The following is a 57671-nucleotide window of genomic DNA, read 5'->3' as shown; positions in this document are numbered from 1 at the left end:
GCACAACCACTTTACGTCACTGTTAACTCGAAAAAACATGGACAGGGGGCCACGAGGGGAGTCCCCTGTCCATGGGGCTCTCCGACGGCGAATTCCGTTGCCGCGCAGGTGAATCCGGCCGGGGCGAATAGGTGTAGCCCTTCACGACGGGGGATGCGCGAAGGGCTACGCGTCCCATTATGACCCCTCGTCAGGGAATTTCGACAGCGGATCGGCCGTGGACTCCCGGACGCGTGGTCGCGCGGGCGCGGTGTTGACGTCGAAATGTGCTCTACATCACGGCAACGCGGTGGCTTCCGGGGACAGATCTCTGTGTGAAACCTATCGGCCGCGCCGCATGTCTCGCCGCCCTCATCACCGCCACGGCACTGTGCGCCGGTGACGCGCTCGCGCGTGTCTTTCCGTTCGGCTCCCGTACCCGCAGCGTCAACGATCTGGGCAACCAGTACGTTCCGTACCACGCCTATCTGTGGGACCTGCTGCACGGCAAAGCCGACGGCGATCTGTTCGTCAACTGGCGCTCCGGCTTCGGCTCCAGCCTGCTGCCGGATCTCGGTACGTACCTCACCAGCCCGTTCGCCCCGCTGGTCGCGTTCTTTCCACGGGACGAGATCGATCTCGCGGTCTATGTGATCACCGTCGCGAAGCTGGCCGCGGCCGGTGCCGTGATGGCCTGGCTGCTGCTGCGGCTGCGCCCCGGGAGCTGGTGGGTGGCGGGGGCGCTGGGCGGCTCGTACGCCCTGTGCGGGTGGGCCCTGGCGGACGCCGCGTACAACCCGATGTGGCTGGACGGTCTGATCGCCTTCCCGCTGCTCTGCCTGGTGGGTGAGTGGGCGTCGGCCGGCCGTCGGCCGGTGCTCGGCGCGCTGGTGGTCGCGGTCGTCTGGACCGCCAACTTCTACACCGCCTACATGGCCACGCTCGGAGCCGGACTCCTGCTCCTCGCCCGGCTGTTGACCGAATCGAGGTCCGTCCGGGAGCGGCTCGTGGCGCTGCGAAGGGCCGCCCTGACCAGCGCGCTGGGTATGGGCCTCGCCGCGCCGGTGGTGCTCGTCATCTACTTCGGGACGCGGCACGCGTACCCCGGCCGGAACACCGTGTTCTCGGCGGTGCCGTGGACCGATGTGCTCGCCCGGCTGCTGCCCGGCACGTACGGCTTCTCAAGCCCGGCCCTGTACGTGAACACCGCGGCGCTGCTGCTCGCACTCACCCTGCCGTTCAACGCGGCGGTGCCGCGACGGGCGCGCCTGGTGCTGACGCTGCTCGTCGTCGCGGTGACGGTGTCGTTCCAGTGGGGCCCCACCCATCTGTTCTGGAACGCGTTCAGCACCCCCAACGGGAGTGCCTACCGGCAGGCGTTCGTTCTGTGCGGGCTGCTGGTGATCGCCGCGTGGTGGTCGTTCTCCCACGGGATCGCCGGCCGGCTTCCGGTGCCGGCCGCGAGCGGAGTGCTGGCGCTCGTCATGGCCGGTGCGAGCTTCAGTGCCCTGATGCATCGGTGGACGATCCCGATCGCGCTGGTGGGCGCCGCCACGGCCGTCGTCACGCTGATGGTCATGGCGGCCCGTGTGCCCCGTCCATGGCTGGTCGCCTGCTGCGCCGTCGTGCTGATCGCCGTCCAACTGGGCCAGTCCGCGGGGACCACGGCCCGCGCCGACAGGCTGAGGCTGGACCACGCGGACGACTACGCGCCGTGGGGCGAGCGGCAGCGCGAGCAGCGCGAGGCCATCGCGCGGGTGGACGACTGGCCGCGCGAGCGCACCGACCCGGGCCGTGAGCAGACGGTCGCGAACGACCCGATGCTCGTCGGCGGCCAGGGCGCTCAGTACTACAGCAGCATGACGTCCGATGTGCTCAGCCGTACGCTCACGGCGCTCGGCGGCGGCTGGACGTCGCGCGGACGGTCGGTGCAGAGCCTGGACAACCCGGTCACGGATGTCGTCTTCTCCGTGGGCGCCCGCGTGCACTCCCCTCCCGACCCGCACCAGAAGTGGAATCCCCAGGAGGGCGGCGCTCCGGTGGTCACGCGGCGGCCGGTGCCGCCGCTGGTCACCGTCCGGCCCGCCGGTCCCGTGCCGGAGTTCGGCGCCTCGGCCTTCCGCAACCAGGAGAAGCTGCTCGGCGCCCGGGTCTATACGGTGCCCAGGATCCGGCCCGTCACGACCCTCCGCGGTGTCGCCGCCCGGATCACCGCGTCCTGTCCGGCCGGCAGTGAGCCGCAGCTGTGGGCGCCGAACTATTCGGGCACCGCGCGCCTGGCGGACGAGGCCCCCGCGACCGCCTCGGGCTCGTCCTCCGGCACGGGGCCGCGCGCGACCGTGGCCAGGTTCCAGTCCGACCCCCGGGACGACCTCCGTCCCGACGCCTATCCCGAACCTGGTCACGAGCCTCATCTCGGCCCCCGCCCCGTCACCAAGATCGCCGCGATGCAGCCGCTCGGCACCGTCCCGCCCTCCGGGCGCGTCACGATCGAGCTCAGCCCCGACAAGGGCGGCACGGTCCCGGACGGCGCGCTCGGCTGTCTGGACACCGACCGTCTGCGCGAGACCACGCAGCGCCTCCAGGCCACCGGAGCCACCGACGTCCGCGTCTCCGGCCACTCCGTGACGGCCGAACTCCCCGCGCACGCCAAGGGGTTCGCGGTGCTCGCCGTGCCGCGTATCGCCGGCTGGCGGTGTGCCGCGGGCGACTCCGCGCCGCGGCCCGCGGACTCGTACCTCGGCCTCGTGGCCGTACCACTCGCTGATTCCTCGGCCCCGACCACCGTCCGCTGTGATTTCCGGCCCCCGGGCCTGCGTATCGGCGCGCTGGTGGGCGGAGCCTCCCTCCTCGTTCTCATTGGCCTCATCGTCCACAGCGTCCGGCTCGCACGGTCGTCGCGGCGACAAACCCGTCAGGAAGCGTCATGCTGATCTCCATCGTCGTTCCGTGCTACAACGAGGAAGCGGTGATCGACCGTTTCCACGAGCGCGTCACCCAAGAGACCTCCGCGCTCGAACTCGGCTCCGACGCCGACTCCGACCTGTCGTTCGAGTTCGTCTTCGTGGACGACGGCAGCAGCGACGAAACACTGCCCCACCTCAGCCGGCTCGCCGACAAGGACTCCCGCGTCCGCTATATCTCCTTCAGCCGTAACTTCGGCAAGGAAGCCGCGATGCTCGCCGGTCTGGAGCACGCCGCCGGTGACGCGCTCGTCATCATGGACGCGGACCTCCAGCATCCGCCGGAGCTCATATCGCGCATGGTGGAACTGCACCGTGAGGGATACGACCAGGTCATCGCCCGGCGCACCCGAAAGGGAGACCGGTTCAGCAGGACCCTCACCGCGCGGGCCTATTACTGGCTCATCAACCGCTTCATGGACGTGGAGATCGTGGACGGCGTGGGGGATTTCCGGCTGCTCTCGCGCCGGGCGGCGGACTCCGTCGCGGCCCTCACCGAGTACAACCGTTTCTCCAAGGGCCTTTTCGCATGGGTGGGCTTTCCCAGCACGACGTTCAATTACGAGAACGCCGTACGCGAGGAAGGCACCAGCAAATGGAGCTTCGGAAAGCTCGTCAACTATGGTCTGGACGGCCTGCTTTCCTTCAACAACAAGCCCCTGCGCGCCGCCGTCCATCTCGGTGTCACCCTGATGGTGATCGCCGCCGTCTACGCCGTGTGGATCGTCGGCGGAGTTCTGACGCAGGGCGTCGACACCCCGGGTTACGCGACCCTGTTGGTGGTCGTCACCGCTCTGGCCGGGGCGCAGATTTCGATGATCGGGATCGTCGGTGAATACATCGGGCGCATCTATTACGAGGTGAAGCGGCGCCCGCACTATCTCGTCAAGGCGTCCAACACCCCGACGGTCGGCGTATCGCTGACGGAATCGGCCAGGTCGGATCGGCGGGTGAGCCGGCCCGTACGCTGAGGGTGTTTACCCCCCACGGCACCCGGAGAGGCAACAGATATGGAAACCACGCTGGGCGAAGAGCTCTTACTGCTTGCGCTGGACGACAAATGGGGCTATGAGAAGGAGCCGGAGAAGGTCGCCTGGGCGATCGCCGCGGCGTCCCTCCTGGATCTCGCGCTGGCCGGGCGGATCGAGGTGACCGATGAGGTGGTGGCCGTCCGCGATCCCGCGCCTCTCGGTGTCCCCGTCCTCGACGCCGCGCTCGCCGACATCGTCGGCCACGACAAGCCGGGCAAGGTCAAGGACTGGCTGCACCACCTGAAGAAGCCGGCGGTGGCCGGCGCGACGGACGGTCTGGTGGCGAAGGGGCTGGTCCGCAAGGAGACCAAGAAGGTGCTCGGGCTCTTCCCCGTGCGCCGCTATCCGGAGGCGGACGGGTCGGCCGAGGCGGCGGTACGGGAGCGGCTGGACGAGGTGGTGCTCCGGGGCGAGACGCCCGACGACCGTACGGCGGGGCTGGTGGCCCTGCTCCACGGCGCGAAGCTGCACAAGCTGGCGTTCACCGAGGGCGACGCGCGCGCGATCGAGTCGCGGATGGCGGAGATCGCCCAGGGCCAGTGGGCGTCGCCCGCCGTACGGAGCATCATCGACGCGGCGCAGACCGCGCTCACGGTGATGGTCACCTCGACGGCGATCGGGGCGGTCATGGGCGCCAACTGAGGCGCCCCCGCGCCCCGGAGGCCCCGCGCCCCGCGTCCCGGAGGTCCCGCGCCCTCGCGGTCCAGAAGTCCCGGTACTCCCCGGCGGTCGTGTGCCCGAGCGGCGCGCGACCGCCTTCGTACGTGCGCGACCGCCTCCGTACGTGCGACCGCCTCCCTACGTGCGCGACCGCCCCGTACACGCGACCGCCCCCGTACGCCGGCCGGAACCGGTGGACGGGGGCGGGCAGGTCCCTCGGGAAGGCCGCCTCGGTCAAGGCCATGGGGCCCGTACCGCTCGCTCGGATCCTCAGATCCAGCCGCGCCGCTGCGCCAGATACGCCGCCGCGTGCCGGTTCTCCACCCCCAGCTTGGTGGTCACGGCCGACAGGTAGTTGCGTACGGTGCCCTGCGCCAGCGCCGCCCGTTCCGCTATGTCCTCGATCGGCGCGCCGTCCGCGGCCAGCGTGAGCAGATCGGCCTCCCGCGAGGTCAGCGGCGAGTCCCCGGCGCTGATGGCGTCCGCGGCCAGGGTGGAGTCGATGTAGCGGCTGCCGCCGTGCACGCTGCGGATGATCGAGGCGAGTTCCTGCGCGGACACGGTCTTGGAGACGAACCCCTGGACCCCGGAGGCCAGCGCGCGCTTGAGATGACCCGGCAGGCCGTGGCTGGTGACGATCAGCGTCTGACAGCCGGGCAGACTCCGGTTGAGGTCTTCCGCGACGGTGATGCCGTCCTTGCCCGGCATCTGGAGGTCGAGGACGGCGACATCGGGTTTGTGGTGGCGGGCCATGGCCACGGCTTCGGGGCCGGTGGAGGCTTCGGCGACGACCTCCAGGTCGTGCTCGAAGGTCAGCAGCGCGGCCAGCGCGCCGCGTATGAGATGTTCGTCATCGGCGAGGAGGACCCGGATCATTACGATTCCCCGTTCGGTATGCGCACAGTGAGGCGGTAGGTGTTCTTCGGCCCGTAGCCGTGGCAGAGGTCGCCGCCGAGGGGCGCGAGCCGCTGTGTCAGCCCGTCCAGACCCGTCCCCTGGCCGGGACCGCCGCCGGCCGTGGCACCGTCATTGGTCACCTGGAGCTGGGTTCCCACTCCGTCGCGGCGATCCACGGTGATGGTGCAGTGGGTGGCCTGGGAGTGCCGCAGTACGTTGGTGACGGCCTCCCTGACGGCCCATCCCAGCGCGATCTGGGTCTTCTCCCCGAAGCCGCCCGCCGGCGGGGCGTGATGGATGACGCAGGTCGCGCCCGCCGCTTCCAGGACCGCGCGGGCGCCGTCGAGTTCGGCTTCCAGATCGGTGGTGCGGTAGTTCCGTACGACGTCCCTGATCTCCTTGTGCAGTTCGCGCGCGAGGCGCTGCACCTCGACCATCTCCGCCTGTGCCTTGGGGTGCTGGGTGAGGCGGGAGGCCAGTTCGCCCTTGAGCGCGATGACGGACAGGTTCCGGCCGATCACATCGTGCAGATCGCGGGCGAATCGGAGCCGCTCCTCCGCCACGACGAGCCGGGCCTGCGACTCCCGGGCCGCGTCCAGCTGCCACATGACGGCCAGAAACCATACGGAGGAGTGCATGAGAAGGCCGATGACCGCCCATCCCGTCGCGGTGAGGGCCAGGACGAGCAGGGTCATCCGCGGGTCGAGAGAGAGACTCACACCGGCGGCGGCGACGGTCTCGGTGAGCGCGGCGCTCGCGTAGAGGCGCAGATTGGCCGTGGGCGACAGGGCGAAGGCGAGCGGCAGCGCCAGGACGACCGACAGCGTGGCGATCGACTGCGTCCCGGTCAGCCATCCGGAGTCGTACAGGTAGGGCATCAGCGCGAGTTGGAACGCGGTGAGCGCCCCGATCCCGAGCAGCAGTGGTACCGGGAGGATCTGCCGTCCCATGCCGTAGGCCACGGCCGTGGTCGCACCGATGCCCTGGACCGTCGTGAGCGCGGCGGCCAGGCCCACGACCGAGGCCGGGGTGCCGCCACGCTGGAGTTGGGCGAGTAAGGGCCAGAGGAGGGAAGCGAGCAGGAACCACGGCATGGAACAGAGCATCCAACGTGTGTAGACCGTGGCCTTGTGCACGTTGGTCTGGTGCGGCGAGGTCCCCATTTCGCTTCCTCTTCCCCGTTGGTCATGCTGTCAGTCTCTGGGCTCCCACCGGAACCAGCGCCGTACACCCCAGGTCGCCAGAGCGGTCCAGGCGACGATCGTGGCGACCCTGATGAGCGCGGAGCCCAAACCCGCATCCTCTCCGGTCCAGCCTGACTGGACCAGGCTGACGGCGGGGGTGAGCGGGAAGTAGCCGAGGACGTCTCCGAAGATGTCCGGCAGAACACCCATGGGGACAAGGGTGCCTGAGGTCAGCAGGAGGAAGAGGAAGCCCATCGTGCTGACTCCCTGGGCGCTCTCCGCGGTGCGCGCCACGGCGGTGGTGAGCGCGGCCACGGCGGTGGTCAGGAGGGCGCCGAGCAGGATGCCGAGGAGCGCCAGATGCGGGGCCGCGGGCGCGCCGAGATCGGCGATGACCGTGATGGCCGCGGCGATCAGGGCGAACTGGACGACGGCGACCACGATCATGGGCACGGCCGGGCTGGCCAGGATGACGGTGTCGTGGACCTCGCCGGTGCGCAGCCGCTTGAGGAGGTGGTCCTCGCGGCGCAGCACGTAGACGCCGGTGAGCGGCGCGTACAGGGCCATGACGAGGACGATGCCCGCGGAGGTGGAGATCATGACCTGGCCCATGGCGAGACCGGCGCCCGCCAGGTCGTACTGGTCCATGAAGGTGGTCGTGCCCATGGTGATCAGTACGGGGATGACCAGCACGTTGAAGAGATTGGTCTTGCTCCGGGCGAAGAGGCGCAGCTCGATCCGGCTGAGCGCGGTGAGGTGTGCGACGGCGGTACTCATTCGGTGCCCCTGGTGGCGGTCCGGGCGACGCGCAGGAACGCCTCCTCCAAGGAGGCGGAGCTGGCGTCGAGTTCCTTCAGGTCGATGCCCTTGTGGCGGGCCCAGAACAGGACTTCGGTCGTGGTGTGCTGGAGGTCCTCGGTGGACAGCTCCATCCGGCCGTCCTTGTCGGCGGTGATGGTGGCCCGCAGGTCGCTCGCCGAGGGGAGGTCGTCGGTGCCGAGGCCCGGCGGGAGGCGGAAGGCGAGGGTGGAGGGGTGGGCGGCGACGATCTCGGGCACCGTTCCGGATGCCGCGATCTCGCCCTGGTGCATGATGGCCAGATGGTCGGCGAGCCCTTCGGCTTCTTCCAGGTAGTGCGTGGTCAGGACGATGGTGGCGCCGTCGTCATTGAGCTGTTCGATGATCCGCCAGGTGTCGTGGCGTCCCTCGGGGTCCATTCCGGTCGTCGGTTCGTCCAGGAAGAGGAGATCGGGCCGGCCGAGCGTGGCCAAGGCGAGATCGAGCCGTCGCTTCTCGCCGCCCGACAGGCTCTTGACGGTGACATCGCCGCGGTGCCCGAGCCCCACCATCTCGGTGGCCTCGGCGACGGGGCGCGGGTCGGTGGTGACGGACGCCCACATTCCGACCGTTTCGTCGACCGTGAGGTCGGTGGCGAAACCGCCGTGCTGGAGCATGACACCCGTGCGTGGGCGGGTGTGCTTACGGTCGGAAAAGGGATCGTGCGCGCCGAAAAGGCGAATGCTGCCACCGGTGGGGCGGGCGAGACCTTCGAGTAGTTCGACCGTAGAGGTCTTTCCTGCGCCATTTGTCCCGAGCAGGGCGAAGATTTCGCCCTTGGGGACAGTGAAGTTGACGCCTCGAACGGCGGCGAAGCCACGCTTGTCATCGGGCCCGTATCGCCGCCAAAGGTCTGTGACCTCGATCACATTTTCTGCTCCATTGGCATCCATGGGCGAAATCGTCCCCGATGAATGACGTCCACCTCGATGAGAACTGTCATGGCCTCGGATGACGGACGTCATATCGACTTGTGACACATGTCAGAAGACGGATGATCTCATTCCGAATGCCACTGTGACCTACGTCATACTGGCCTTGTTGGCGCGGGTGCTTTCATCCAACCGCACAGCACGGGGGATCGCCGCCGCAGTCGCGGAGGTTTACCCGCGTATAACGCACTGAGGGCCACCAAATGGCCGGTATCGGTCTTATGAATGGCCGAATTTCAGTGAGTGCGTCTCGCACGTGCATCCAGTACGTGCGGCGCGTGCATCCAACACATCGCAGAAAGCGGAGCACTTCATGGTGGAGATCGTCTCGTACTTCAACGAGAAGCTGGACCTCGGCGCCATCGACCAGGGCGAGTCCAACTCGGAGCAGGGCCCCGTTCTGGCGACCCCGGCCGCCGCCCTCGCCGCCATCGGTGGCGCCAAGGTCGTCGGCGCGTTCGTCGGTGGCGCGACCCTCGTCGGCGGCGCTTACGCGCTCGGCAAGGCCGTCGGCTAAACATTCTCGCCGGTGGTTTCACACTACCTGCGCGAAAACAGCTCATTCATTCACGAAATCGAACTGTTGGTAGGAGGAAAAGCATGAACAACATCATCGAGGCAGTGAACGAGATGGACATTCCGGCGGAGGGAAAGGTATTCCCCGACGCCACCCCGGTGCTGGCCACCCCGGGTGCGTTCCTGGGCGGCGTGGCGGTCTCTTCCGCCGTCATCGGCGCCTTTGAGCTCGGTCGCGGCGGCGGTTCGGCCCCGGCCACGCAGCTCTAGTCACAGGCAGTACCTGAATGCAATTCTGCCGGGCCAGAGATGCGTTCTGGCCCGGCAGAACCCTATCCACTCTACGGGAGCCGTCCGCAGGGCGGTTTTGAAAGGAACCCTGTGAGATTCGCACGAAGGATCGCTTCGGCAGTCTTCGGTCCTGTGCCGGTGTCCCGGGACGGGGCGATGGCCATGTCGGAACGGCTGGCCGCGGTCACCACACTGACCTCCTCGATCGAATATCTCTCCCAGCGCAAGGAATTGCGCAAGGGCGGGCTCAATGACTGGGACATCGTCAAGGATGTCCAGGCCGCCTCGACGCCGCTCGTACGCAAGGCGCTGGGCGCCGTCAGCGGGCGGCGCACGACGACCGCCCTCCATGTCGCCCGCGCCGCCGTCAGCGCGGGCATGCTGCTTCCCGGCTCCTCGCGCTGGCGTGGCGCGGGAAGCCTCTTCCTCGGTACGACGTCCGCGCTGCTCTATCCGCGCCACCGCTACGGCACCGACGGTTCGGACCAGGTGGCCATTCTCGTGCAGACCGCCACGGGCGCGGCCCGGCTGGTGAAGTCGCCGGAGGCCAAGGACGCGCTGATCTGGTACGTCGCCCTCCAGTCCAGCCTGTCGTACGCGGTGTCCGGCTGGGTGAAGCTGCTCGGGGAACCCTGGCGGGACGCGTCCGCGCTCGGCGGGATCATGCGCACCAGGACCTACGGCCATGAGCCGATGTTCCGGTGGACACAGGACCATCCGCGGCTCTCGCGCTATCTCACCCACAGTGTGCTGGCGCTGGAGTGCCTCTTCCCCCTCGTCTATCTCGCCGGTGGCCGGCTGGCCCGCCCGATGATCGCCAGCGCCGCCGCGTTCCATGTCACCAACGGGTTCCTGATGGGCCTGGGCCGGTTCGTGTCCTCGTTCGTGGCGATGCACCCGATGGTGGCGTACACCGCGACCCACCGCGGTCACCGCGCCGTCGAGGGCCGGGACAACCGCGCACCGCTGACGGCCGCGAGCCTGCTGGCCGGGGCCGCCGCGGTGGCCGGTGTGGTCGCCGTACAGCGTCGCCTCCGTACGCTGGAGGGCTGGCACACCACCCGCACCCTCACCACCCGCAACGGCAACGAGCTCCAGTACGAGATCATGTCGCAGGGTGACGCCGACAAGCCCGTGATGGTGTTCGCCGCCGGAATGGTCGCCACCTCCGAACACTTCTCCTGGGTCACGGAGAAGCTGGCCAAGGAGACCGGCTACGGCGTCGTCACCTATGCCCGCGCCGGATACGCCGGCAGCCGCCGCGAGACCGACGCGCCCTACACCCTGGCCGAGTCCGTCGACGACCTGGTCGACCTCGTGGGCACCGTCTCACCGCGGCGCCGGGTCATACTCGTCGGCCACTCGCTCGGCGGCGAACTCGCCCGCCGTGCCGCGCTCCACCTCGGCGAGCGGGTGGAGGGCGTGGTCTATCTCGACTCCTCCCACCCCGACGAGCTGAACCGCTCCAAGCAGCAGAGCGACACCGCGAAGCGGCTGAGCGAGTCCCTGACCCAGATGGTGTGGTTCCTGCGCGCGGGCACCGGCATCCTGATGTCGCGTCCCATCTGGGTGGACGCGCTGCCCGAGGCGTATCGCAAGAAGGCGTTCGCGCAGTACACGGACGTACGGATGTGGAATGCCGGACGGCGTGAATGGGCGGCGGTGGAGGCGGACTTCCGGGCTTTCGAGGGGGAGCTGGAACCGCTGGAGACCCATGCGCTGGTGGTCTCCGCACAGCAGACCGTCGACCGGGACCCCGACCAGCTGCTCATGCACAACGAGCTGGCCGGGGCGCACCGCGGCGAGGGCCGGCGGACGGAGGTGGTGGTGATCGAGGGCGCCGACCACGACACAGTGCTGACGCAGAGCCGCTTCGCGCATCAGGTGACCGAGCGCATCGTGGCGTTCTGCGACGCCGGACTGCGGACGGACGCGACCACGGACGAGCACGAGGGGGCGGCCAAGTGAGCACATCACCGAAGGAGATCGGCAAGAGCCTGTTCACCGGGCCCGGCGCCGGCTGGCGTATCGCCGGGGCCGTGATGCTGGTCAGTACCGTCGCGACCCAGCACCCGAACCAGCTGTTCAACCGGCTCCAGCTGAAGGACACCTTCTCGCTGCTGCCCAACTGGCGCTTCTTCGCGCCGACTCCGGCCATGCACGACTACCACTTCCTCTACCGCACACGCGGCACGGACGGCGAGACCTCCGCCTGGAAGGGCGTCGATGTCATCGCCGGCCGCAAGATGCGCCAGATCGTCTGGTTCCCGACGCGGCGGCCGGAAAAAGCGATCTTCGACATTTGCAGTGAGATCCTCCATGTGATCGACAAGGGGTTCTCCGTCATCGTGCGGACCTCCGCCTACCGGACACTCACCGAGTATCTGCGGGCCACGATCAACGAGCAGGAGGAGGCCCGGCTGATCACGGGATTCCAGTTCGCGCTGGCCCGTGCCACCGGGTACGACGCGAGTCACGACCCCGAGGTCGTGTTCGTGTCGCCGTACACCCCGTTGGACCCCCACATGGACACGCCAGTGAAGTCGGACGTCAAGAAAGCGGTCAAGGCATGAGTGTTGGTGCGTACGTCATCGTTGCGATCGGCGCCGCGATCGCCGCGGCCATCGCGATCGGAGTTCTCAAGAGGTAGCCGCCATCCACCGCCGCCCCTCCCCCCACGAGGGGCGGCACCCGCAGTACCCGAGGAGTTCCCGTATGAACAAGACCCCGGTCATTCTCTGCGCCCTCGCCGCCGTCGCCGTGCTGGTGTTCCTGGCGATCGGCGACGTCATCAACTATCCGTTCGCCGCCGGGATCGGCACGGCTCTTGTCCTCGCCGCCGGCCTGGAACTGCACAGGAACAGGAAGAGGAGTCACCAGTGAACGAGATAGCTGACATCGGGTACGGCCGCCAGTTCGACGGCTGGTACGACCGGCTGTTCCCGAAGGACGGCGCCGCGGCCGGGGTCGCCAAGAAGATAGCCACCCTCCACCCCGATCAGTCCACCGGCACCCTGGAGTTCGGCGTCGGCACCGGCCGTATCGCCGTACCCCTGTCCGGGCATGTCGGCCGGGTGACCGGGGTGGATTCCTCCGAGGAGATGCTGGCCACGCTGCGCGCCGAGTCCGGCGCCGGCGAGGTCGAGCCCGTCCACGGGGACATCCGTACGTACACCTCCGACGAGCGCTACGGCCTCGTGTACTGCGTCTGCGCGACGATCTCCATGCTGCTCACCCCCGAGGACCAGCAACTGGCCGTACAGCGGGCGGCCGATCTGCTGCGGCCCGGCGGCCGGCTCGTCATCGAGACACACAACAAGCCCGCCATCCTCGCGCTCCACGAAGGGCGCAGCCGTGACACCTATTTCACGCCATATCCGGAACCGGGCACCGGACTCCAGACCCACTCCACGCTGCTGCCGGAAGGCTCGCTCTGGCTCTGCTCCCACATCTGGTACGAGTCCGACGGGACCACCCGCGTCGGCTCCGAGGCGTCCCGTCTCACCACCCCGGACGAGGTCGACGCGTACGCGCGCGACGCCGGGCTTGAGCCCGAGCAGCGGTTCGCGGGCTGGGACGACGAGCCCTACACCGAGCAGTCGCCGATGTTCGTCTCGGTCTACGTCAAGGCCGCGGCGTGAACGTCTGGGGGATGGCCCGCGGGCACCGCGTACTCCTGCTGGTGGGCACCCTTCTGGGACTTCTGGGATCCGCCGCCACGCTGGCGCAGCCGCTGGCCATCGGCGAGATGATCAAGGCCGTCGGCGGTGACCGCTCACTGACCGTACCGATCCTGCTGGCGGCGGCGCTGTTCGTGACGGACGCGGCACTCGCCGCCGCCCACGCCTACGCGATCGGCCGGGCGGGCGAGAACATCGTCTTCGACATCCGCCATGTGCTGACCGCGCGGCTGCTGCGCTCCCGTACGGCCGCGTTCGCACGCTGGGAACAGGGCGACGTCTTCACCCGCATGGTCACCGACACCTCGCTGGCGCGCATCTGCATGGCGCAGGCCCTGGCGCAGATCGTCACCAGCGGATTCATGGTCCTGGGCGGCATCGGCCTGATGATCTGGATCGATCCGCTGCTTCTCGCCGTGACCCTGCTGTGCCTGGGGCTCGCCAGCGTCGTGTCGCTGCTGCTGGCCCGCAAGGTGCGGAAGGTGGCGGTCATCAACCGCGAGGACACCAGCGACTTCGGCTCCGCGCTGATGCGGGTGCTGGGCGCGATGAGCACCGTCAAGGCGTCCCGTGCCGAGGACCGCGAGACCGAGCGCATCACGGGCTTCGCCCAGAAGGCGCGCCGCTCCGGGGTCCGTGTCTCGGCGCTGTCCGCGATGCTCACGCCCGCCATGAACGTCGGTACGCAGGTCGCCCTGACCGCCGTCATCGCCTGGGGGATGGCCCGGGTGGCGACCGGCGCGATGCCGCCCGCGGACCTGACCTCGTTCATCATGTATCTCTTCTATCTGGTGTCGCCGCTGGTGATGCTGTTCATGTCGATCGCCCAGTTCCAGCAGGGCCGCGCGGCCCTGGACCGGATCGGCGAACTGGCCGGCATCGAGCAGGAGGAACTCGACCCGGACGCCGCGCACGTCGCCACCCGGGGCCACGCGATCGCCTTCGACCGTGTCTCGTTCAGCTACCCCGGCAGCGAGGAGCCCGTCCTCGACCAGGTGTCCTTCACTGTCCCGGAAAAGGGCCTCACCGCGATCGTCGGGCCCTCGGGGGCGGGCAAGACCACTATTTTCCAGCTGATCGAGCGCTTCTACGGGCCCGACTCCGGCACGGTCCGGATGGGCGGCACGGACACGGCGACCATGCCGCTGGAGCAGATCCGCGGCCAGATCGGCTATGTCGAGCAGGACCACAGCCTGATGCGGGGCACCATCCGGGAGAACCTGACCTACGCCACGCCCGACGCGAGCGAGACGGACATCGCGGACGCGCTGCGCATGGCCCATCTGGGCGAGGTGGTCAGGGCCCTGCCCGAGGGCCTGGAGACCGAACTCGGCGAGCGCGGCGCGGGCTTGTCGGGTGGACAGAAGCAGCGCCTGGCGATCGCGCGCACGCTGCTGCAACGGCCGCACATCGTGCTGCTCGACGAGGCCACCGCCAATCTGGACAGCGAGGCGGAGGACGCGCTGCGGGACACCATCACCGCCATCTCCGGGACGTGTGCGGTGATCGCGATCGCCCACCGGATCTCGACGATCACACAGGCGGAGCAGATCATCGTGCTCGACCGGGGCGGTGTCCGGGCGACGGGCACGCATACGGAACTGACCACGACGGATGATCTGTACCAGCGGCTGTCGAGGCATCAGGAGGTCGCGGCATGACGTCTGCGGCGGCTGTGGGGACATCGGGAGGTCGCGGCGTGACGTCTGCGGCGGCTGTGGGGACATCGGGAGGTCGCGGCGTGACGGGGACCGGAGACCTGGGGACCGGAGACCTGGGGGGCGGGGCATGACCGCGGACGCCGCCGTCGTCGGGACCGGGCCCAACGGGCTGGCCGCCGCCGTCACGCTCGCGAGGGCCGGCCTCACCGTCGAGCTCTACGAGGCCAGGGACACCATCGGCGGAGGGTTGCGTACCGAGCCCCTTTTCGACGACGACGTCGTCCACGACATCTGCTCCGCCGTGCATCCGATGGCCGCGGCCTCGCGCTTCTTCCGCGAGTTCGACCTCGGTGCGCGCGGGGTCGAACTCCTCCACCCCGAGATCAGCTACGCCCACCCCCTCGACGCCGGCGACGCCGGGCTCGCCTACCGCGACCTCGACGCCACCTGCGAGCACCTCGGCCCCGACGGACGGCGCTGGCGCCGGCTCATGGCGCCACTGCTCAACCATAGCGAGGGCATCGTCGATCTGATCCTCTCCGGCGGGCGCGGGCTGCCGCGCGATCTGCTGGCTCCGCTGCTCCTCCCCACCAGAGCGCTGGCGCACGGAACCCCGCTCGCCGCCCGGCGGTTCGCGGGCGAGCGGGCGAAGTCCCTGCTCGCGGGCGTCGCCGCGCACTCCATCGGGGAACTGCCCACCCTCGCCTCGGCCGGGGTCGCCCTGCTGCTCGGCCATCTCGCGCACGGCACCGGCTGGCCGGTGCCGCGCGGCGGGAGCGCCCGTATCGCGGAGGCGCTGGCGGCCGACATCACCGCGCACGGCGGCAGGTTCCACACCGGCCGCCCCATCGCGGATCTGCGGGAACTCGGCCAGGTGAAGGCGGTGTTCCTGGACACCAGTCCCAAGGGTTTCACCGCCATCGCCGGTGACCGGCTGCCCGCGCGTTACCGGCGCCGGCTCGACGCGTTCCGTTACGGGCCGGGGGCGGCGAAGGCCGACTTCCTGGTATCGGAACCGATTCCGTGGGCCAACCCGGAGGTCGGCAGGGCGGGTACGGTCCATCTGGCGGGCACCCAGGCGGAGATGTTCCGCCAGGAGACCCTGACGGCCAAGGGCATCGCCACGTCCGAACCCTTCGTTCTGCTGGTCGACCCGGCGGCCACCGACCCGGCGCGCGCCAGGCCCGGCAAGCGGCCGGTATGGGCGTACGCGCATGTACCGAACGGCGACGACACCGATCCGTTGGAGAGGGTGCGCGCGCGTATCGAGCGGTACGCGCCGGGGTTCACGGACACCATCGTCGCCCAGCGCGGGATCCCGGCGGCCGAGTACGAGGCGTACAACCCGAACTACGTGGGCGGGGACATCGGCGCCGGGGCGATGACCCTCAAACAGTCGCTGCTGCGCCCCACGCCCCGGCTCGACCCCTACCGGACCTCGCTGCCGGGGGTCTATCTCTGCTCGGCGTCGACTCCGCCGGGGCCCAGTGTCCATGGCATGTCCGGCCATCTCGCGGCGCTTTCGGCTCTGCGGCGGGAGTTCGGGATCCGGCAGAGGCCGGAGCTGGGGGCCGGGCGGCCGGAGCCGGGGGCAGGGGCAGGGGCAGGGGCGGCGGAGGATTCCGTTCAGCCGGTGTCCATATGGCCGGGGCCCACGTCTTCGCGGGATTGATGGCGGTCCGGGCCGTGCTGCGCGGCCCGAGCGCGCCCCTAGTGTCCGTATCCCGTCAAGGGAGACGGACACGAGGGAGGCGCGATGCGGGAGAGCACCTGGACGAAGCGACCAGCGACGAGAACCGCTGTACGGGACAGGGCGCGACGAGGTGAGGGGACGGGCGCGGCACGACGGCTGACCACGGCGGGGACGCTGCTCGCGCTGCTGGTCGCGCTGCTCGGCGCGGGCGGCCCGGGGTTCGCCTCCGAGGCGGGGGCGGTAGGACGGGCGGACGCGGGGGCGGAGGTACGGGCCCAGGTACGTGCGGAGGTACGGGCGGACGCGGGGGCCGAGGCGGGGGTCCAGGCACCGACCGCGACGCTCACCGAAGTCACGGGCTTCGGTACGAACCCCGGCAATCTGCGGATGTTCCGCTACGTCCCGGACGGCCTGCCCGCCGGCCGGCCCCTCGTCGTGGCGATCCACGGCTGTACGCAGTCGGCGGCGGCCTACGACACGGAGACCGGCTGGACGAAGTGGGCGGACCAGTGGGGCTTCGCGCTGCTGCTGCCTCAGCAGCAGTCGGCCAACAACCTCAACTCCTGCTTCAACTGGTTCGAATCCGGTGACATCGCGCGCGGCGCGGGTGAGGCGCTGTCGATCAAGCAGATGACCGACCGGATGAAGAGCGATCTGGGCGGCGACTCCGCCCGGGTCTACGCGACGGGGCTGTCCGCGGGGGCCGCGATGACCAACGTCATGCTCGCCGCCTACCCGGACGTCTTCGCCGCCGGAGCACCGGTGGCCGGGCTGCCGTACGCGTGCGCGACGAGCGTGATCGGCGCGTACGGCTGCATGAATCCGGGGACGAACCTGTCGCCCGCGGCCTGGGCCGACAAGGTCCGTGCCGCGTACCCCGGTTACGCCGGACCCCGGCCCACGGTCTCGGTCTGGCAGGGCACGGCGGACACGACGGTCGTCCCGGCCAATCTGACGGAGACGGTGGAGCAGTGGACCGCCGTTCACGGTACGGACGCGACGCCCGACGCCACGGATACCGTGGCCGGTTATCCACACGCTGTGTACCGCGACGGCGCCGGGCGGGACGTGGTGGAGACGTACTCGCTGACCGGTATGGGCCACGGCCAGCCGGTCGACCCGGGCCCCGGCGCCGAGCAGTGCGGCACGGCGGGCGCGTACATCCTCGATGTCGGGCTGTGTGCCTCGTACCGGATCGGCCTGTTCTGGGACCTGGCGGGCGACGGATCCCCCGGCCCCGGCCCCGAGCCTGGTGGGGGCAGCGTCGTACTGCCGAGCCTGGCCGCGGACGACGGCTATGTGAAGGCATCCGCCACCGGAGCCAACGCGGCCGTCGGCACGCTCGAAGGAAGCCTGGGGGTCGCGGTCGGCCGGGGCACGGACGGGCTCCACAACCGGTCCCTGTTCTCGTTCGACACCTCGTCCGTCCCGGACGGCGCGCGCGTGAAACGGGCGTTTGTGACGGTGACGCGTGCGAGCGGCGCGGGTGACCCATGGGCGGCGGGCAACCGCCTCGTCGTCGACATCAGAACCGGCTGCTTCGGCGCGACCTGCGCGACGGCCGCCGACGACTGGTCGGCCCCCGCGTCGACGGCCGAGGCGGCGGAGATCGGCGCCTTCACCACCGGAACGACGTCGTCCACGGCCTTCACCACGGTCAATCCGACGGGCATCACCCAGGCCCGGCTGCGCCTGGCTGCCGCGCCCGCGGCGACGGCGTATGTCTTCCTCAGGTCGGGGGCGGGAGCGACGCTCACGGTGGAGTGGGAGTAGAAGCCATCGGCGGGGGCCCGGCGCCCGAGCCCCCGCCGATGGCACGGCGCGGGCTCGGGCGCCGGTCCGGACAGTCCTGGGACAGACAGCGCCCGGCCTAGCCGGCCTGGCCGGGCCGGTAGCCGCCGGCGGGCTGCTGGATGATGACGTTCCCGCGGTTGAAGGCGTTGATGACGGAGATGACCGACACCAGAGCGACAAGCTGTTCCTCGTCGAAATGCTTGGCGGCATTCGCCCAGGCCTCGTCGGTGACGCCACCGGCCGCGTCGGCGAGACGAGTGCCCTGCTCCGTCAACTCCAGGGCCGCGCGCTCGGCCTCGGTGAAGACGGTGGCCTCCCGCCACGTCGCGATCAGATTGAGCCGCACCGAGGTCTCGCCCGCCGCGGCGGCTTCCTTGGTGTGCATGTCGAGGCAGACACTGCACCCATTGATCTGACTCGCGCGGATCTTCACCAGCTCCTGCGTCGCGGCCGGCAGCGACGAGTCGGCGAGCGCCTTGCCCGCCGAGATGATGTGCTTCCAGACCTTTCCCGCGGTCGGGCTCTCGAACATGTTCAAACGGGCGCTCATGGCGAACTCCTCCGTCGTTGTCGATGCCTACACAGATCTGACGTGAGCGACCGGCGCGGTGTGACATGACGGAACGTGACCTGCGTCTCCCCGGGACACCGCCAGTCCCCCGGAAGGCTCGGTTCAGCGGCACAGGGCCGTGTCCACGACACCGTCGAGATGCTTCGTGGCTGCCCCGTCGGTCGGGATGCTGGTCACCGCGACGGCGGCGGCGCGGCCGTCGTCGGTGGCTCCGCCCCGGGTCTCGTATCCCGGGATGTCGCCGCCGTGCCCCCAGTAGACACCGCCGCACGACAGCGGCCTGCTCACGAGCCCCAATCCGTAGCCGACGCCGGTGTCTCCGACGGGGACCGTCGTGCGCATCTGCTTGAGCTGGGCCGCCGGGAGGAGGCGGCCGGTCAGGAGCGCGGTGAAGAAACGGTTGAGGTCGGAGTTGGTGGAGATCATCTGCCCCGCCGCCCAGCCCGCGGAGGGGTCGATCTCCGTGACGTCGCGCGAAGGCGCGCCCGCTGATTCCCTGTGGTAGCCCGTGGGATGGGGCTCCCGGATGGTCATGTCACCGGGAGCGGGGAAGTACGTGTGCCGCAGCCCGACGCGTTTGATGACGCGCCGGTCCATCTCCTCGGCGAGCGGCCGGCCGGTGACCTGCTGGACGATCAGGCCGGCCACCACGTAGTTCGTATTGCTGTACGCCCATTTCGTCCCGGGGGAGAAGTCGGCCTTGCGCTGGAACGCGATGTCCAGGAGGTCGCGGGGTTCGAAGTACCGGTGCTGAAGGATGCCGTCGACGACGAGGTCTTCGTACTCGGGAAGTCCACTGGTGTGCTGGAGGAGTTGACGGACGCTGATGCGGCGTCCGTCGATGCCCTCCCCACGGACGAGGCCCGGCAGATAGGTGTCGACCGTGGCATCGAGGCGGATCTTCCCTTCGCCGACCAGTTGCAGCACGACCACCGCGGTGAACGTCTTGGTGTTGCTGCCGATCCGCACCTGTCCGTCGGCGGGCACCCGCGCCCCGGTGGCCAGGTCGCCCACCCCCGCGGTGTAGGTACGGGTGCGGCCCTCGCGATCCTTGACGTCGGCCAGCGCGGCGGGCAGGCCGTCGGCGCGTACCAGTGCGTTCAGGCCCTGCTGGACGGTGTCCGGCCTGGCGGCGGCGAACGCCGCGGGCGGCGCCAGGACACCTGGCGTCATGACGCCCACGGCCACCGCGACCGCGACCGTCACGGCTCTGCGCCGACCACCCCGCTGCCGCCCGGAAGAACGAAACCTTTGCCATGCCTGCCCACGCACCAGCCAACTCCTACGGTCGCCCAGGGCGATCCTGCCACCCGCCCGCTCCGCCAAGGACCGACACCCGCCGCGCCGAGCCGATGAGGAGGGGGCGCGAACGCCCGGACGGCGGCGGCCCGAAGCGTGGAGGTGTCCCCGGTTCTTGGTACGCTCGGGGTGGAAGCGGGGAACTGTCCCCGATTACTCCAGGGAGTCACCATGCGCGCAGACCACCTCACCGAACTCGCCTCCGCCGCCCCCGACTTCTTCGCCGATCCCTACCCCGCCTATCAGGCACTCCGGGCCGAAGGACCCGTCCGGCGCGTACGGATGCCCGGAGGTGAAGGGGTCTGGCTCGTGCTCGGATACGACGCCGTCCGAGCCGGGCTCGGCGACTCGCGGTTGCGCAATGACATCCGGCACTCCGCCGAGTTCGACAGCGACGGCGGTTACGCGATCGGCCGCAACATGCTCCAGGTCGACCCGCCCGATCACACCCGGCTCCGCGCGCTCGTCTCACGGCAGTTCACCGCCCGACGCATCGCGGAGCTGGGACCGCGTGTGCGGCGCGTCGCCGCCGACCTTCTCGACGCCATGGCCCCCGCAGGCGGGGGCGATCTTGTCGACGCGTACGCCTTTCCGCTGCCGATCACCGTCATCTGTGATCTCCTCGGCGTCCCGGCCGCCGACCGCGAGGCCTTTCACCGCTGGTCGAGCGCGATCGTCGCCATCACCGACGCGGAGGCCGCGATGGCCGGTGCGGCCGCGATGACGGAGTATCTCGGCGGACTCATCGAGGAGAAGCGCCGTCTCGCCCCCGAGGAGGACGCCGACCTCTTGCACGCCCTCGTCCGGGCTCACGACTCCGACGACGCGGACGGCGACCGGCTCGCGCCCGACGAACTCCTCGGCATGGCCTTCCTGTTGCTTGTCGCCGGGCATGAGACGACCGTCAATCTCCTCTCGAGCGCCGTCCATCTGCTGCTCCGGCACCCGGATCAACTCGCCGCGCTGCGTGCCGATCCCGGGCTGATGGAGGGGGCGATCGAGGAGACGCTGCGTTATGAGCCGCCGGCGCAGATCGCCGCGTACCGCTACACCGCCGAGCCCGTCACGCTGGCGGGTACGCCGATACCGCGGGGCGAGCGCGTCGTGCTCTCCCTCGCCGCCGCCAACCGCGATCCGGCGCGCTTCGCGGACCCCGAGCGGTTCGACATCCGCCGTGACCCCGCCGCGAACCGTGCTCAGCTCGCCTTCAGCCACGGCATCCACCACTGTCTCGGCGCACCGCTCGCCAGGCTCGAAGTCTCCATCGCGCTGCCCGCGCTGCTGGAGCGTTTCCCGGACCTGGCGCTCGACGACGCCTCCGCCGCCCCGGAGTGGCGACCCAGCCTGCTGCGCGGACTGCGTACCCTCCCCGTGCGCTGGTGATCGCCCGGAGCGTCCGCCGTTGCGCGCGCCTGGCGCGGTGAACGGGTGCGGTGAGCCGGTGCGGTGAGCCGGTGCGGTCCGTCCGGCCCGACGTGGTCGATACCGGGGCCGGGCATCGCGTTCGTTTCCGGCCAATAAGTTGAGCGCGTATCGCGGGGCGGTCTCGACCCCGGGAGTGGGATCGCGGATGTCGCGTGCGCCGGCGCGCGTCCGCCGAAGTCCTTTCCGTACGGGCGCGACGCGCGCTCGTACGCGTCGCCCTGCGCGTGGACGCGAGGTGGCTGCCTTCACCACCGGGAAGGCTCCGTACGCCGTCGGGGGCCGGGGTGACAGCCGTGCGGGGAAGGTGTCCGACGGGCGTGGCCGGGCGTCGTACCGCGCCGTGTGGTCCCGGCCGTGCGACGCCTTCCCGCGCCGTTCCCCGCGCTGTTCAGACGCCGTACCCCGCGCGGAGCGGCGAATTCCGGCTTATGTCCGGTCCAGTCGCGGACGATCCGGCCGACGATCTCCACGGGTCTCCACCCCCGCGGACGATTCCCCCGGGGCCGCGAATGCCAAAGTGAAGCCGGAATCCCCGGCGCCGTGCCGTCGGTGATCCGAATTCGTCACGCAGGGCGCGGTGATCGCGGGCGCGGGACGCGGTAAGAACCGACCGTCCCGATGCTGCTGTACGGAGGTCCCGGCGTACCCCCGTGGCGGCCGTGCGAAAACGAACCCGCCCTCGTTCGGGCGTCCTTGTTCTTCACATCGACGCCTGGTTAGGCTCCCGAGCGTTGCAATTCCTGCACGTTTTCTGCGCATCTTTCTCTGCGCATCTTTGTCGAGCACAGCGCTACTTCGCAGGTGACTTCGAGTCTGACGACGGCGGAAACGGGGAGGGCAGCGCGTGGGATCTTCTCTGCCCGCCACCACTCGTGATGTCCGGCTCTTCTGGTGTGCGAACGCCGCCGACTCCCTCGGCAGCCAGGCGTCCGGCGTCGTCCTGCCACTGCTGCTTCTCGGGCTCGGCTACTCGCCCGCGGTGGTGGGGCTGGTCGCGGGGGTGTCCACGGCGACCGGGCTGGTACTCGGCCCGCTCGTCGCCGTACCTGCCGACCGGGGCGCGCGAAAGCCGGTGATGTTCTGGTCGGCGGTGGTCTCGGCGCTCGCGATGGGATCCGTGGCCGTGGCCCTGGCCGTCGCCGAAGGACGGCCGTCGCTGGTCCATCTGCTCGCCGCCGTGCTCGTGGAACGTACCGCCACCGCCTGCTACGAGGCGGCGGCGCGCGGCACGGTGGCCCTGATCTCCCCGCCCGAGAACCTGCCACGCGTCGTGGCCGGGCTGGAGGCGGGCGACCGGGGTGCCCTGGTCGCCGGACCCGCCCTGGGCGGCATGCTGTACCAGGCTTCGCGCGCGCTGCCCTTCGTGCTGGACGCCGTCTCGTACGCCGTCACGGCCGCTTGCGTCCGGGCCATGCGTTCGAACCTCAAGGCGGATGGCGTCGCGACTCGCTCCGGGGGTCCCCCCGGGCCTCGCTCCGGGGGTCGCTCCGAGGGTCCTTCCGCGCCTCGTTCCGGCGGTCCTTCCGCGCGTCGTTCCGTACGGGGCACCTGGTCGGCCCTGGCCGCCGAGGCGAGCGCCGGGTTCCGGCTCGTCCGGGCAACGCCCCTGCTGCGGCTGGTACTTGTGTGGACCACCGCCGTCAACGGCGTGCTGGCCGCGCTGTACTACGACGCCGTCTTCACCTTGCAGGGAAGCGGCCACGGCGGCACGCCCATGGGTCTGGTCCTGGCACTGTCCGGCGCCACCGGACTCGCCGGTTCGCTCGCCGCGCCCCGGCTCGTCCGTCGGCTCAGCCCCTCGTGGACGGTGGTGGCGGTGTCGTGGCTGATGATCCCGCTCGCCGCCGCGCTCGCGACGGCCGGGGAACCGTGGACGTACGGAGCGCTGTTCGGCGGGTTCTGCCTGATCATGCCGCTCGCCACCGTGATCCTCCAGGCTCGTGCCATCCAAGGGACACCGCCCGAACTCCAGGCCCGCGCCGGCTCCGTGCTCGCCACCGCCGCGGGCGGGGCCGCCGCCATGGCGCCCGCGTCGGCGGGGCTGCTGACGGCACACGCGGGGGCCGCCGTACCCGCTCTCGTGTGCGCCGGAGTGCTGGCCCTCCTGGCACTCCATACGACGTTCGGCGCCCAGCGCGTACTGGCGCGGGGTGTTCCGGCGAGCGACCTGCCGACGAGTCACGTGCCGACGAGTCACGTACCGACGAGGGGGCGAGGCGCGTGACCCGCTCCCGCTACCAGGTCTATCTCGCCGCCCTGCCCGAGGTTTGTGCCGCCGATCCCGCGCTCATGGCGTTCACCGCCGACGCGGACGGCCGGTGCGAGGTCTTCGCGTGGGACGCCGCGACCGGCCGGGCCCGCCAGGTCACCGACCGGCCGGGAGGCACCCTGCACGGGACGATCGACCGGGACGCGAACGTGTGGTGGTTCGACGAGGACGCGCACGGCGAGGGAGGGTGGCGGTTCCAGCCCTTCCACGGCGGACCCGACCTCCCCGGACTGACCGGCGTGCCCCGGGGGACCCCGCGCGGGCTGGCCGTGAGCGACGACGGGAGGGTCGCCATGGGGCTGGGGGACGGGCGTACGACCAGCGTCCATCTGGGCCGCCGCGGCGGCTTCGCACGCGAGGTGACGCGCGTCGACCGGCACGCCACACTGTCCGGGATCACCGCCACGGCCGGTCTGCTGGCGATCAGTGGCCCGGCCGGTTCCGCGCACGCCGTGACCGTTCTCGGCACGGACGGCACACCGCGCGCCGTGCTCTCCGGCTCCGGGGCACACGGCAGACTCTGGTCGCTCGGCTTCGCACCCACCGCGGAACGCGACGAACTGCTGCTCGTACGCGAGGACGACGACCGCTATCTGCTGGCCAGTTGGCGCCCGGAGACCGGGATCCGTACGTACGCGTGGTGCGCGTTCGACAGTGAGATCACCGCCCGCTGGTACCCCGGGGGCGAGGGCGAGGGCGAGGGCCAGGGCGACGGTCGCTCCGTCCTGATCAGGGAGGACCGCCACGGCCGCAGTACCCTGCACCGGGCCGGGCTCGACACCGGCACCCTCACGCGCGTGCCGACGCCTCCCGGCAGTCTGCTGGACGCGGCGCCGCGCGCCGGCGGCGACGTGCACTACCTGTGGACGGATACGGCCCACCCGCCACGTATGCACTCCACCGCCGGTACCGCGCTGCCCGCCCTCGGCACCGTGCCCGGGCGTGTGCCGGGTGACCACCGCGACCTGTGGACGCCGACCCCGGACGGCCCTGTGCACACATGGCTCAGCCTGCCGGAGGGCCCTGACCTCGATGAGCGCCCGAGTCTCGATGAGGGCCGGGAGCTCGGGAAGGGCCGGGGCCTCGATGAGCGCCCGGGCCTCGGGAAGGGCCGAGGCACGCCGCCGCCCGTCGTCTTCCTCGTACACGGCGGCCCCGCCGACCACGACCGCGACGCCTACGACGGTGTCGTGCACTCACTCGTGGCCTCGGGCTTCGCCGTCGCGCGCGTCAACTACCGCGGTTCCACCGGCTACGGACCGCGCTGGCGCCGGGCCTTCGGCGCGGGCGTGGGGCTCACCCAGGTCGAGGACCTGGTGGCGGTCCGCGCCGATCTGATCGGCCGCGGTCTGGCGCGCCCCGACGCCGTCGGACTCTGGGGCACCTCGTGGGGCGGCTATCTCACCCTGCTGGCCCTCGGCACCCACCCCGGACTGTGGCGGGCGGGCGTCGCCGTCAAGCCCGTCGCCGACGGCGTCGCCGCCTACCGCACGACCACCCCCGCGCTGCGCACCCTGGACGAGCGTCTGTACGGGGGCACACCCGACGAGGTGCCCGAGGCGTACGCGCGCAGCTCGCCCATCCAGTACGCGTCGCGGGTACGGGCGCCGCTGCTGGTGGTCGCCGCGACCCGGGACGCCAAGTGCCCGCCCGGCCAGGTACGCGGCTACCTCGCCGCCCTCCGCGCCGCCGGAGCGCGCCACGAGTCGATGTGGCTCGACAGCGGGCACGACGGTTACGAGGGCGGCGACCACGTCGCCGTACTGCGCCGTGCCGTGGTCTTCCTCGACCGCGAGTTGCGCGGCCCCCGCGCGCCACAGGCGCCGCACGGACCGTACCGCGACCCCAAGACGCCCCCCGCCGACCGGAGGGGGGATTCCGGCCGCGCCCGCACCGCGGCGGCGGCCGGGACAGGTACCGCCGGACACACCGAGAGGAGAACCGCCCATGCAGAAGGACATCATCCACAACGACCCGCTTGAGGGTGACGAGGAGAACCGGAAGCCGAGCGTCGGCGTCACGGTCACCATCCCGTTCCGCAACGCGGAAGACGCGGAAGAGGACTGATCCGAGCCAGGCCGGCCGGCCCGGCGGCCACCGATGCCGGGCCGGCCGGTCGCGTACCGCCACGACCGCGGTCGGTCGTCCGAAACGCCCTCCCCCCGGACCCTCCTTCCGCCCCCTTCCGCCCCCTTCCGTCTTCCGGCTGTCCCACGAGGAGCTGACATGCGCGTACTGCTGGTCAACATGCCCTGGTCGCCCATCGACCTTCCGTCGCTGGCCCTGGGAATCCTCAAGCGGAGTGTGGACGAGCACGTGCCGGGCGGCAGTGCCGAAGTCCTGCACGCCAACCTCGAATTCACCGACTGGATCACCCGGCGCATGGAATTCACCGCCGAGGACTACGAGTACTACGCGCTGGCGTCCTACTTCATGGGCTGCGGCGACTGGGTCTTCTCCTCCGCGCTGTACGACGACCCCGCCTGGCGGGACGCCGAGTTCGCCGCCGCGATGAAGGGGAAGCTCGGCGCGTCCCGGATGCGGATGACCCGTGAACTGCACCAGCTGGTACCGGAGTTCGTATCCGAGATCGCCCGGCGGATCGTCGACGAGGCTCCCGAGGTCGTCGGCTTCACCTCCACCTTCCAGCAGAACACCGCCGCGCTCGCGGCCGCCCGCCAGGTCAAGCTGCTGGCGCCGCACATCGTGACCGTCATCGGCGGCGCGAACTGCGACGGCGAACAGGGCGCCACGGTCCACCGCAACTTCCCGTTCGTGGACTACGTGATACGAGGTGAGGGCGAGGCCGCGTTTCCGGGGTTACTGGCGGCGCTCGGCGAGAACCCGGACCTCTCCACCGTCGCCGGGCTGTGCCACCGCGACCCGGACGGTGTGAGCACCGCCAACCCGATGGCCACCAGCCCGCTGCCTCCCGCGACCATCCTGCCGCCCGACTACAGCGGCTACTTCGAACGCCTCGGCGCCTCCGTGGCCCGTAACTGGGTCGAGCCCAAACTCGTGGTCGAGGGCGCCAGAGGCTGCTGGTGGGGCGAGAAGCACCACTGCACGTTCTGCGGACTCAACGGTTCCTTCATGCAGTTCCGCAGCAAGAGCCCGGACACCTTCTACGACGAGATCATGGAACTCGCCCGCCGCCACCGCGTACTGGACATGTACGTGGTCGACAACATCCTCGACATGGGCTACCTCTCCACCGTGCTGCCCCGGATCATCGAGAGCGGGTACGACCTGCGGCTGCATATCGAGATCAAGGCCAATATGCGCCGCGCCCAGCTCCGTACGCTCTCCGACGCGGGCCTGATCTACGTACAGCCGGGCATCGAAAGCCTGAACAGCCGCGTGCTGGACCTGATGGACAAGGGCGTCAGCGGCTGCCAGAACGTACGCATGCTCCGCGACGGCGCGGAGACCGGACTGTCGGTGTCCTGGAACTATCTGCACGGCTTCCCCGGGGAGAGCGCGGAGGACTACGACCCGGTCATCGCGCAGATACCGGCGCTGGAACACCTCAATCCGCCGGTCGACCTCTCCGCCCGTATCGCCATCGAGCGGTTCAGCCCGTACTTCAACCGGCCCGAACTGGGCTTCTCCGGGCTGCGTCCCGAGGCGCACTACCGCTTCACCTACGACCTGCCGGAGGAGGAGCTCTACGGTCTCGCCTATGTCTTCGAGGCGCCGGAGCGTGGCATCGGCAAACCCACGGTCACCGCGCTCAACGCCGCGCTCGCCGCATGGCGCAAGCACCACGCCGACGCGCGTCTCACCCAGGCCGATCTGGGCGACCGTATCGTCCTGGTCAGCAAGCGCAGGGCGTTCCAGTGGCGGGCGATGGAGCTGACCGACCCGTACGAGATCGCCGCGTTCCGGCTGCTGGACCAGCCGCACGCGCCGGCGGCCCTCGCCCGCAAGGCGGCGGGCCGGGTGCCGGGCGGGGCGCTCCAGGAGGACGAGGTGCGAGAACTGCTCGATCGCTGGGTGGCGCTCGGGCTGGTCTTCACCGACAACGGGCAGTACGTGCATATCGCGCCGTCGGCGGTGAACGAGGACCTGCTGCGGCTGGACTTCATGCGGCACAGGCACGCGGCTCGGGTGGAGGGGGACGGGGACGATGCGGGGGCGCCGGTGCCTGCGCCGGTATCCGCCTCCGCACCCGCCGAGCCGCACATGACCGTTGTCTGATCCGTTGTCCGATTCGTCGTCTGATCCGTCGTCTGATCCGTCAGTCCGTTCGGGCGCACCAGGAGGCCAGTCCGATGAGTTCCCGTTCCAGCTCCAGCTCCGGGTCCGGTTCCAGCTCCCGCTCCGGTTCCGGGTCCGGTTCCGTGTCCGGTTCCGGATCCACCCTCACCCTCACCCCGTCCGCCACCGTCTGGCGTGACTACGACCCTGTCGCCTGCGCGCTGCCGGGGATGTTCCTCGGCGACATCGCGCTGACCGGCCACGTCCCCGAGGAGTGCGACCGGCTGTGGGAACTGGGCGCGCGCCGCGTCCGGCTGTCCGGCGTCGCGGATCTCACGGACACCGGAACGCCGGAGGGGGCGGCCCGTGCCGTACGCACCCTCAGCCTCGTCAGAGATCTGACGGCCCGTGCGGTACTGGTCGAGTGGGACCTGCGCCCGGATCCGGACCGGGGGCCGACGGCCGCCGAGGAGATCAGCCGGCTCCTGAGCCACCTCCAGCCGCCGCGGCGGATCGAGGGGGTGGACCCGGCGGCGGCCGACGACGCGCTGCGGACCTGGCGCCATGGGCACTACCTCGGCAAGTGTCTCTGGCGGCAGGGGCCGGGCTTCGTCCAGATCCGCGACCGCCGCTGGGGGGATCTCCGCCGGTTCACCGTCGACGAGCCGCACTACCAGGAGGCGATCGAGCACCTGGCGTACGGCGCCCCCGCGGCCTCCGTGCCGGCGGACGCGCTCGCCGATTTCCGCGCCGAACGTCTCGTTCTCGCGGTGGGCGAAGTGGAGTGGTGGCTGCCGTACCGCGTCAACCGCTGGATACAGGAGGCGATGACGATCTGAGCCGTCCCCGCGCTCCGCCCCGGTGAACGGAGCGCTCACCTCCGCACAACCATTCGCGGATCCCATCTGTCGCACAGGACATCTGGAAGCCAACGTCCGGTGAACGGAAAGGTATTCGTGCGATGTCACCACCCAGCCGACGCCGATGGTCCGCCACCCCGGCCGCCGTCGCGATCGTTCTCCTCGGCGCCGCGCTCGTCGGTTCCCCCGCCCAGGCGGACCCATCCCGCTCGTCGCCGCCCGCCGCCGATGCGAGCGGCCCGCGAAGCGCCGCCCAGGCGGGCCGCTCGGCGGCCGTCGCCCAAGCGGAGCGTCCCGTCCTGAAGTTGCACGTCGTCCGCGACGAGGTCGGTCTGCCGCAGCCCGCCGAGAGCGATCCGCCGCAGATCAGTTGGGGCGTCCCGGGCGACCCCGAGGGCGGCACCGCCAAGGACGTGGTCGTCAAGATCGACGTGTCCGGCATCTCCGCCTTCACCGATGTCCTCGGCTCCGGCTGCCCGGACGACGAGTGCGCCTGGCCGGTCGGGGACATCGCTCCGGACGGTTACGCGGGCGGGCTCATCGAGATGAGGGCCAAGCCGGGCGCCGCGCTCGGTACGACGGGCACCGCCCGGGTCTACGCGACGTCCTCCAACGCGACCGTCATCGACACCACCGTGAAGGTCACCGTCGGCGCGGTGGCGCTGGTCGTGAGCCGGCTCCCCGACACGGAGACCGCCCGGCCCGGCAGCACGCTCGACGCCCCGATCACCGTCGCCAACACCGGGTCGCTGACGGCCCAGGGCGTGGAACTGCGGCTCGGCACCTCGCACGAACTCGGCTTCGCCCAGCGGTTCTCGAACTGCGTCTACGGCACCACCGACCTTCCGTCGGGCAACGGGCGGCAGTTGCCCGAGGCGGTGTGCCGTATCAGCACGCCCGTTGAGCCGGGCAAGCGGTACCGGCTGTCCACGTCCGTGGGGTTCGACGTCAAGAAGACGGCGCTCTTCGAGTTCGTGGACTACCGGGTGACCCCCCTCGGCGCCACCGTGCCGACGCACGCGAAGAGCGGCGACGGCCCCGGGCCTGTGCTCGCGCTCGTTCCGGACGGCAGCGTTCCGCCCGGCGAGTCCTTGACGGACCGGTGGCGATGGATCGTCAACGCGGTCAACACCGCCGATCTCGATGTCACCGGGGACACCGTCACCGCCGATCCCGGCGACACCGTCACCCTGGCGGCGAAGATCCGCAACGACGGCCCCGCCTCCGTCGACCTCATCACCACCGATGGCCAGATCTCGCTGCTGGTCGAGATCCCCAAGGGCACGACGGCGGTGAAGGTGCCGGAGCGCTGCCGCATCTGGAACGGTGACGGCACGGTCGACCCCGATCCCGAGGCTCCCGCGTACCTCTGCTGGATCGGCTCCCCGTTCCCGGTGGGCAAGGTCGCGACGCTGCCGTTCGTGCTGAAGGTCGGCGCGGACGCGCCGGAGACGACCCGCGGTGTCGTACGTCATATGTCCGAGTGGGGCGCGGAGTTGACGTTCGACACCAACAAGGCGAACGACAAGGCGTTCTTCACCGTGCGGGTGACGGACCCCGCGGGCGACGGCGATTCGGCGGGCGGTTCTGGAGGTTCGGGCGGCAACGAGCCCGAGCCCCAGGCCACGGTCACCGCGACCGCACAGCCGAACACCACCACGGGCACGACAGGTGCCGCGGGCACCGCGGGCGGTGGCACCGGCGCCCTGGCCAGGACCGGCAGCGGCGGTACGGCGCTGATCGCCCCGGCGAGTGCGGGCGTACTCACGGCAGGCGCCGCGCTGTTGGTCGTGGCCCGCAGGCGCACGGCCCGTACAGCGGTCTGACCTGCGCGACCCGTCCAGCGGTCTGACGCGCACGCTCTGTACAGCGGTCTGACCTGCGCGGCCCGTACAGCGGTCTGACGCGCACAGTCCGGCCACCCCAGGCCCTCATGGCCGCCCTCGCCCGGCCGCAGCCGTGGCGAGCGCGCCATGAGGGCCTCAGGACAGGCCCTGGCAACCTGGCTCCGGGCACTGTTGCCCACCCCCGTGGGGCAGCGGTGCCCAGCGCCCGCGGTGTCAGGTCCCGCTTCGGGGTCTCCCATGACGTGCACGCGCCAGCGTCGTCGATCCTGCTACCTGGGCCGAGCAGAAGTCAACTATTGTTGATTACACGGCTGATGGACGACAGTGATTCCGCACGCGATGCGTCTTTTGGCCCGCTTATTCGCAACGATCGTGTAAATCGGTAGGGCGGTGTGATCCCCGCCGATGGCCGAAGAGTTCTATGATCCGGCACATGGCCACCGATTCTCCACGCTCAGAAGCGTCGGCTCTGCGATCTGGCGACGCCGGCGACGCCGGCAACAGTGGGGACCGTGGGGACAGCGGCGAGCCATCGGAGCCGCTGGACTTCGCCGCTCGCTTCCGGCGGGTGATCTCGGTGATCTACCCGAAGGATCTGGGCCGCCCCTGGCGCGACTCGGAGATCGCCGAGGGGACCGGCCTGAGCGGCACGTATATCGGGAACCTCCGCAAGGGCACGCAGAAACCCAGCCTGGAGAACGCGGTCAAGATCGCCAAGTTCTTCGGCATCCCGCTGGACTACTTCAGCGACTCCGCCACCGCCCAGGCCGTCGAGCGGGACCTGCGGAAGATCGAGGCGTTGCGGGACGCCCGGGTGGAACGTATCGCGATGAGGGCTGCCGGTCTGCCGCCGGAAATGCAGGACGCCGCCCTCACTGTCGTGGAACAACTACGGAAGGCGGTCGGACTGCCCGACGGCCGCCCCGACGGCCGCCCCGACGCGTGACCGAATACCAGCAGACGCCATTGGGGCACTGGCGGCTGGCTGATGGGGAGATCGTGCGAGATCTTGGACGTACCCGCCGCCGGATGCGGGCCATGGTCAGAGAGCTGGATCTGCCGCGGCTGAGCACCGTCGAGGAACTGTGTGCCGCGGTCGCCGACCGGTCAGGGCGTCCCGTACGGCTCGTTCCCCGGCGGATGCGGGTGGACGAGCCGTCGGGGTTCGTCGAACGCCGCGCGGAATCCGACGTGATCTACTTCGAGCAGGAGACCTCGGATCTGCACCAGGCCCACATCATCTGCCATGAACTCGCGCACCTCCTCTGCGGGCATCTGGCCGAGGCCCCGGCGGCCGACGAGGACACGGCCCATGTGGAACTGCCCACGATCGACGCCGACATGATCCGGCTGGTCCTCGGCCGCTCGCACTACGATGGTGCGGCGGAAGAGGAAGCGGAGATCCTGGGGGCCGAGTTGACGCGCATTCTCGTGCTGGCGCCCGGTGCCGGGACGACGTCCCAGCTGGCGCCCGCGCTGGAGCATCGCAAGGGACAGCATGTCTGAGGGCGGCGCGTCCGGCATGTCCGAGGCGCCGTTCAACGCGGTCTACCTCGGCATCGGCACCATCGCCTGGGTCGTGGCCGTACTGAAGTTCCGGGCGTGGCGGCGGGATCCGTCCCACGGACTGCTCGTCGTCGCCGTGACCATCGCGGCCCCGGCGACCGCGTTCGTGGTGGCGTCCCCGGTGCTCTACCGGCTGATCGACCGGCTCGCGGGCCGGGGGAACCTGGCGACCCTGCTCGTCTATCTCGGCATTACGGGCTTCTCCGCCGCCGCCGTGGTGCTGGCGCGGATGTGGACGCCGCCGAAGGAGCGCACCAACTCACGGGTGTGGGACGGGGCGACGGCCGACACCTGGCGCTGGGTGCGACGGCGGCTCGCGGTGTTCGCCGTGCTGGTCCCGGTGATGATCGTCCTGTTCTTCACGGGGGGAGCGGTCAGCCCGGAGACGCCCCTCACATTCGACACCACCTTCGCGACGGTCCCGGGGATCGCGGTGTTCCTCGTGATCTACCAGGCGCTGTTCGGCTTCGCGCTGATCGACATCAGCCGGGTGTGCTCCGGGCACGCCTCCGGGCTCCCCTACGGATGGCTGCGCCGCGGCATCCGGCTGATCGCCGTCGGCGGGCTGGTGGCCTGCGGCTATGTGGTGTGCAAGCTCATCGCGATCGGTGCGGCCTTCGCGGAGGTCGACGGCGTGGAGTGGCTGAGCACCGCCGTGGGCCCCGCGTTCGCCGCGCTCGGGGCCGTACTGATCACCGCGGGGTTCGCCGGACCTGCCGTCGCCGCCTGGACGCGCCGGCGCCACGACTACCAGGCCCTGCGTCCGCTGTGGGATCTGGTGTACCGCGCGGACCGGCGGCTGGCGCTGGAGGCACCCCCGTCGGCCTGGACCGAGCGGCTGGCGTTCCGGGACCTTGAGTGGCGTACCGCGCGGCGTGGACTGGAGATACGCGACGGGCAGTTGACGCTGCGGCCATGGGTCGATCCGGCGGTGATCACCGCGGCCACCGCCGTCGCCGAGCGGGCCCGCCTCGACGAGGCCGACCGGGCGGCGCTGATCGTCGCCGCCGCGCTGCGCTTCGCGGGCGAGGCGCTGAACGCCGGAACCCCGCCGCGCCCGCGCGAGGACCAGGCCCCCCTGCCCGGCCTGGACGCGGAACCGGCCCAGGAGCGCGCGCACTTGGTACGGGTCGCCCGCTATCTGTACGCCCCGCTGACCCGCGAGGCACTCGCCGTCGCCACCGCCGCCGAATGACCGCCGGAACGCGCGACGCGTACGGCGCCTACGCGCGACTCGTCCTGGAGACGATGCCGGAGGAGTCCCGGATCGGACTCACCCTCGGCTTCGTCCGTACCTTCGGCATCCCGGACATCGCCCGCGTACTGGCCGCCACCGGCCGGATGACGAACGAGCCGCGCGCCCGGGCCAAGGCGACCGGCGTGGCGATGTTCACGCTGATCGGACAGGGCCTGGACAGCGCGGAGGGCCGGCGGGTCGTCGAGGGTCTGCGCCGCGTCCATGACCGGCCCGGCATCACGCCCGAGCTGATGCACTACGTACTGGCCTGCTTCACCGTCTGCCCGCTGCGGTTCATCGACACCCATGGCTCCAGGCCCGCCACCGAAGCGGAGCGGGACGCGGCGTACACCTTCCACCTGGCCCTCGCTCACGCCCTCGGCCTGCCCGAGTCCCCGGTCCCCGGCGGCGACACGGCGGGCGACCTGGCCGCCGTGGAGCGCTGGATGCGCGACTACGAGACCCGTCACTTCGCCCCCACTGAGGCGGGCCGCGCGCTCTGGGCCGCCACCAACAAGGGCCTGCTGGCGGCCCGGCTCCCGGCCCCGCTGGCCCCACTCGCCCCGGCGGTCGCCGCGTCGCTCCTGGACCGGCCGCTACGCACGGCCCTGACGGTACGCCGCCCACCGGCCCCGATCCGCGCCCTGGTCACCTACGCGCTCCGAGCCCGCGCACGACGGCGCGCGGGTGGCGACGGAGGCTAGGCGAGTGAGTCCGAGGGACCGCGGCTGCCTACGGCGCCCCTGAGGGGGCTCAGCGGCACAGCGCCGTGTCCACCGCCTTGTCCACCTCCATCGCCCCCGTCAGGTCCGTGGGCAGGACAGTGACGGTGACGTTGACGGACCGGCCCGACTCCGTGACCCCGCCGCGGGTCTCGTAGCCGGGGATGTCGCCGCCGTGGCCCCAGGAGAGGCCGCCGCAGGACAGCGGCTTGCTCATCAGGCCGAGTCCGTAGCGGGTGCCGGGGACCGGGTCGCCTTCGGCCGGGACGGTGGTGCGCATCTCCTTGAGCTGGGCCGGCTTGAGCAGGCGGCCGTCGAGCAGGGCCGTGAAGAAGCGGTTGACATCGCTGTTGGTGGAGATCATGGCCCCGGCCGCCCAGCCCCAGGAGGGGTCCTGCTCCGAGACGTCGCGCAGTGGGGCGCCCGGCTTGTCGGCGTAGTAGCCCTTGGGGTGCTTCTCGCGGATCGTCATGTCACCGGCCGGCGGGAAGTAGGTGTGCCGGAGCCCGATCCGGTCGACGACCCGCTTGTTGATCTGCTCGGCGAGCGGACGGCCGGTGATCTTCTGGACGAGGAGCCCCGCGACGATGTAATTCGTGTTGCTGTACTCCCACTTGGTGCCTGGGGGGAACGAGGCCCTGCCTTCGAGGGCGAGGTCGAGCAGCTCCCGCGGTTCGGCGTAGCGGTACTGGAACTCCGCGAAGTTCTCGGCCACGGCCTGGGTGTACTCGGGCAGCCCGCTGGTGTGCTGGAGCAGCTGCCGTACGGTGATCCGACGGCCGTCGACGCCCTCGCCGCGCAGGAGGTTCGGGAGATAGGTCTCGATCGGCGCGTCGAGGTCGATCTTTCCCTCGCCGACGAGTTGCAGCACCACGACCGCGGTGAAGGTCTTGGTGTTACTGCCGATACGCACCTGCCCGTCGGCCGGGACCGGAGCGCCGGTCGCCAGGTCGCCGACGCCGGCGGCGTATGTGCGCGTACGGCCGTCCCGCTCCCGCGTACTGATGAGCGCGGCGGGCCGCTTGCCGTCGGCCACGAGCCCGTCGACCATGTTCCGCACACTCTCGCGGGTGTCCTTCTCCGTGTCCTTCCGCGCGACCGTCCCGCCGGCCCTCGTGCTCTCGTCGGCGTAGGCCCCACTGTACGCGGCGGGCAGACCCAGCCCGGCGACCAGCGTGAGGGCGATCAGGGTGGCCGCCCTGCGTCGGGGGGCACTCCGCCGGGGGCCACCGCGGCGGGCGGAAGCGGAAGCCGGGGCAAGGGTGTTGTCGGGCATGCGGGAGCTCCTCCAGGACTGACCGACCGACCGCACTGGCCGGACGGGCCGGACGCGTGCGCACCGGCATGTCCTCAGCTTGTCCGTGTCGGGCATGCCGCGGGAATGTGGCCTGCTCCCGGAAGGGGGGTGGAGCGAGGACCACCCCCCAGGGGGTGTCACCCCCAGGCCGTGCGTACGGGGCGGTGAGCACCGCCGGTCACCTCACGTGGCCCGTCCACCGATGCACAGGACAAGCAGACAGAGCCGGTCAGGAGGCGTCGTCGTCGGCGCGGGGCTCGGGGGCGGTGTGTCCGCGGCGGAGTCGTCGGCGGAGTCTTCGGCGGGCGGGGGCGGGGCAGGGGCAGAGGGCGGAGGCGTGGCCGCCTGTGAGGCCGGGGGAGCGGCGGCGGGCGGTTCGTCGGCCGTCACGGGCGCGGTGCTGCGCGGCGGCTGCGTGCTCGTCGTCGCTGTGGGACGGGCGGCGACGGCGGTCGGCCCCGGGTCCTTCTTGGCGGTCCTGGCCACCACGGTGGTGGACTTACGCGGTGGGCTGGTGATCGCGGACGAGTCGGCGCCGCCGCCGGATTCCCGCGGATCGCGGGTGCGTGGCCGTACGGACGACGAGTCGGTCTCGGTGGCGTCCGTCCCGATCGTGGCCGTGGCCTTCGGTTCCGGTGTCACGGACGCCTGAGTGTCCTGTCCGGTCGAAGGCCGGGACGGCAGCACGGCGAGGGTCAGACCGCCCCCGACGAGCGCGACGGTCGACGCGACCATGGCCCGGCGCCGCTGCTTCTTCCAGCGCGCCAGCTGGCGGCGCCGCTCGGCGCGGCCCTGTGTCGTGGGGATGGCGTGCTCCGAGCCGTAGGACGCCCCGGAGTCCGGCGCGTCCGCCATCGGGTCCCCGGGAGCCCCGGATGAACCCGAAGCCCCGGAGGCCCAGGAAGCCCCGGAGGCACCGGGAGCGAGCGAGGCGCCGAAAGCATCGGCGGCGGTGATCTCGGCATCGGGGTGAGGAGCGCCGTAGTAGTCCGCCGAAGCCGGCGACTCCCGTGTCCGCCACGTCTCCGCCGCCGTCACGGTCATGGGTGCCGCGGCGCCCTGCCGGTGGTCGGGAGGCGCGATGTCCGGTGCGTACGCGCCACACCCGGGGCACACCAGAGCCCCGTTGAGGGTCCGACGGCACGAGGAGCAGTAGTCCATCCGCGATCTCTCTGTGCTGACTGCGCCACCAGGAAATCCGGAGGCCTGTTCAAGTTCGCACTCTTGATCGAGCGTGCAACAACGTAACGGCACCTGCGGGAGGCTGTGCGAAGTCCCTGTGCCGCTCTCGCGAAGATTGTTTGCCGACAGTGCGCGATCGGCGGCGATACGCGACGCGAGGAGCGCGGACAGCCGCTCCGGCGGGGCCGTTATGGGCTGTTCATCCGAACGCCGTTCCGTGCTCGCCCTCAGGTGGGACGATCCTGCCCGATCACTCTCGTGCAACGGAGAAATGATGCCCCCTAAGAGAACCTACGCCGCGCTCGCAGCCGTAGCTGTCGCCGCCGGCATGCTGGTCGGGACGGGCGCGGCGAGCGCACACCAGGAGTCGCAGCGGGATTCCCACCAGCAGTCGCGGGGGCCGGTCGCCTTCGACCGGACCGCGACCTACCCGGTCTTCCAGAACCGGCCCGCCGGCGAGGACCCGGCCTCCCCGACCGTCGCCGAGATCTCGGCGGTCAGCGAGGACGGCCGGACCCTGGTCTACACCGACGCGTTGGCGCGGCGGATCGGCTTCCTCGACCTCAGCAACCCCGACAAGCCGCGCGGGCTCGGCACGCTGTCGCTGGCCGAACTCGGCAATGTCGAGGACGAGCCGACCTCGGTGGCGGTGGTCGGCCAGTACGTCCTGGTGGTGGTGAACACCAGCGCCGACTACATCCATCCGTCCGGCCGCCTCGACGTCATCTCGCTGCGCGACCGCCGACGGGTCGCGAGCCATGACCTCGGCGGCCAGCCCGACTCCATCGCGATCAGCAAGGACAAGCGGTACGCCGCCATCGCGATCGAGAACGAGCGCGACGAGGAGGCGACCCCGCCCGGCGGTGAGGAGGGCGACCTGCCCCAGCTTCCGGCCGGGTTCGTGCAGATCGTCGACCTCAAGGGTGACTCGCCGAAGCAGTGGCGTACCCGGGCCGTGCCGCTGACCCAGTCGAACGGCAAGGCGCTGCCCGCCCTGGTCGCCGCCGGGATCACCGAGCCGACCGACCCGGAGCCGGAGTACGTCTCCATCAACCGTCACAACCAGCTCGTGGTGACGCTTCAGGAGAACAACGGCATCGTCACGCTGGATCTGCCGACGGGCAGGATCACCAAGGCGTTCAGCGCCGGTACGGCGTCGGTCGAGGGCATCGACACCGTCAAGGACGGCACGATCGACCTGACCGGCTCGATCACCGACGTACCGCGCGAGCCCGACTCGGTCGGCTGGATCGACGACCGCTACCTTGCGACCGCCAACGAGGGCGACTGGCGCGGCGGCACCCGCGGCTGGTCCATCTTCGACAGCCGGACCGGCAAGGTTGTCTGGGACGCGGGCAACAGCTTCGAGTCGCTCGCCGTGCGCTACGGGCTGCACAACGAGGACAGGTCCGAGAAGAAGGGCACCGAGCCGGAGGGCCTGGCGATCGCCGAGTTCGACGGTGTGCGCTACGCCTTCGTCGGCTCGGAGCGGAGCAACTTCGTCGCCGTCTACGACCTGAGCCGGCCGACCGCCCCGGTCTTCCGCCAGGTGCTGGCCACGACCAACGGCCCCGAGGGGCTGCTGCCGATCCCGTCGCGCGATCTGCTCGCGGTCTCCAGCGAGGAGGACGACGCCTCCGTCAACGTGCGCTCCTCGGTGAGTCTCTTCCGGCTGGGCAAGGGCACCCCCGCGTTCCCGAGCATCGTCTCGTCGTCGGACTCCACCGGCGCGCCGATCGGCTGGGGCGTGCTCGGCGCGCTCTCCGCCGTACCCGGGAAGTCGCACCAGCTCTACAGCGTCACCGACGCCGCGTTCTCCACCACCAAGATCCTGACCATTGACGCGGCGCGGCAACCGGCGGTCATCACCAGGTCGTTGACCGTCAAGGACGCCGACGGACGGCCGGTCGGTTACGACGCGGAGGGCATCTACGCCCGGCCGCAGGGCGGCTTCTGGCTCGCCGTGGAAGGCAAGACCGGCGCGGGCAACCAGCTGGTACGGCTCAACAGCGCCGGACAGACCCAGCAGGTCGTGCCCCTGCCGGCGGACCTCGCGGCGGGGCTCGGAAGCCAGGGCTTCGAGGGAGTCACCGCCACCACCGACCGCAACGGCCGCGAGGTGGTCTGGGCCACGCTCCAGCGTGAGGTCAAGACCGACCCGGCAGGGGTCGTCCGGCTCGGCCGGTACGACGTCGCGGCAGGCACCTGGAGCTGGTACGGCTACCGGATCGGCACCACCACGACCCCGGGTGACTGGATCGGCCTCTCCGAGATCACCGTGGTCGGCGACAAGCTCGCGGTCATCGAGCGGGACAAGCTGAACGGCCCGTCCGCCAGGATCAAGCGGGTCTACACGGTCGACCTGCCCAAGTCCGCGGCTCCTTCGGGTCAGCTGCCGGTGCTGCCGAAGAAGCTCGCCCATGACGTGCTGCCCGACCTGCGCGCGACGAACGGCTGGACCCAGGAGAAGCTTGAGGGGCTGGCCGTGGCCGGTGACGGTGAGGTGTACGCCGTGACCGACAACGACGGTCTCGACAACTCCACGGGGGAGACCGTCTTCCTGCACCTCGGCTCCAGCAGGAAGATCTTCGGGCGCGACTGATCCCACCGCGACTGATCCCACGGCGGCGCTCCTCGGCGCTGTCTCGCCGATCCGTCTCGCACATCCGTCTCGCACCTCCGTCTCCCCGCGTCTCGCACAACAGAATCCGAACGGCCGCCGGCGATCCGCCGGCGGCCGTTCCCGTGTCCCGGCGGCATGTCCCAGGCAGCTGCTGTCTCCGCTGGTCAGCGCCCATTCCAGCATTCCAGCGTCCCGTAGTGGCGGCCCGTTGTGGCGGGCGGGACGGATCGCGGCACAAGCTGTGGCCAGGCCAAGCGATCCGCTGGACCAACACACTTCCACGACACGGAGATCCCGATGCTTTCGCGCCTCGCCACCCGTACCGCCCGCATCGTCCTGACCGCCATCGCCGCGGCGAGCCTCACGGCCGCGGGCACGGCCACCGCCACCGCTCTCGCGGACAACGGCGGATCAGCCGGATCCACCGCCGAAACCGCTCGGAAGGACGGCCGGGGACAGACCTGCGGAACCAACGACCTGACCTTCAAGGTCCGCGAGGAGACACAGGCGGGCGGCTACTACCTCGTCACCGCCAAGGCCAGGCCCGGCATCACCTGCTACCTGGAGGGCACCATTCCGTCCGCCGCCTTCGGCTCCGCCCCCGACACCCACGCATCCCCCGCCGAGCAGGCCGTCACCGACAGCATCAAGCTCTCCGGCTCCACCGCCGCCTACGCCGGCATCAGCCCCAAGTCGACCAACACCAACTACGGCAAGGAGCTCCGCCGGCTCATCATCGCTGTCTCGGGCGACGAGACCAACGCCGTCTCCCTCAAGCTCCCCAGCACTGTCCTGGTCGACGAGCCCATCACCACCAACTGGCACGCCAAGCGGGCCGACGCCGTCCCGTTCGTCAACTGACCTTCGTCAACTGACCTTCGCCAAGGACCTTCGTCAACCGACCTTCGTCAACCGACCCCGGAACAGGGGATGTTCCGTACCCTCGCCGTCTCAGGCGAGGGTACGCGCGGGACAGCCGCTACGTGGGGATGGGCTTGGTCTTGGTGCAGTTCTTCCATTCGACCCAGGGCCGGGCGCCGCCGTTCTTGGGGCCGGTGGCGTACGTGGGGTTGCCGGTGATCGTCTGGTTCTTGGACTCGTGGGTCATCTCGATGCCGAAGATCTTGAAGCCGAGGGAGATCTGTCCGGCGGAGAGGCCGAAGCCGATGCCGAGCGAGGCGTTCCACCAGTCGGTGTTGGCGTTGTAGTCGAGCCGGCTGAGCTTTCCCTTGTCGTGCAGGAGCCGTTCGAGGTCGCTGGCGTCGGAGTCGGGTACCTCGGCCGCGTCCGAGGGGGAGGGCAGCGGGTTCTTGGCGGGGTTGCCCTTTCCGCGCAGCCAGTCCTCGACGGTGGTGCTGTCGGCGTCGTTGTCGAGGATGAGCTCGGCCGACTCGGTGTGTATCTGTGACTTGGTGGATCCGCCGCCGCCACCGACGTCGATCGTCACGGGACCGGCGTTGGCGCCTCCTTCGATCTTGAGACCCGTGCCGTCCCCGGCTTCCTGGCTGGTGGTGATGAGCAGTTTCTCCGGACGGTGCGGGGCGCCGTCCTTCTCCTCCTGGTCGTAGGCCGCCGCGTCGTAGGTGACGGAGACCTGTTGCATCTTCTCGCCGGTGGCGACTCCGCCCGCGCCGGCCGAGCCCTTGACGGTGAAGGTGTAGATGAAGGTGATCTTCCCGGCGTTCGGTCCGTTGTGGGACCGCATGACGACGACGTCCTCGGTCATCGTGCCGTTGAGTACTTCGCCGGAGATCTTGCCGAGATCCTTGGGGCCGTCGCTCTTCCCGGAGTCCTTGCCGCCCTTGCCGTTGCCCTTGAACTTTCCGCCGAAGCTCGCGTTGCCGGACGCCTCGATGGAGGTCTTGGTGATGTCGACGTCCGGCGCCAACTCCGGATCGAGATCGGGTTTCTTGGAGGCCGCGTCCTGGGTGCAGGCTCCCATCGCCGCCCCGGGGTTGTAGCCGGCCTGGAACTTGCAGCCGTCGTTCGCCTTGAGGTACGCGGCGAACTGCTGCGCGTCCTTCAGGTTCGCCTCCAGGTCCGCCTGGGGGTCGTCGCTCTTGTGCCCGTTGAAGAGCCACTGTCCGCCGTTGCCGCTGCCCGCCAGGAAGGTGCCGCTCAGCTTGGCGCTGCCGCCCCAGTCCTTCAGTCCCGGGATGCCCGCGGAGATGCTCGCCGTGACCCCGCCGGAAGTCTCATTCACCCGTTCCAGGGTGACGGTGCCGTCGGACCACTGCTGGAGCTTGACCGTCTCCGAGCTGCTGATCTTGATGAAGACGACCTGGATGACGACGGTGGCCTTGGTCTGGTCCTGGGAGAGCAGGCACCGGGCGGGCTCGAACGGGTCGCCGTTGGGTACGAAGGGATCGTCGGGGCCACCTCCGCCTCCGCCGTCGCCGCCTCCGCCGTCGCCTTTGTCGCCCGCGTAGTCACCGGAGGAACACGCCTCGGCGCCGCTGAGCGGGTGGAGTATTCGGCACACCGCGCTCTTCAGCCCGGTCGCCGTGTCGGCGGGCACGCTCAGCCCGACGATCGCCGCGATGACCAGCGAGACGACACCGACCATCGCGGCGTACTCGGCCCCGCCCTGTCCCCGGTCATGCCGCGGCCGGTCACTCCAGCCGCGTTCGTGCGCATGCAGATGCCCACGTCGAAACTTCCGGCCGCCCTTCACCTGTTCTCCCACCCCACGCCGTCGTTGCCCCCGACCGGCAGCAGCCTAAGAACGCGCGAGGGTCCCTACGCAGGGTCCACGGACCCACTTGAGGGCTCAGCCGGGGCCGCTGGCGAAGGCGTTCACTTGCTGGTTGACCAGCGAACCCTTCGCAGTCGCCTGCCATTTCCCGTACCGACGCCGCTCCCGGTCCGACGGCCGGCCCGACCCGGACGACACCTTCGTCACGCCGGACCCGACGGCTCCAGAAGGCGTGTTTCTTCGCTCCTGGGGCGGTGCGGAGGCCCAGTTGGACCCCGAGATGGGTCTCCGGGCGCCCCGAGATGGGTCTCCGGGCCCTATGGACTTGGCCTCGCGGGGTCTATGTCCCCGAACTCCCCCTGACCCGGATCAGCTCTCCGTGTCCGGTCGGCCCCCGGGGCCCTGCTCCTTGTCGCGGAGCGCCTGCTCGACGGCGTTCTGCACGCGGGCGTCCTCACGCGCCTTGCGGCGGGCGCGGGCGCGGCGGGTGAGGACGTACGTACCGATGACAGCCGCGAGCAGTACGACGATCAGCACCAGCAGCGTCCAGGGGACGGCCCAGCCGTGTGCGGTGGCCTCGACCGGCTTGAGCGAGGTCGTGGAGCCCGACGCGTCGGTGATCAGGGGCGTGAGGGTCGCTGTCGCGGCCAGGCTGACTCCGGGTGCCACGTCGTGAACGGGCACCTTCATCCGCCAGCTCTCCCCCGGAAGCAGTTCCGGCGGCGGGGCGATGTCGCCCGCTTCGGTCCGCAGCCATCCGAACGGGCCGGAGACCGACACCGACTGCCGTGCCGACAGAAGCGCGTTGCCCGTGTTGTGGATCGTGTAGGTGACGGTGGCGTCGCCCTTGGCGAACGGGTTGGCCGAGCCGGCGTAGTCCACCTGGAGGTCCTCGACCGCGAGCTTCGGCTTGAGCTCGCCGCTGACCCGCAGTGCGACCCGGATGCCGAGCCGCCGGTCGACGTTGATGCCCTCGGCCTCGTCGGCCTGCTTCAGGGAGGTGAGGATGCCGCCGACGTAGTCGCCGGGTGTGGCATTGCCGGGAACGCCGACCGTGAAGGGGACTTCGGCGGACTTGCCGGGCTTGATCACGACGTTGGCGGGGGCGGCGTGGGCCCAGGCGCCGATGCCGACGGACTTCTTGTTCTCGGTGAGCAGGTCGAGTTGGCCCGTGTCGGTGGTGAAGCCGTCGGCGGCGTAGACCGTGAGCTCCAGCGGGGACTTGCCGCGGTTGGCGACGATCATGGCGTCCTTGACCTGGCCGCCGGGGTTGACGGTGTAGCTGTAGCTGGACCGGTCGTCGCCGTACCCGTTCGCGGCCGTCCTGACCGTCCAGGTGACGTCGCCGTCAGCCGCCTGGGCGGGCCCGGCACCCACCCCGGCGATCGCGAGGGCCATGAGCAGGGGCAGGGCGGCGGCACGGCGGGCGACGGTACGGACGAGGGCGGTGACGCCGGTCTTGCGGCGCGTTACGGGCGTGAGCATGTCGGGGTTCTCCTGGCACGGGAGGCGGGGCAGATCACCCGAAGGCGCCTGCCCCGCCGGTGAAACGGGTCAGATCAGCTGCTCAGAGCGGCTGTTCAGCCGCGCGGATCAGTACGCGGCTCAACTGCTCAGCTGCTCAACTGTTCAGCGCTCAGCTGCTCAGCGCGGTGATCGTGAGAGTGGCGCGGTAGCCACCCTTCTCGACGCTGTCCGGGATCTTCAGCGCCAGGTCGGCGCCCAGCTTGGCCGTACCCCGAGCGTGACCCTGCTCGGCGGAACCGAGGCCGCGCGAGACCGACAGACCCTTGCCCTGGTCGTCGTAGCCGGAGGCGACCTTCGTGCCGGCCTTGGACCCCGCGCCGTTCACGAGCACACGCGGCGTCCAGCCGAGGAAGGAGCCGGAGAACGTCTTGTCGGCGTCCTTGAAGTCGCTCACATTGGCCGAGATCGACCAGGGAGCGAGCGAGCGGCGGCTGTCCGAGACGACGATCGGGTTGATCTTGCCGTTCGCCTCGAAGTGGGTGCCGTTGGTCTCCTTGGCGGTACCGAGGTCCACCAGGCCGTTGTAGCCGTCGATCGTCCAGCCGAACTCGCCCGGAGCCGCGTTCGGCACGTTGACCTGGAGGTCCTGACCGTCGCCGTGGTACGGGTGCACCGTGACCTTGTCGACGAGCGAGCCGACCGGCTGGCCCTCAGCGGTGTTGTTGCACCAGTTGCCCCGCTCCACCGCGGCGTTCGGAGCCGCGCAGGTGCCGCTGCGGACGTTCTCGACGACGAGCTTGTCGTTGCGCACCTGGACCTTGACGTAGGTGCGGACGTGCTCCTGGTTCTGGACCGAGTTGTACCAGTAGCTGTCCGGGTTCAGCGGGTCCGCACCGTTGCCGGCGCCGCTCGTGCCGCTGTTGTCGGGCTTGGTGATGTCGTAGTACTTCGAGCCCGAGGCGGAGTTCCCCGTCACGTACAGGACACCGCCGGGACCGGCGTACACGTCGGAGGCGCCGGGCTGCTCGGCCGGGTTCGCCTTCTCGCCGTTCTTGATCAGGTAGCTGCGGGAGTAGCTGTGGTCGTGGCCCTGGAGCACCAGGTCGACGCCGAGCTTGGAGAAGGTGGTCGGGAAGTCGACGCGGCGGACCTTGTTGTCGTTGTCCTGGGCGTGGTCGGCCGGCGAGTAGATCGCGTGGTGGTAGGTGAGCACCTTCCACTTGGCCTCGGCGCCGTGCTTGTTGATGACGTCGGTCACGTAGGCGAGGTGCGCCGCATCGCCGCCGCCGCCCTGGGCGGTGGAGTAGCTGTTGCTGTTGAGGTCGATGAACAGCACATCCTTGTAGATGTACCAGTAGTCACCGCCGGAGGTGTTGGACGCCGGGTTGCCGTTGGAGTACAGCGGGCCCGAGCGGTCCGTGTTCGGGGTGGAGAAGTGCTGCTCGTAGGCCTTGCCGCCGACGTCGTGGTTGCCGATGGTGGCGGCCCACGGGTACTGGCGCAGCTTGTCGGGTGCCAGGAAGGAGTTCCACTGGGACTCGTTGTTGGCGCTCTCGACCTGGTCACCGCCCGACACCAGGAGTTCGGCGTTCGGGTTGGCCGCGAGCGAGACGTCCACGGTGTCCTGCCAGCCGGCCTGGTCCTTCGCCAGATCGCCCGACGAGCCGATCTGCGGGTCGCCGTAGAACAGGAAGTCGTACTCGCCCTCGAAGTCCTGCGTCTTGAAGGAGTACGCCGAGGACCAGTTGCCCTCGGTGCCGACGCGGTACGAGTACTGCGTGTGCTCCTTCAGGCCGGTGATCGTGGCGTGGCGGTTGAAGCCGCCGCTGGTGGCGATGTTGGCCCCGCCGACGGCGTCGAAGGTGGCGGCGCCGGCCGGGAACGCGCCGTTGACGAGCTCGGCGGTCGGGGCGACCTGGAGCTGCTGCGTGGTGTCGGCCGAGGAGTACCACGTCACCGTGCGCTGGGACTCGTTGGCGCCCACACCGAGGATGATGCCGGTGAGCGTGGCGGGCTCGGCGGCACCGGCGGGGGACGTCATGCCGCCGCCGAAGGCCACGGCCAGGCCCAGAAATGCCGCAGCGGCCCCGGTGGCCACACGGCGTCGCGCAGGCCCGGAAGCCTGCGCCGAAGGTCTGAGTATCATTATTTTGCGTTCCTTTTACCCACATTGGTGGATGTGTTCGGAATCCATAAGTTCCCGGTCGCCGGTGAACCGGATGCGAATGCCGCCTTCGCCAGGTTGAACTTTGTACCTTTCAGGAGGTGCTTGGCGGTCTCACACCCCGAACAGCCGTTGCGTGAACCACACAAGCCCCATGGCGCACACCCCCGCCGAGATCACCCCGGTCGCCCAGAGGCCGGCGACCGGCGCACGGCGCCGCAGTACGGTCAGCAGCGGGAAGACCAGGGCGATGATCGCCAACTGCACAGCCTCGATACCGACGTTGAAGACCAGCAGGGACCACAGCAGGGTCCACGAGAACGCCTCGTCGATCCCCAGCGCGCCGGCGAAGCCCAGGCCGTGCACCAGGCCGAAGCAGAACACGACCACGAGCCGCGTCCAGCCCGCACGGTCCAGGCCGAAGTGGCCGCGCCCCGCCGCCCCGTCCCGGTCGAGACCGACGTCGAGTTCGGTGGCGCGGCCGCCGCGCCGCCCGATCCGCCAGAGGTACCAGCCGGCCACCACGGCGATCGACAGCGCGATGACGGGCTCCACGACACTCGACGGGACGTCGACCAGACCGAGGGCGGCGAGCATGAACGTCACCGAGTGCGCCAGGGTGAAACTGGTGGCCGCGAGCACGATCTCGCGCAGCCGCCGTGACCCGGCGATGAGCGCCAGCAGGAACAGGATGTGGTCGATCCCGCCCAGCAGATGCTCGGCGCCCAGACGGAAGAACTCCCAGAACCGCTCGTACCACGACTGCCCCATCGAGAAGGACGGATGACCGGCGTCGAGCGCGGCGCTGCCGGAGCGGCCGTCGATCTCGTAGGTGACGATCGTCTTGGTGCCGGTGACATAGGTCTCGGAGTCGGGGAACAGACCGCTGCGCACTTCGGGGTCGCCGCCCCCCTCGGGGCAGGACCAGTCGAGCAGCAGACCGGCGTACGGCACGCCCTCCCGCTCGCCCATCGTGAAGTCGCCGACCCGGGTCGGCGCGCAGGCCGTGCCGCCCGAGTTGACCGAAAATCGCCGAGTGACATACGAGACGGCCGACTTCGCGTGGGCGTTGAGCGCCGCGGCCTGTGCGTCGGTGTCACGGTCCTCGAACGCGGCGTTTCCCGTCCGGAAGAGCGGATCGTCGTTCTCGGAGTCGGCGGCGGATACGACGAACAGGTCGTACTCAAGCTCTAGTTTCGTCTGTATATGACCGCCTTCGCCGGGGGAGACGTCGGCGTATACGGTCGAGGTGAATCCGTGGGCCTGGGCCGGTGGACCGGCGCTCAGGAGGGCGATCACCGCGGCGGTGACCCCGACGAGGGCGCGGCGGAGGTGGCGTGACATGTGACTGGCTCCTTCGGGTTGCCAGTGCACGGTGCAGGCCATGGGTGAACAGGTTTCGGCCACTTGACGAAGAGCGGAAAAACAAGAGCGAAGACGACACCCGAGACGGAAGAAGGCAGAAACCGGGATAGGAGGATGTAGGCGCACTATCCACCACCACTCGGAGGAAGATCGCCTTGCGCTCTCCGCTTCTGGCCGTCGCCACGCTGGCCGCGGCCGCCGCGCTGGTCACCGGATGCGACTCCGGCGACGACTGGTCACGGCCACATCCTGAGCCCACCGCCATCGGCACGCTCGGCCAGGGGTTCGTCGACCCCTCCGCCTCGCTCGCCCCGGAGGCGACCGCGACGCCACGGCCCGGCTCCTGGACCGGGGTTCACCCGTCCAAGGACTACCGCGTGGTCCTGCTCACCACGGGTGAGGACCGTCCGACCAAGGCCCTCGTGACGGCGGTCGAGGACTGGGCCGAGGAGGAGCACGCCGACCTCAGAACGGTCGTCGCCGACACCCCGCACGACCTCATACCCAGCATCAGTGAAGCCATCGAGATGCGCCCCGACCTCATCGTCAGCGCGGGCAACGGCCTCATCGACCCCCTCGCGACGGTCACCCCGAACCACCTGTCACAGCGGTTCCTCGTCGTGGGCGCGGAACTGGCCGAGCCCACCGAGAACGTCACCGCGGTCGACTGGTCCGGCGCGTCGTTCCGTGGCGAAGGGCTCGGCGCGTCCTCGACGTACGACGCCGCCTCGTTCACCACCGAGCGCTGCGCGGCCGCCATCAGGGCCGGGGTCGCGGCGGTCCTCAACGACCTGACGGGGATCGTGATCTGGCTCGACAAGATCTAGGTCCTGTCCGGTCGGACAGGACCTAGCAGGCGGCGCTCCTTTGCTGACACGCCCCAGGACGGGAGGCTCCAGGACGACACGCCCCAGGACGGGAGGCTCTGGGACCGTCCCCAGGGCCGGGGTTCAGCGGACCGGGAAGCCGAACGCGTACCCCTGCTCCTTGAGCCGGGGGAGGAGTTGGCGCAGGGCCTCGACGGTCTGCGTACGGTCCCCGCCCGCGTCGTGGAAGAGCAGTGTCGGCCCGTTGGGCAGCTCCCGCTCGACGGTGGCGACGATGGCGTCCGTACCCGGAAGCTCGAAGTCCTTGGTGTCCACGTTCCAGCCCAGCGGGCGCATGCCCCGGGAAGCGGCGAGCTCGCGGCTGTACGGGGTGAAGGCACCGCCGGGCGCCCGGTAGTACATCGGCCGTACGCCCCCGGACGCCTTGGTGATCATGCGTTCGGCGTCGAGGATCTGCCGCGACTGGTAGGTCTGGGATTCCTTGTCCATGGCGGTGTTGTGCGACACCGTGTGGTCGCACAGCCGGTGCCCGGCCGCGACCACCTTCTTCACGAGGTCCGGGTGGGCCTGCGCCTGCGTCCCCACCATGCAGAACGTGGCCTTCACCTCGTACTGCCGCAGCAGGTCGAGCATGCGAGGGGTCCACACGGGGTCGGGGCCGTCGTCGATGGTGATGTTGAGGCCGCGCTTCCCCTCCTCCGAGGCGTGCGCGATGGCCGCGGAGACCGGCTTGATGTCACTGCCCGGGGCGGTCGGCGCGGTCGGCGCGCTCGCGGTTGGTGACGAGGCGTCCGCGGTACCGGACTGCGTGGCCCACACCGAGGCCCCCGTGGCGAGCATCGTCAGCCCGAGCGCCGCCCCGATCACCTTGCCGTACCAGCCCTGCCCACCGCCGTGCCGTGCCATGTCCGCCCCTTACGCCCAGTCCCTTGTCGATCTCCGGTCACCTCGCGACCACTTGCCAGGACGAGGCGGGTGGGCCGAAGGATGCGTCCGTTACCGATCACGGACAATTCCGGGGGAGTTCGCGGACAACTCTCCGCGGGCGGCGCCGGAACCCCGTCGCGCGGCCGGGCCGGGGACACCGGCGGGGCCGGCTCCGGCGCCGTCTCTTTAGGTCAGTTGGTCACTCGGAGGGCGACGCGGAGCCCTCGCGGGGGAGCTGACCCGGACGATCGACGATGCCACTGGCCTTGCGCGCGGACGCGAAGTCGAAGTACTCCGCCCCCTGCCACTGCATCCGCTGGCCGAGGTAGGCGTAGGTCTTCGGGTCCAGCACCAGGGTCCGCCGCATGTCGGACGGGCCGCCGGTGATCTGCACGCCCAGCCCCTGCCGGTGGAGCCCGTCCTCGGCTGTCGGGACGAATCGCGCGTTCGGAATCAGCTTCAGCGCCCGGAACAGGGCGGCGTTCACGTGGGGAGGGATGATCGGCGCCGCTGCCATGAGCACGAAGATCATGCCCGCCGTGTCGTCGAGGCTGAGGGTCACCTCGTCAAGAGGGACGGCCGGGCGGTATCTGCCCGGGTCCGCCAACCCCGCGTGGGCGAGGGTCCACCGGAAGCTCGGGTCCGTCCTCAGCTGTGTGAGCAGGGCGTGCGGCTCGGTGGGCAGCCGGGAGAGCGCCTTGTAGACCGAGACGGGATCGTGGTCGATCCGCAACCGCTCCCGGATCGTCAAGGAATTGACGTGACCGTTCGCGTCCACCCGGCCCGAGGCAAACCCCTCGCCGTCCCCTCGCGACCATTCCGCGCGGGTGAAGCACCGCGGCATGCAGTCCACTCTCTCCAGGAACACCCACTGCTTCGGGCCGGGCAGCGATACCGAGCCCTGCTCAGCGTTCTTCGCCGCCGCGTCCAGGACGGCGGCGACCGTGTTCGTACGGGGGCTCCGGGAGCCGCCCACCCCGTCGGAGGCGACCAGCACGCCCGCCGTCAGCGCGGCCGCCGACACAGCGGCGATCGCCGCCCTGCGGGTCGCACGACGTGCGGGCGTCCGGCCGGGTCGGCCGTGCTCCGGGCCGCCGCGGGCCTCTTCCGCCGCTGCGGCCATCAACTTCCAGCGGGCGCCCGCCAACTGGGCCGCGCCGGGGGTCGTCACGTCCGCGCGCAGTTCACGCAGCGGTGTCAGGTCGTCGATGTCATGCACGGTCGTTCTCCTCCGACTCGGACGTAACGGTGGGGTTGACGCCGCCGAGTGCGACGCGCATCTTCTTGCGGGCCCGGTTGAGCCGGGAGCGGACTGTGCCGACGGGGATGCCGAGTGCCGTGGCGACCTCCTGGTACGAGAAGTCGGCCCAGGCGATGAGCAGCAGGACGTGCCGGTCGCCCTCGTTGAGCCTGTGCAGCGCGGTGGCCAGCGAGCCGCGCAGGCCCTGCGCGACGACCTGGCCGTCGACCGCGTCGGCGTGCGACTCCGTGATGGGGTCGACACCTGTTCTGGCCAGGGCGCGGTAGGCGCGCAACTCGGTTCTGCGGTGTTTGCCGATGAGGTTGGCGGCGATGCCGTAGAGCCAGGGCCGGGCGTGCGGTTGCCCGGTGTCGTAGCGGCGGCGCTGCCGGAAGGCGATCAGGAACGTCTCGCCGACGATGTCGTCGGCGAGGCTGTCGCCGAGCCGTCGCAGCACATACCGGTGGAGTTCGGCGGCGTGCCGGTCGAAGAGCTGGGAGAAGATCTCGGGTTCCGCCATCGACTGTGCGATCAGTTCCGCGTCGTCGACGGCCGCCGTTCTCGGGGTGTACCCGATGGAGGCGATCACGGAGGACTCCGTTTCCTAGGGGATCCCACTGAGCGCCCCGGTGGCACTCGCTCCTTATTGCCCGGAGCCCTTCGCCGAGTTCACGCCCCGCGGGACCGCGGGGGGAGCCGATTTCTCACGGCAAAAGGAAACATTTCGGTGAACACTTCGCCGCGTACGCGGCAGGCGCTGGCGGGCCCCGCCGCCGGGGCCTAGCATCACTCCGCCGGAGGGGGGCTCCGCGGTGGGGGGTCGGCCAAGTCGTCTGTGCCGCCGATTCATTGAGCGTTGCGAGCGGGTGTGTCCCTCGGGCAGTCCGATGCTTTTTTCCTGGGGGATCCGGAGACACCGAGTGATACCTGTCAAGCGCGGCCTCATGCGCCGCGCGGCCCTTTTCTGCCTGTCGGGTGCGGCGCTGGTGCTCGCGCTGCCCGCCGCGGGCCCTGCCCAGGCGGTGGACGGCCCCGCCCGCGCGGGCGCCAGTACCGCCCGTGCCACCGTCGGCGACTCCGTCGCCGGCAAGACCGTCACCGACGAGGCCACCCTGCGCGAGCGCATGGTCTCGGCCGGGCGTGCGATCGCCGCCCAGCGGGCGGCGGAGCCGGCGCCCGCCGCGCCCAAGAAGCCGAGCACGGCGGGCGACGCGGGCACACCGTCGCCGTTCATCATCGGCGGCACCGGAACCACCATCTCCACCGCGCCGTGGATGGTCCAGCTCTGGTACGCCGACGAGGCCAACGACGAGTACTACTTCTGCGGGGGCACCCTCGTCGCCCCCAACAAGGTGCTCACCGCCGCGCACTGCGTGAACGGACTCGACTGGCGCCGCTACGGCGTCGTCAACTCCGGGGTGACCAGCACCGAGTCGAACGGCGTCCTCACCGGCGTCACGCGCCAGTGGCAGCACGCCTCGTACGACGACGCGACGGTGCGCAACGACATCGCCGTACTCACCCTGGACACGCCGCTGAAGCAGCAGTGGCTGCGGCTGGCCCAGACGCAGGACAGCGCGCTGTACAAGGCGGGCACCACCGCCACCGTCTACGGCTGGGGGGTCACCTCGGGCGCCTCGGACGCGTTGGCGACGAACCTGCGCAAGGTCAGCCTGCCGCTGGTCAGCGACACCACCTGCGACACCGCGATGCGGAAGATCCTGGGCAAGGACTACTTCGTCGAGGGCGGCATGATCTGCGCCGGCACCCCGGCCACCGGCGCCGACGCGGGCACCAAGGCCACCTGTAGCGGTGACTCGGGCGGTCCGCTGATCGTCGGCGGCAAGGTCATCGGCATCGTCTCGTGGGGTGTCGAGGGCTGCACGGCCAAGGGCGCCTACTCGGTGTTCACCAAGGTGTCGCCGTACACCTGGGCGGCCGAGCCGCGGATCAACGACACCGACTACAACTACGACGGCCGCGCCGACCTGGTGGTGCGGACGTCGTCCGGGAACCTGTCCGTCCAGACCAGCAAGGGCACCTCTCTCAACTCGCCCACGACCTTCGGGTCGGGCTGGCAGTCCCTGTCCTGGGCCCTCCAGACGGACATCGACCGGGACGGCGGCTGGGACCTGCTGCTCCGTGACAAGGCCGACGGCCGACTGCACCTCATGAAGGGCGACCCGCTCACCGGAACGATGAAGGACATCGTCGTGACGACGGTGTGGGCGGACTACCCCTCGTACGCCCTCCCCGGTGATGTCACCGGCGACGGCCTCCCGGACCTGGTGGCCACCGACACGTCCGGCAACGGCTGGGTGTACCCGGGCAAGGGCAACGGCCAGTACAACGCACGGATCAAGTTCGCCACCGGCTCGCTGAAGGGCTACAAGGTCTTCGGCCGCGGCGACTACAGCGGTGACGGCAAGACCGACCTCCTGGTGCGCGACACCGCCAACCGGGTCTACCTGTACCGAGGTACGGGCAGCGCCACCACGCCGTTCTCGGCCCGTATCACCGTCCGCACCGGCTGGAACTTCACGTCGCTGATCGCCTCGGGCGATGTCAACGGCGACGGCCGCGCGGACATCATGGCACGCGACCCCAACGGCACCCTGTGGCTGTACCCGGGCACCGGCAAGGCGAGCGTGGACATCTTCGGTTCGCGCAAGTGGCTGGCCGACGGCTACAACAAGTACAACCTGCTGTTCTGAACGACGGCGGGCGCCCGGCCGCTCCGGCCACCCCGCCCACCGACTCAACCCGCGACGCCCCGGCGGAACAGGCACTCACGGCCTGCCCCCCCGGGGCGTTCGCATGCCCCTCCGCGCGGTCCCTCCACGCGCTTCGGGGACTCCCGGCCGATCGGACAGGCCCTACGTGACCGTCAAAGTCACCGGGCCGCCCGGCATCGGGGTGCCGTTCGGGAAGCCGAATGACGAGAGTCCGCTCAGCTGCCGCAGGCGCAGCCCCCGGCCATCGGCGCGGGCTGGGCGCTCTCGTCCTGCCCGGCGCGGCAGGCGTCGCCGTCGAGGACGGGGCTCTTGCCCATCTGGTCGGCATCGGCCTTGACGACGTAGACCTCCCAGGGCTCCTTGCCGGGGCCGTGGACCCAGACCTTGTCCTGGAGGGCGTAGCAGCAGGACGTGTCGTTCTCCTCGAACGTAGCGAGCCCGGTCTCCTTGAGCCGGGTGGTGGCGGCGGTGACCTCGTCGGTGCTCTCCACCTCGACGCCGAGGTGGTCCAGGCGGGTCTCCTGTCCGGCCTCGCCCTCGATGAGGACGAGCTTGAGCGGCGGGGTGGTGATCGCGAAGTTCGCGTAGCCGGGGCGCCGCTTCGCGGGCTCGACGCTGAACAGCTGGGAGTAGAAGGCGACCGACGCTTCGAGGTCGGCGACGTTGAGCGCGAGCTGGACGCGGGACATGAGGTCTCCCCGATCAGGTTGAATCGATATCTGTCAATTCAACCTTGCGTTCTTGGATCGAAGAATGTCAACATAGAAGCATGTCGAAACAAGAGCTGGTGCTCCTCGGCCAGGACGGCGCCGACGGATGCTGTCCCACACTGCTGGCCGCACCTCTGGACGAGGGCCGGGCGGAGACGCTGGCGAAGGTGTTCAAAGCCCTGGGCGACCCGGTCCGACTGCGGCTGCTGTCGATGATCGCCTCACGGGCGGGCGGCGAGGTCTGCGTCTGCGACCTCACCCCGGCCTTCGACCTCTCCCAGCCGACGATCTCCCACCACCTGAAACTGCTGAAGCAGGCCGGGCTGATCGACTCCGAGCGGCGCGGGACATGGGTGTACTACCGGCTGCTGCCCGAGATGACCGACCGCCTGGCCGCGATCCTCACCCGCCCCGCCGGGGCACCTTTGGCCGAACCCGCCGGGGCCGCCTCGTGAACACCGGCGCGGCACCCGCGGGGCCCGTCGCCGGGCGGCTCTCTTTCCTGGACCGCTTCCTCGCCGTCTGGATTCTGCTCGCGATGGCCGCCGGCCTCGGCCTGGGCCGTCTGGTCCCGGGCCTTGGCGACGCGCTCGCGAAGGTGACCGTCACCGGGGTCTCGCTGCCGATCGCGCTCGGCCTGCTCGTGATGATGTACCCGGTCCTGGCGAAGGTCCGCTACGACCACTTCGGCACCGTCACCCGCGACCGGCGCCTGCTGATCCCTTCGCTGGTGCTGAACTGGGTCGTCGGCCCGGCGCTGATGTTCGCGCTCGCCTGGCTGTTCCTGCCCGATCTGCCGGAGTACCGCACCGGCCTGATCATCGTCGGCCTCGCCCGCTGCATCGCCATGGTCATCATCTGGAACGATCTCGCCTGCGGCGACCGCGAGGCCGCCGCCGTCCTCGTCGCCCTGAACTCCGTCTTCCAGGTCCTCGCCTTCAGCCTTCTCGGCTGGTTCTACCTCTCCGTACTCCCCGGTTGGCTCGGCCTGGAACAGACCGCCCTCGACGTCTCCGTCCAAGAGATCGCCCGTTCCGTTCTCCTCTTCCTCGGCGTCCCGCTGCTGGCCGGGTTCCTCACCCGTCGCCTGGGCGAGAAGGTCAAGGGCCGTATCTGGTACGAGACGAGACTGATCCCGCGCATCGGACCGTTCGCTCTGTACGGGCTGCTCTTCACCATCGTGGTCCTCTTCGCACTCCAGGGCGACGCGATCACCTCCCAGCCGCTGGACGTCGCACGTATCGCGCTGCCGCTGCTGGTGTACTTCGCGCTGATGTGGGCCGGGTCCATGGCCGTCGGCCGCGCCGTCGGCCTGGACCACCCGAGAGCGACCACGCTCGCGTTCACGGCCGCGGGCAACAACTTCGAGTTGGCCATCGCGGTCGCCATCGCCACCTTCGGTGCCACCTCCGGCCAGGCCCTCGCCGGAGTCGTCGGCCCGCTCATCGAGGTCCCCGCCCTCATCGGCCTGGTCTACGTCGCCCTCGCCGCCCGCCGCTACTTTCCCCAGCCCACCACGGAGGCCGCCTCGGCCGCCGTCCCGGAAGGTCCCGCCCGTGTCTGAGAAGTCGAAGCCATCCGTGCTCTTCGTCTGCGTCCACAACGCCGGTCGCTCCCAGATGGCCGCCGCCTGGCTGACCCATCTCGCCGGCGACCGCGTCGAGGTCCGCTCAGCCGGATCCGCCCCGGCGGACTCGGTGAACTCCGCCGCGGTCGAGGCCATGCGCGAAGTCGGCATCGACATGTCCGCCCAGACCCCGAAGATCCTCACCATCGACACGGTCAGGGCATCCGACGTCTGCGTCACCATGGGCTGCGGCGACACCTGCCCCGTCTTCCCCGGCAAGCGGTACCTCGACTGGAAGCTCGACGATCCCGCCGGCCGGGGCGTCGACGCGGTCCGGCCGATCCGCGACGAGATCGAGCGGCGCGTCCGCGGCCTGCTGGCCGAACTCGGAGTCCAAGACAGCATGACCGCCGACACGATGTGAGACGACCACGCGTCAAATCACCACCCGGAAGCCCGCGTTGCTCAATTCCGTGCGGTAACGACGGAGGTGCAATTTGCTGACTTGGCGAGTTCGGTACGGCGTCCCATGAATCCGCTCACGGCAGTCCATTTCCATGGCGCAGCCCTTGATATATCTATACGCTTCGGACGCTCTATCCGTCCGCCCCAATCCTCTGTCGGATCCGCTCCGGAAGCGGGTAATACCGCTCTGCGGGAGTTCTTCGAGTGGCTTCTGAGACATTCCCGTTATGAATGTCATGGTGGATGGATCGGGCGAGATCGGTGACGTCCTCGATGCCGATGATCCAGTCATTCATATAAAGTTCCACGGCTTCTCCGGAGAGGCCGATCTGAATCGCCCTCCTGGGAAGCGGATCAAGGGAAAGTGATCGGTCCGGGTCCCATTGGATGCGCACGGGGCTTCTCTTGATTTCCGTCAGCCAGGCATCCTTGTCCGGATGCACTCGACGGTCGAAGTGGCTCAGGGACGAGCGATCCAGTGCCCATTCGAAACCCGCCCGGGTGATCTCGACGGCGAGCACATGCTCTTGGTTCGGCTTGGTCGCCCACCCCGAGCGGTACATCATCCACAGAAAAGAAGGTTTGATCCAGGTCATCCGTTCCTTCTTGAACGGTGCCACAAAGGTCCCCGCCTTCACCGCCCGCTGCGCGATCTCCTGGGGGTACGCCTGGTACACCGTGATGCTGGATTCCTCGTAGACGGCCCTTACTCGTCGTGTCTGCCGCTCCGCCGCCGGCTCAGGACGCATCAAAGATTCCGTCCGCGGCCTCTTCCGCCCACGCGGCGGACCGCTGAACGGTGGGACCGTCGACATGGAGGGCGCCGGCTGTATAAGCAGCCCAGAGCAGGTCCTGACAGCCGAAAAAGGATTCCCCCCAACTGTCCACCCAGACATGAACGCGGGAAGGGCCGGCCTGTGTGACGTCCCACCACTCCCAGCCTCTGGAGTCGTCGTCGGGGTCGAAGCGGTAGAGCCAGTTCTGCAGTTCCCATGGTTGGCCCGCGGTGTGATCCAGGTAGCCGTCGCGGCCTTTTTTCGCGAACTCGGGGGCCCGCTCCTCGTTGGGGTGACTCACGGCGATGAACCAGTCCGGAACATCGTCGACAGGGATGGTATCTGCCTCAAAATCCGCAGTGTGTCCCAGTCGCACAGCCGCTGAAAGAATTGAACGTAGATGTTTCACGTATTCTGCGGAGTCGCCGGAGGTCGCAACGGTAAATCGAGAGAGGACGGGCGGTGCGACTTCAGCGCTCGGGCGACTCTGTAGTCGCCCGAACTCCGCCATCAAACTCTCATTGCTGTGCATCATATGACACCACATCACCCTTCCTGGACCACGCGTCCCGATCCGGGGATAATAGCATCCCTTAGCCCATCGAGCAGCTTGTCCGGAATTCCATAGAGATGGGGCCCCTTTGTGGGGTCAGAGATCTCGGGATATTCCTTCAGAAGGGCCTTCCATTCCTGTCGGGTAAACGCTGAACCGTCCGGGTGGTCATCCTTGTTCTGGGGGAGGGCGTCATTGTGAATGGAATCGCGATATGACCGGGGGATTTCGTACGACACAATTTGACCGCCGTCGGAACGGAATTCAACCGTGTGCCTGATGTCTCCGCTCATATTGAGGTAAAGCTTCCCGTGCCCGGTGATCGTCACCTCGCCGTTCTCTCCGATGTGGACGCGCTGGCTCAGCGGGTGGTCCGTCTGTTTGCGGTAGACGGTCACCGCGTCGTCCGGGCAGCCGATGGGTGCGAGCCCCAGGGGGTCTGCCGAGGTGTGAGGGTTGTGGACGTAGGCGGCGGGGTTCGGGGCGGGTGCGAGACCGAGGGGGTCCGGCGTGAGGTACCGCGCGGTTTCCGGGTCGTAGTGGCGGAAGTAGTTGTAGTGGAGACCGGTTTCCGGGTCGAAGTACTGACCGGGGAAGCGCAGGGGGGTGTACGCGGTGGAGGTGCGGGACCAAGTGGTCGTGCCCCACAGTGCGGTGCGGGTGCGCCAGACGATGTCCCCGGACTCGTCGACGAGTTCGGTGGGCGCGCCGACGAGGTCGGTGACGATGGCGAGGAAGCGCCGGTCGATTTCCGGTTGGGACGCGTCGGCCGCGGTGATGCGTTCGGTCTGGGCCAGAGGGCGCAGGCCGGAGTGGTCCCAGGTGAGGACAACCGGGTGGGGAAGGCCGGGTGAGGTGGTGGTCTGTTCGCAGAGCGTGGCGCCGTCCCAGGTGAAGGTCACCTGCTCGACCACGGTGGTGCCGTCGGGAGCGAGACGCCGTTTGGCGGTGCGGCGACCGAGCG

Annotated in this window: 48 protein-coding genes (1 of these 48 only partly in view); 29 read left to right on the top strand and 19 right to left on the bottom strand. The window is 70.0% G+C overall.

Annotation, left to right across the window (positions count from 1 at the left end):
* The first annotated feature begins 314 nt into the window (after positions 1-314).
* Genes ABTZ59_RS11370 through ABTZ59_RS11360 form a run of 3 tightly spaced genes read left to right on the top strand, consistent with a single transcriptional unit; the run spans position 315 to position 4615 of the window.
* Positions 315-2912, top strand: coding sequence for a YfhO family protein (locus tag ABTZ59_RS11370; protein ID WP_351394299.1), 2598 nt, complete (start codon positions 315-317; stop codon positions 2910-2912).
* Positions 2906-3913 (top strand): glycosyltransferase family 2 protein, encoded by a 1008-nt coding sequence (locus tag ABTZ59_RS11365; RefSeq protein ID WP_351394296.1) that lies wholly within the window; start codon positions 2906-2908, stop codon positions 3911-3913. The genes ABTZ59_RS11370 and ABTZ59_RS11365 overlap by 7 nt, the downstream gene beginning before the upstream one ends.
* A 39-nt stretch (positions 3914-3952) precedes the next feature.
* The gene (locus ABTZ59_RS11360; protein WP_351394293.1) at positions 3953-4615 is read left to right on the top strand and encodes a GOLPH3/VPS74 family protein; all 663 of its coding nucleotides are present in this window, start codon (positions 3953-3955) and stop codon (positions 4613-4615) included.
* Positions 4616-4903: 288 nt separating this feature from the next.
* Here the strand turns inward: ABTZ59_RS11360 and ABTZ59_RS11355 are convergent, their stop codons facing one another.
* The 4 genes from ABTZ59_RS11355 to ABTZ59_RS11340 are packed head-to-tail and all read right to left on the bottom strand — an operon-like array spanning position 4904 to position 8444.
* Complete coding sequence (locus ABTZ59_RS11355) at positions 4904-5509, bottom strand: response regulator transcription factor (protein ID WP_249953263.1); 606 nt, start codon at positions 5507-5509, stop codon at positions 4904-4906.
* Positions 5509-6693 carry a sensor histidine kinase gene (locus ABTZ59_RS11350; RefSeq protein WP_351394290.1) on the bottom strand — a complete coding sequence of 395 codons (1185 nt, stop codon included), beginning with the start codon at positions 6691-6693 and terminating at the stop codon, positions 5509-5511. Before ABTZ59_RS11350 ends, ABTZ59_RS11355 begins: the two co-directional genes overlap by 1 nt.
* Before the next feature lie 30 nt (positions 6694-6723).
* Positions 6724-7491: an ABC transporter permease gene (locus ABTZ59_RS11345; RefSeq protein WP_351394286.1), complete on the bottom strand. Its 768-nt coding sequence runs from the start codon at positions 7489-7491 to the stop codon at positions 6724-6726.
* Positions 7488-8444: an ABC transporter ATP-binding protein gene (locus ABTZ59_RS11340; RefSeq protein WP_351394283.1), complete on the bottom strand. Its 957-nt coding sequence runs from the start codon at positions 8442-8444 to the stop codon at positions 7488-7490. Before ABTZ59_RS11340 ends, ABTZ59_RS11345 begins: the two co-directional genes overlap by 4 nt.
* Before the next feature lie 352 nt (positions 8445-8796).
* Here ABTZ59_RS11340 and ABTZ59_RS11335 point away from each other — a divergent pair, with 352 nt between their 5' ends.
* The 9 genes from ABTZ59_RS11335 (at position 8797) to ABTZ59_RS11295 (ending at position 18097) form a co-directional block, all read left to right on the top strand.
* Positions 8797-9000, top strand: coding sequence for a hypothetical protein (locus ABTZ59_RS11335; RefSeq protein WP_351394280.1), 204 nt, complete (start codon positions 8797-8799; stop codon positions 8998-9000).
* An 83-nt stretch (positions 9001-9083) separates the two neighbouring features.
* Positions 9084-9269 (top strand): hypothetical protein, encoded by a 186-nt coding sequence (locus ABTZ59_RS11330; protein ID WP_030350807.1) that lies wholly within the window; start codon positions 9084-9086, stop codon positions 9267-9269.
* A 177-nt stretch (positions 9270-9446) separates the two neighbouring features.
* On the top strand, positions 9447-11258 hold the full coding sequence (locus tag ABTZ59_RS11325) for an alpha/beta fold hydrolase (RefSeq protein ID WP_351394276.1): 1812 nt from the start codon (positions 9447-9449) through the stop codon (positions 11256-11258).
* On the top strand, positions 11255-11863 hold the full coding sequence (locus ABTZ59_RS11320; protein ID WP_351394273.1) for a hypothetical protein: 609 nt from the start codon (positions 11255-11257) through the stop codon (positions 11861-11863). The genes ABTZ59_RS11325 and ABTZ59_RS11320 overlap by 4 nt, the downstream gene beginning before the upstream one ends.
* A 142-nt stretch (positions 11864-12005) precedes the next feature.
* Positions 12006-12173 carry a hypothetical protein gene (locus ABTZ59_RS11315; RefSeq protein ID WP_165371911.1) on the top strand — a complete coding sequence of 56 codons (168 nt, stop codon included), beginning with the start codon at positions 12006-12008 and terminating at the stop codon, positions 12171-12173.
* A complete protein-coding gene (locus ABTZ59_RS11310) occupies positions 12170-12931 on the top strand; it encodes a class I SAM-dependent methyltransferase (protein WP_351394269.1) in 762 nt (253 codons plus the stop codon). Before ABTZ59_RS11315 ends, ABTZ59_RS11310 begins: the two co-directional genes overlap by 4 nt.
* Positions 12932-12942: 11 nt before the next feature.
* Positions 12943-14631: an ABC transporter ATP-binding protein gene (locus ABTZ59_RS11305; RefSeq protein ID WP_351394266.1), complete on the top strand. Its 1689-nt coding sequence runs from the start codon at positions 12943-12945 to the stop codon at positions 14629-14631.
* 127 nt (positions 14632-14758) lie between these two features.
* Positions 14759-16303 (top strand): phytoene desaturase family protein, encoded by a 1545-nt coding sequence (locus ABTZ59_RS11300; RefSeq protein WP_351394263.1) that lies wholly within the window; start codon positions 14759-14761, stop codon positions 16301-16303.
* Positions 16304-16387: 84 nt separating this feature from the next.
* Positions 16388-18097: an extracellular catalytic domain type 1 short-chain-length polyhydroxyalkanoate depolymerase gene (locus tag ABTZ59_RS11295; RefSeq protein ID WP_351394260.1), complete on the top strand. Its 1710-nt coding sequence runs from the start codon at positions 16388-16390 to the stop codon at positions 18095-18097.
* Positions 18098-18194: 97 nt separating this feature from the next.
* Here ABTZ59_RS11295 and ABTZ59_RS11290 read toward each other — a convergent pair whose 3' ends face one another.
* Together ABTZ59_RS11290 and ABTZ59_RS11285 are read right to left on the bottom strand one after the other, a co-directional pair.
* Positions 18195-18668, bottom strand: a complete 474-nt coding sequence (locus tag ABTZ59_RS11290) for a carboxymuconolactone decarboxylase family protein (RefSeq protein WP_351394258.1) — start codon at positions 18666-18668, stop codon at positions 18195-18197.
* Positions 18669-18791: 123 nt separating this feature from the next.
* Complete coding sequence (locus ABTZ59_RS11285) at positions 18792-19862, bottom strand: serine hydrolase domain-containing protein (protein ID WP_351394255.1); 1071 nt, start codon at positions 19860-19862, stop codon at positions 18792-18794.
* Positions 19863-20159: 297 nt separating this feature from the next.
* On the opposite strand from ABTZ59_RS11285, the gene ABTZ59_RS11280 reads away from it, so the two are divergent.
* The 10 genes from ABTZ59_RS11280 to ABTZ59_RS11235 all read left to right on the top strand — a co-directional run bounded on the left by ABTZ59_RS11280 (position 20160) and on the right by ABTZ59_RS11235 (position 34096).
* Complete coding sequence (locus ABTZ59_RS11280) at positions 20160-21371, top strand: cytochrome P450 family protein (RefSeq protein ID WP_351394251.1); 1212 nt, start codon at positions 20160-20162, stop codon at positions 21369-21371.
* A gap of 886 nt (positions 21372-22257) precedes the next feature.
* On the top strand, positions 22258-23637 hold the full coding sequence (locus tag ABTZ59_RS11275) for an MFS transporter (protein ID WP_351394248.1): 1380 nt from the start codon (positions 22258-22260) through the stop codon (positions 23635-23637).
* Positions 23634-25664 (top strand): alpha/beta hydrolase family protein, encoded by a 2031-nt coding sequence (locus ABTZ59_RS11270; protein WP_503002593.1) that lies wholly within the window; start codon positions 23634-23636, stop codon positions 25662-25664. Before ABTZ59_RS11275 ends, ABTZ59_RS11270 begins: the two co-directional genes overlap by 4 nt.
* Before the next feature lie 244 nt (positions 25665-25908).
* Positions 25909-27882, top strand: coding sequence for a RiPP maturation radical SAM C-methyltransferase (locus ABTZ59_RS11265; RefSeq protein WP_351394246.1), 1974 nt, complete (start codon positions 25909-25911; stop codon positions 27880-27882).
* A gap of 74 nt (positions 27883-27956) precedes the next feature.
* Positions 27957-28721: a DUF5825 family protein gene (locus ABTZ59_RS11260; RefSeq protein WP_351394243.1), complete on the top strand. Its 765-nt coding sequence runs from the start codon at positions 27957-27959 to the stop codon at positions 28719-28721.
* A gap of 122 nt (positions 28722-28843) precedes the next feature.
* Complete coding sequence (locus tag ABTZ59_RS11255; protein WP_351394240.1) at positions 28844-30568, top strand: COG1361 family protein; 1725 nt, start codon at positions 28844-28846, stop codon at positions 30566-30568.
* Positions 30569-31022: 454 nt separating this feature from the next.
* The gene (locus ABTZ59_RS11250) at positions 31023-31535 is read left to right on the top strand and encodes a helix-turn-helix domain-containing protein (RefSeq protein ID WP_351394237.1); all 513 of its coding nucleotides are present in this window, start codon (positions 31023-31025) and stop codon (positions 31533-31535) included.
* A gap of 53 nt (positions 31536-31588) precedes the next feature.
* Complete coding sequence (locus ABTZ59_RS11245) at positions 31589-32095, top strand: hypothetical protein (RefSeq protein ID WP_249953237.1); 507 nt, start codon at positions 31589-31591, stop codon at positions 32093-32095.
* Positions 32088-33350 (top strand): MAB_1171c family putative transporter, encoded by a 1263-nt coding sequence (locus tag ABTZ59_RS11240; RefSeq protein ID WP_351394233.1) that lies wholly within the window; start codon positions 32088-32090, stop codon positions 33348-33350. Before ABTZ59_RS11245 ends, ABTZ59_RS11240 begins: the two co-directional genes overlap by 8 nt.
* Positions 33347-34096 carry an oxygenase MpaB family protein gene (locus tag ABTZ59_RS11235; protein WP_351394230.1) on the top strand — a complete coding sequence of 250 codons (750 nt, stop codon included), beginning with the start codon at positions 33347-33349 and terminating at the stop codon, positions 34094-34096. Before ABTZ59_RS11240 ends, ABTZ59_RS11235 begins: the two co-directional genes overlap by 4 nt.
* Before the next feature lie 49 nt (positions 34097-34145).
* Here the strand turns inward: ABTZ59_RS11235 and ABTZ59_RS11230 are convergent, their stop codons facing one another.
* Both ABTZ59_RS11230 and ABTZ59_RS11225 read right to left on the bottom strand, forming a co-directional pair.
* Positions 34146-35390, bottom strand: coding sequence for a serine hydrolase domain-containing protein (locus ABTZ59_RS11230; protein ID WP_351394227.1), 1245 nt, complete (start codon positions 35388-35390; stop codon positions 34146-34148).
* A gap of 204 nt (positions 35391-35594) precedes the next feature.
* Positions 35595-36572: an SCO2400 family protein gene (locus tag ABTZ59_RS11225; RefSeq protein ID WP_503002590.1), complete on the bottom strand. Its 978-nt coding sequence runs from the start codon at positions 36570-36572 to the stop codon at positions 35595-35597.
* Between the two features lie 295 nt (positions 36573-36867).
* Here ABTZ59_RS11225 and ABTZ59_RS11220 point away from each other — a divergent pair, with 295 nt between their 5' ends.
* Both ABTZ59_RS11220 and ABTZ59_RS11215 read left to right on the top strand, forming a co-directional pair.
* A complete protein-coding gene (locus ABTZ59_RS11220; RefSeq protein ID WP_351394221.1) occupies positions 36868-39195 on the top strand; it encodes an esterase-like activity of phytase family protein in 2328 nt (775 codons plus the stop codon).
* A gap of 318 nt (positions 39196-39513) precedes the next feature.
* Positions 39514-40077 carry a DUF4232 domain-containing protein gene (locus tag ABTZ59_RS11215; protein WP_351394218.1) on the top strand — a complete coding sequence of 188 codons (564 nt, stop codon included), beginning with the start codon at positions 39514-39516 and terminating at the stop codon, positions 40075-40077.
* A gap of 118 nt (positions 40078-40195) precedes the next feature.
* Here ABTZ59_RS11215 and ABTZ59_RS11210 read toward each other — a convergent pair whose 3' ends face one another.
* From ABTZ59_RS11210 to ABTZ59_RS11195, 4 genes are all read right to left on the bottom strand, one after another.
* Positions 40196-41782, bottom strand: a complete 1587-nt coding sequence (locus ABTZ59_RS11210) for a hypothetical protein (protein WP_351394215.1) — start codon at positions 41780-41782, stop codon at positions 40196-40198.
* Between the two features lie 498 nt (positions 41783-42280).
* Positions 42281-43396, bottom strand: coding sequence for a WxL protein peptidoglycan domain-containing protein (locus ABTZ59_RS11205; RefSeq protein ID WP_351394212.1), 1116 nt, complete (start codon positions 43394-43396; stop codon positions 42281-42283).
* A gap of 151 nt (positions 43397-43547) precedes the next feature.
* Entirely contained in the window at positions 43548-45524 is a 1977-nt protein-coding gene (locus tag ABTZ59_RS11200; RefSeq protein WP_351394209.1) for a purple acid phosphatase family protein, read from the bottom strand.
* 132 nt (positions 45525-45656) lie between these two features.
* Positions 45657-46886 carry a HupE/UreJ family protein gene (locus tag ABTZ59_RS11195; protein ID WP_351394206.1) on the bottom strand — a complete coding sequence of 410 codons (1230 nt, stop codon included), beginning with the start codon at positions 46884-46886 and terminating at the stop codon, positions 45657-45659.
* Between the two features lie 176 nt (positions 46887-47062).
* Here ABTZ59_RS11195 and ABTZ59_RS11190 point away from each other — a divergent pair, with 176 nt between their 5' ends.
* On the top strand, positions 47063-47734 hold the full coding sequence (locus ABTZ59_RS11190) for a type 1 periplasmic-binding domain-containing protein (protein WP_351394203.1): 672 nt from the start codon (positions 47063-47065) through the stop codon (positions 47732-47734).
* Positions 47735-47857: 123 nt separating this feature from the next.
* On the opposite strand, the gene ABTZ59_RS11185 is transcribed toward ABTZ59_RS11190, so the two are convergent.
* The 3 genes from ABTZ59_RS11185 to ABTZ59_RS11175 form a co-directional block, all read right to left on the bottom strand.
* Complete coding sequence (locus tag ABTZ59_RS11185; protein ID WP_351394200.1) at positions 47858-48640, bottom strand: polysaccharide deacetylase family protein; 783 nt, start codon at positions 48638-48640, stop codon at positions 47858-47860.
* A 220-nt stretch (positions 48641-48860) separates the two neighbouring features.
* A complete protein-coding gene (locus ABTZ59_RS11180; RefSeq protein WP_351394197.1) occupies positions 48861-49880 on the bottom strand; it encodes a hypothetical protein in 1020 nt (339 codons plus the stop codon).
* Positions 49873-50421 carry an RNA polymerase sigma factor gene (locus tag ABTZ59_RS11175; RefSeq protein WP_351394515.1) on the bottom strand — a complete coding sequence of 183 codons (549 nt, stop codon included), beginning with the start codon at positions 50419-50421 and terminating at the stop codon, positions 49873-49875. The genes ABTZ59_RS11180 and ABTZ59_RS11175 overlap by 8 nt, the downstream gene beginning before the upstream one ends.
* A 400-nt stretch (positions 50422-50821) precedes the next feature.
* On the opposite strand from ABTZ59_RS11175, the gene ABTZ59_RS11170 reads away from it, so the two are divergent.
* Positions 50822-52615 (top strand): trypsin-like serine protease, encoded by a 1794-nt coding sequence (locus tag ABTZ59_RS11170; RefSeq protein ID WP_351394194.1) that lies wholly within the window; start codon positions 50822-50824, stop codon positions 52613-52615.
* Positions 52616-52851: 236 nt separating this feature from the next.
* Here ABTZ59_RS11170 and ABTZ59_RS11165 read toward each other — a convergent pair whose 3' ends face one another.
* Positions 52852-53325 carry an ArsI/CadI family heavy metal resistance metalloenzyme gene (locus ABTZ59_RS11165; RefSeq protein ID WP_351394191.1) on the bottom strand — a complete coding sequence of 158 codons (474 nt, stop codon included), beginning with the start codon at positions 53323-53325 and terminating at the stop codon, positions 52852-52854.
* Between the two features lie 80 nt (positions 53326-53405).
* Between ABTZ59_RS11165 and ABTZ59_RS11160 the strand changes: the two genes are divergently transcribed.
* Genes ABTZ59_RS11160 through ABTZ59_RS11150 form a run of 3 tightly spaced genes read left to right on the top strand, consistent with a single transcriptional unit; the run spans position 53406 to position 55337 of the window.
* Positions 53406-53801 (top strand): ArsR/SmtB family transcription factor, encoded by a 396-nt coding sequence (locus tag ABTZ59_RS11160; protein WP_351394188.1) that lies wholly within the window; start codon positions 53406-53408, stop codon positions 53799-53801.
* Positions 53798-54910, top strand: a complete 1113-nt coding sequence (arsB, locus tag ABTZ59_RS11155) for an ACR3 family arsenite efflux transporter (RefSeq protein ID WP_351394185.1) — start codon at positions 53798-53800, stop codon at positions 54908-54910. Before ABTZ59_RS11160 ends, arsB begins: the two co-directional genes overlap by 4 nt.
* Entirely contained in the window at positions 54903-55337 is a 435-nt protein-coding gene (locus ABTZ59_RS11150; protein WP_351394182.1) for an arsenate reductase ArsC, read from the top strand. The genes arsB and ABTZ59_RS11150 overlap by 8 nt, the downstream gene beginning before the upstream one ends.
* Before the next feature lie 172 nt (positions 55338-55509).
* Here ABTZ59_RS11150 and ABTZ59_RS11145 read toward each other — a convergent pair whose 3' ends face one another.
* The 3 genes in view from ABTZ59_RS11145 to ABTZ59_RS11135 are tightly spaced (at most 11 nt apart) and all read right to left on the bottom strand, a layout consistent with a single transcriptional unit that may run on beyond the window.
* Positions 55510-56127, bottom strand: a complete 618-nt coding sequence (locus ABTZ59_RS11145) for a DUF4291 domain-containing protein (RefSeq protein WP_351394179.1) — start codon at positions 56125-56127, stop codon at positions 55510-55512.
* Complete coding sequence (locus tag ABTZ59_RS11140) at positions 56117-56689, bottom strand: hypothetical protein (RefSeq protein WP_351394176.1); 573 nt, start codon at positions 56687-56689, stop codon at positions 56117-56119. Before ABTZ59_RS11140 ends, ABTZ59_RS11145 begins: the two co-directional genes overlap by 11 nt.
* Positions 56690-56700: 11 nt before the next feature.
* Positions 56701-57671: the end of a putative T7SS-secreted protein gene (locus ABTZ59_RS11135; RefSeq protein ID WP_351394173.1), read on the bottom strand. 3802 nt of this gene lie beyond the right edge of the window; 971 of the gene's 4773 nt are visible here — the last part of the coding sequence; its start codon lies beyond the right edge, outside the window; it ends in the stop codon at positions 56701-56703.

The organism is Streptomyces sp. NPDC094034 (assembly GCF_040303865.1).
Classification (GTDB): domain Bacteria; phylum Actinomycetota; class Actinomycetes; order Streptomycetales; family Streptomycetaceae; genus Streptomyces.
The sequence above is the reverse complement of the archived record's forward strand: the minus strand, read 5'-3'. Positions and strand labels throughout refer to the sequence as shown.

Coding starts and splice junctions, on each gene's coding strand:
- ABTZ59_RS11365 (WP_351394296.1), top strand. CDS start 2,906: ATGCTGATCTCCATCGTCGTTCCGTGCTACAACGAGGAAGCGGTGATC.
- ABTZ59_RS11360 (WP_351394293.1), top strand. CDS start 3,953: ATGGAAACCACGCTGGGCGAAGAGCTCTTACTGCTTGCGCTGGACGAC.
- ABTZ59_RS11355 (WP_249953263.1), bottom strand. CDS start 5,509: ATGATCCGGGTCCTCCTCGCCGATGACGAACATCTCATACGCGGCGCG.
- ABTZ59_RS11350 (WP_351394290.1), bottom strand. CDS start 6,693: ATGGGGACCTCGCCGCACCAGACCAACGTGCACAAGGCCACGGTCTAC.
- ABTZ59_RS11345 (WP_351394286.1), bottom strand. CDS start 7,491: ATGAGTACCGCCGTCGCACACCTCACCGCGCTCAGCCGGATCGAGCTG.
- ABTZ59_RS11340 (WP_351394283.1), bottom strand. CDS start 8,444: ATGGATGCCAATGGAGCAGAAAATGTGATCGAGGTCACAGACCTTTGG.
- ABTZ59_RS11335 (WP_351394280.1), top strand. CDS start 8,797: ATGGTGGAGATCGTCTCGTACTTCAACGAGAAGCTGGACCTCGGCGCC.
- ABTZ59_RS11330 (WP_030350807.1), top strand. CDS start 9,084: ATGAACAACATCATCGAGGCAGTGAACGAGATGGACATTCCGGCGGAG.
- ABTZ59_RS11325 (WP_351394276.1), top strand. CDS start 9,447: ATGGCCATGTCGGAACGGCTGGCCGCGGTCACCACACTGACCTCCTCG.
- ABTZ59_RS11315 (WP_165371911.1), top strand. CDS start 12,006: ATGAACAAGACCCCGGTCATTCTCTGCGCCCTCGCCGCCGTCGCCGTG.
- ABTZ59_RS11305 (WP_351394266.1), top strand. CDS start 12,943: ATGGCCCGCGGGCACCGCGTACTCCTGCTGGTGGGCACCCTTCTGGGA.
- ABTZ59_RS11300 (WP_351394263.1), top strand. CDS start 14,759: ATGACCGCGGACGCCGCCGTCGTCGGGACCGGGCCCAACGGGCTGGCC.
- ABTZ59_RS11295 (WP_351394260.1), top strand. CDS start 16,388: ATGCGGGAGAGCACCTGGACGAAGCGACCAGCGACGAGAACCGCTGTA.
- ABTZ59_RS11290 (WP_351394258.1), bottom strand. CDS start 18,668: ATGAGCGCCCGTTTGAACATGTTCGAGAGCCCGACCGCGGGAAAGGTC.
- ABTZ59_RS11285 (WP_351394255.1), bottom strand. CDS start 19,862: ATGACGCCAGGTGTCCTGGCGCCGCCCGCGGCGTTCGCCGCCGCCAGG.
- ABTZ59_RS11280 (WP_351394251.1), top strand. CDS start 20,160: ATGCGCGCAGACCACCTCACCGAACTCGCCTCCGCCGCCCCCGACTTC.
- ABTZ59_RS11265 (WP_351394246.1), top strand. CDS start 25,909: ATGCGCGTACTGCTGGTCAACATGCCCTGGTCGCCCATCGACCTTCCG.
- ABTZ59_RS11260 (WP_351394243.1), top strand. CDS start 27,957: ATGAGTTCCCGTTCCAGCTCCAGCTCCGGGTCCGGTTCCAGCTCCCGC.
- ABTZ59_RS11255 (WP_351394240.1), top strand. CDS start 28,844: ATGTCACCACCCAGCCGACGCCGATGGTCCGCCACCCCGGCCGCCGTC.
- ABTZ59_RS11250 (WP_351394237.1), top strand. CDS start 31,023: ATGGCCACCGATTCTCCACGCTCAGAAGCGTCGGCTCTGCGATCTGGC.
- ABTZ59_RS11240 (WP_351394233.1), top strand. CDS start 32,088: ATGTCTGAGGGCGGCGCGTCCGGCATGTCCGAGGCGCCGTTCAACGCG.
- ABTZ59_RS11235 (WP_351394230.1), top strand. CDS start 33,347: ATGACCGCCGGAACGCGCGACGCGTACGGCGCCTACGCGCGACTCGTC.
- ABTZ59_RS11230 (WP_351394227.1), bottom strand. CDS start 35,390: ATGCCCGACAACACCCTTGCCCCGGCTTCCGCTTCCGCCCGCCGCGGT.
- ABTZ59_RS11225 (WP_503002590.1), bottom strand. CDS start 36,572: ATGGACTACTGCTCCTCGTGCCGTCGGACCCTCAACGGGGCTCTGGTG.
- ABTZ59_RS11220 (WP_351394221.1), top strand. CDS start 36,868: ATGCCCCCTAAGAGAACCTACGCCGCGCTCGCAGCCGTAGCTGTCGCC.
- ABTZ59_RS11215 (WP_351394218.1), top strand. CDS start 39,514: ATGCTTTCGCGCCTCGCCACCCGTACCGCCCGCATCGTCCTGACCGCC.
- ABTZ59_RS11210 (WP_351394215.1), bottom strand. CDS start 41,782: ATGGTCGGTGTCGTCTCGCTGGTCATCGCGGCGATCGTCGGGCTGAGC.
- ABTZ59_RS11205 (WP_351394212.1), bottom strand. CDS start 43,396: ATGCTCACGCCCGTAACGCGCCGCAAGACCGGCGTCACCGCCCTCGTC.
- ABTZ59_RS11200 (WP_351394209.1), bottom strand. CDS start 45,524: ATGATACTCAGACCTTCGGCGCAGGCTTCCGGGCCTGCGCGACGCCGT.
- ABTZ59_RS11195 (WP_351394206.1), bottom strand. CDS start 46,886: ATGTCACGCCACCTCCGCCGCGCCCTCGTCGGGGTCACCGCCGCGGTG.
- ABTZ59_RS11185 (WP_351394200.1), bottom strand. CDS start 48,640: ATGGCACGGCACGGCGGTGGGCAGGGCTGGTACGGCAAGGTGATCGGG.
- ABTZ59_RS11175 (WP_351394515.1), bottom strand. CDS start 50,421: ATGGCGGAACCCGAGATCTTCTCCCAGCTCTTCGACCGGCACGCCGCC.
- ABTZ59_RS11165 (WP_351394191.1), bottom strand. CDS start 53,325: ATGTCCCGCGTCCAGCTCGCGCTCAACGTCGCCGACCTCGAAGCGTCG.
- ABTZ59_RS11160 (WP_351394188.1), top strand. CDS start 53,406: ATGTCGAAACAAGAGCTGGTGCTCCTCGGCCAGGACGGCGCCGACGGA.
- ABTZ59_RS11145 (WP_351394179.1), bottom strand. CDS start 56,127: ATGCGTCCTGAGCCGGCGGCGGAGCGGCAGACACGACGAGTAAGGGCC.
- ABTZ59_RS11140 (WP_351394176.1), bottom strand. CDS start 56,689: ATGATGCACAGCAATGAGAGTTTGATGGCGGAGTTCGGGCGACTACAG.